Annotated in this window: 63 protein-coding genes and 2 pseudogenes (2 of these 65 running past the window's edge); 40 read left to right on the top strand and 25 right to left on the bottom strand. The window is 60.1% G+C overall.

The features are described 5' to 3' along the window. From LIX15_RS13560 to LIX15_RS13590, 6 genes and pseudogenes are all read left to right on the top strand, one after another. Positions 1-1,079 carry the 3' portion of an aconitate hydratase gene (locus tag LIX15_RS13560; protein WP_227773708.1) on the top strand. Its footprint begins 901 nt before the window's first position, so 1,079 of the gene's 1,980 nt are visible here — the last part of the coding sequence; the start codon falls outside the window, past its left edge; its stop codon occupies positions 1,077-1,079. Between the two features lie 360 nt (positions 1,080-1,439). After that, positions 1,440-1,784, top strand: coding sequence for a DUF6176 family protein (locus LIX15_RS13565; protein ID WP_227773709.1), 345 nt, complete (start codon positions 1,440-1,442; stop codon positions 1,782-1,784). A 149-nt stretch (positions 1,785-1,933) separates the two neighbouring features. Beyond that, positions 1,934-2,404 (top strand): ribosomal protein S18-alanine N-acetyltransferase, encoded by a 471-nt coding sequence (gene rimI, locus LIX15_RS13570; RefSeq protein WP_227773710.1) that lies wholly within the window; start codon positions 1,934-1,936, stop codon positions 2,402-2,404. 65 nt (positions 2,405-2,469) lie between these two features. Then, entirely contained in the window at positions 2,470-2,961 is a 492-nt protein-coding gene (locus LIX15_RS13575) for a DUF5810 domain-containing protein (protein WP_227773711.1), read from the top strand. Positions 2,962-2,985: 24 nt separating this feature from the next. After that, positions 2,986-3,396 (top strand): DUF5809 family protein, encoded by a 411-nt coding sequence (locus LIX15_RS13580; RefSeq protein WP_227773712.1) that lies wholly within the window; start codon positions 2,986-2,988, stop codon positions 3,394-3,396. Between the two features lie 100 nt (positions 3,397-3,496). Next, a pseudogene (locus LIX15_RS13590) lies at positions 3,497-5,164 on the top strand (acyl-CoA dehydrogenase family protein). Positions 5,165-5,193: 29 nt separating this feature from the next. On the opposite strand, the gene LIX15_RS13595 reads toward LIX15_RS13590, so the two are convergent. Next, positions 5,194-5,640, bottom strand: a complete 447-nt coding sequence (locus LIX15_RS13595; protein WP_227773714.1) for a metal-dependent transcriptional regulator — start codon at positions 5,638-5,640, stop codon at positions 5,194-5,196. A 564-nt stretch (positions 5,641-6,204) separates the two neighbouring features. Here LIX15_RS13595 and LIX15_RS13600 point away from each other — a divergent pair. Then, the gene (locus LIX15_RS13600; protein ID WP_227773715.1) at positions 6,205-6,753 is read left to right on the top strand and encodes an NUDIX hydrolase; all 549 of its coding nucleotides are present in this window, start codon (positions 6,205-6,207) and stop codon (positions 6,751-6,753) included. Continuing rightward, positions 6,753-7,271 carry an NUDIX hydrolase gene (locus tag LIX15_RS13605; protein ID WP_227773716.1) on the top strand — a complete coding sequence of 173 codons (519 nt, stop codon included), beginning with the start codon at positions 6,753-6,755 and terminating at the stop codon, positions 7,269-7,271. The genes LIX15_RS13600 and LIX15_RS13605 overlap by 1 nt, the downstream gene beginning before the upstream one ends. Before the next feature lie 32 nt (positions 7,272-7,303). Here the strand turns inward: LIX15_RS13605 and LIX15_RS32830 are convergent, their stop codons facing one another. Further along, positions 7,304-7,438, bottom strand: coding sequence for a hypothetical protein (locus LIX15_RS32830; RefSeq protein WP_265338374.1), 135 nt, complete (start codon positions 7,436-7,438; stop codon positions 7,304-7,306). 111 nt (positions 7,439-7,549) lie between these two features. Between LIX15_RS32830 and LIX15_RS13610 the strand changes: the two genes are divergently transcribed. Further along, a complete protein-coding gene (locus LIX15_RS13610; protein WP_227773717.1) occupies positions 7,550-7,897 on the top strand; it encodes a rhodanese-like domain-containing protein in 348 nt (115 codons plus the stop codon). Positions 7,898-8,181: 284 nt separating this feature from the next. Here LIX15_RS13610 and yciH read toward each other — a convergent pair whose 3' ends face one another. From yciH to LIX15_RS13640, 6 genes are all read right to left on the bottom strand, one after another. After that, complete coding sequence (gene yciH, locus LIX15_RS13615) at positions 8,182-8,475, bottom strand: stress response translation initiation inhibitor YciH (RefSeq protein WP_049971819.1); 294 nt, start codon at positions 8,473-8,475, stop codon at positions 8,182-8,184. Positions 8,476-8,540: 65 nt separating this feature from the next. Further along, a complete protein-coding gene (locus LIX15_RS13620; RefSeq protein WP_227773718.1) occupies positions 8,541-10,784 on the bottom strand; it encodes a transglutaminase TgpA family protein in 2,244 nt (747 codons plus the stop codon). Continuing rightward, positions 10,781-11,830 carry a DUF58 domain-containing protein gene (locus LIX15_RS13625; protein ID WP_227773719.1) on the bottom strand — a complete coding sequence of 350 codons (1,050 nt, stop codon included), beginning with the start codon at positions 11,828-11,830 and terminating at the stop codon, positions 10,781-10,783. The genes LIX15_RS13620 and LIX15_RS13625 overlap by 4 nt, the downstream gene beginning before the upstream one ends. A 1-nt stretch (position 11,831) precedes the next feature. Further along, positions 11,832-12,830 (bottom strand): AAA family ATPase, encoded by a 999-nt coding sequence (locus LIX15_RS13630; protein ID WP_227773720.1) that lies wholly within the window; start codon positions 12,828-12,830, stop codon positions 11,832-11,834. A gap of 240 nt (positions 12,831-13,070) precedes the next feature. Next, positions 13,071-14,378, bottom strand: coding sequence for an outer membrane protein assembly factor BamB family protein (locus LIX15_RS13635; RefSeq protein WP_227773721.1), 1,308 nt, complete (start codon positions 14,376-14,378; stop codon positions 13,071-13,073). Between the two features lie 66 nt (positions 14,379-14,444). Then, positions 14,445-14,792 carry a DUF7573 domain-containing protein gene (locus LIX15_RS13640; protein WP_227773722.1) on the bottom strand — a complete coding sequence of 116 codons (348 nt, stop codon included), beginning with the start codon at positions 14,790-14,792 and terminating at the stop codon, positions 14,445-14,447. A gap of 72 nt (positions 14,793-14,864) precedes the next feature. Here LIX15_RS13640 and LIX15_RS13645 point away from each other — a divergent pair, with 72 nt between their 5' ends. Continuing rightward, positions 14,865-15,071, top strand: a complete 207-nt coding sequence (locus LIX15_RS13645; RefSeq protein WP_227773723.1) for a DUF8024 family protein — start codon at positions 14,865-14,867, stop codon at positions 15,069-15,071. Here LIX15_RS13645 and LIX15_RS13650 read toward each other — a convergent pair. From LIX15_RS13650 to LIX15_RS13660, 3 genes are all read right to left on the bottom strand, one after another. After that, positions 15,025-16,008: a 5,10-methylenetetrahydromethanopterin reductase gene (locus LIX15_RS13650; protein WP_227773724.1), complete on the bottom strand. Its 984-nt coding sequence runs from the start codon at positions 16,006-16,008 to the stop codon at positions 15,025-15,027. The genes LIX15_RS13645 and LIX15_RS13650 overlap by 47 nt on opposite strands. Beyond that, positions 15,995-16,756 (bottom strand): coenzyme F420-0:L-glutamate ligase, encoded by a 762-nt coding sequence (locus LIX15_RS13655; RefSeq protein ID WP_227773725.1) that lies wholly within the window; start codon positions 16,754-16,756, stop codon positions 15,995-15,997. The genes LIX15_RS13650 and LIX15_RS13655 overlap by 14 nt, the downstream gene beginning before the upstream one ends. Before the next feature lie 76 nt (positions 16,757-16,832). Next, entirely contained in the window at positions 16,833-17,342 is a 510-nt protein-coding gene (locus LIX15_RS13660) for a metallophosphoesterase family protein (RefSeq protein WP_227773726.1), read from the bottom strand. A gap of 86 nt (positions 17,343-17,428) precedes the next feature. Between LIX15_RS13660 and LIX15_RS13665 the strand changes: the two genes are divergently transcribed. Together LIX15_RS13665 and LIX15_RS13670 are read left to right on the top strand one after the other, a co-directional pair. Beyond that, a complete protein-coding gene (locus tag LIX15_RS13665; RefSeq protein WP_227773727.1) occupies positions 17,429-18,556 on the top strand; it encodes an outer membrane protein assembly factor BamB family protein in 1,128 nt (375 codons plus the stop codon). Between the two features lie 80 nt (positions 18,557-18,636). After that, positions 18,637-19,869, top strand: a complete 1,233-nt coding sequence (locus tag LIX15_RS13670) for an eIF2B alpha/beta/delta subunit family protein (RefSeq protein WP_227773728.1) — start codon at positions 18,637-18,639, stop codon at positions 19,867-19,869. A gap of 130 nt (positions 19,870-19,999) precedes the next feature. On the opposite strand, the gene LIX15_RS13675 is transcribed toward LIX15_RS13670, so the two are convergent. Next, entirely contained in the window at positions 20,000-20,680 is a 681-nt protein-coding gene (locus LIX15_RS13675) for an LURP-one-related/scramblase family protein (RefSeq protein ID WP_227773729.1), read from the bottom strand. On the opposite strand from LIX15_RS13675, the gene ddh reads away from it, so the two are divergent. The 6 genes from ddh (at position 20,679) to LIX15_RS13705 (ending at position 27,296) form a co-directional block, all read left to right on the top strand. After that, positions 20,679-21,614, top strand: coding sequence for a D-2-hydroxyacid dehydrogenase (gene ddh, locus LIX15_RS13680; RefSeq protein ID WP_227773730.1), 936 nt, complete (start codon positions 20,679-20,681; stop codon positions 21,612-21,614). The genes LIX15_RS13675 and ddh overlap by 2 nt on opposite strands. A gap of 195 nt (positions 21,615-21,809) precedes the next feature. After that, positions 21,810-23,198, top strand: coding sequence for an FAD-binding oxidoreductase (locus tag LIX15_RS13685; RefSeq protein ID WP_227773731.1), 1,389 nt, complete (start codon positions 21,810-21,812; stop codon positions 23,196-23,198). Positions 23,199-23,328: 130 nt separating this feature from the next. Then, the gene (locus LIX15_RS13690) at positions 23,329-23,478 is read left to right on the top strand and encodes a hypothetical protein (protein ID WP_227773732.1); all 150 of its coding nucleotides are present in this window, start codon (positions 23,329-23,331) and stop codon (positions 23,476-23,478) included. A 155-nt stretch (positions 23,479-23,633) separates the two neighbouring features. Then, the gene (locus LIX15_RS13695) at positions 23,634-24,671 is read left to right on the top strand and encodes an N-acetyltransferase DgcN family protein (RefSeq protein WP_227773733.1); all 1,038 of its coding nucleotides are present in this window, start codon (positions 23,634-23,636) and stop codon (positions 24,669-24,671) included. Between the two features lies 1 nt (position 24,672). Continuing rightward, a complete protein-coding gene (locus tag LIX15_RS13700) occupies positions 24,673-25,743 on the top strand; it encodes a dipeptide epimerase (RefSeq protein ID WP_227773734.1) in 1,071 nt (356 codons plus the stop codon). A 362-nt stretch (positions 25,744-26,105) separates the two neighbouring features. After that, positions 26,106-27,296 (top strand): redox-regulated ATPase YchF, encoded by a 1,191-nt coding sequence (locus LIX15_RS13705; protein ID WP_227773735.1) that lies wholly within the window; start codon positions 26,106-26,108, stop codon positions 27,294-27,296. 252 nt (positions 27,297-27,548) lie between these two features. On the opposite strand, the gene engB is transcribed toward LIX15_RS13705, so the two are convergent. Then, entirely contained in the window at positions 27,549-28,169 is a 621-nt protein-coding gene (gene engB / locus LIX15_RS13710) for a GTP-binding protein EngB (RefSeq protein WP_227773736.1), read from the bottom strand. Between the two features lie 88 nt (positions 28,170-28,257). Between engB and LIX15_RS13715 the strand changes: the two genes are divergently transcribed. Further along, positions 28,258-29,583, top strand: coding sequence for a TIGR00341 family protein (locus LIX15_RS13715; RefSeq protein ID WP_227773737.1), 1,326 nt, complete (start codon positions 28,258-28,260; stop codon positions 29,581-29,583). Between the two features lie 256 nt (positions 29,584-29,839). Beyond that, positions 29,840-31,135, top strand: coding sequence for a DUF389 domain-containing protein (locus tag LIX15_RS13720; RefSeq protein WP_227773738.1), 1,296 nt, complete (start codon positions 29,840-29,842; stop codon positions 31,133-31,135). Here LIX15_RS13720 and LIX15_RS13725 read toward each other — a convergent pair. Continuing rightward, positions 31,132-32,091 (bottom strand): NOG1 family protein, encoded by a 960-nt coding sequence (locus LIX15_RS13725; RefSeq protein WP_227773739.1) that lies wholly within the window; start codon positions 32,089-32,091, stop codon positions 31,132-31,134. The two genes, LIX15_RS13720 and LIX15_RS13725, sit on opposite strands and share 4 nt — an antisense overlap. Positions 32,092-32,208: 117 nt before the next feature. Here LIX15_RS13725 and LIX15_RS13730 point away from each other — a divergent pair, with 117 nt between their 5' ends. Both LIX15_RS13730 and LIX15_RS13735 read left to right on the top strand, forming a co-directional pair. Next, on the top strand, positions 32,209-32,574 hold the full coding sequence (locus LIX15_RS13730; RefSeq protein WP_227773740.1) for a DUF5518 domain-containing protein: 366 nt from the start codon (positions 32,209-32,211) through the stop codon (positions 32,572-32,574). 60 nt (positions 32,575-32,634) lie between these two features. Next, on the top strand, positions 32,635-32,949 hold the full coding sequence (locus LIX15_RS13735; RefSeq protein ID WP_227773741.1) for an ASCH domain-containing protein: 315 nt from the start codon (positions 32,635-32,637) through the stop codon (positions 32,947-32,949). A gap of 618 nt (positions 32,950-33,567) precedes the next feature. Here LIX15_RS13735 and hisE read toward each other — a convergent pair. The 4 genes from hisE to LIX15_RS13755 form a co-directional block, all read right to left on the bottom strand. Next, positions 33,568-33,852 (bottom strand): phosphoribosyl-ATP diphosphatase, encoded by a 285-nt coding sequence (gene hisE / locus LIX15_RS13740; protein ID WP_227773742.1) that lies wholly within the window; start codon positions 33,850-33,852, stop codon positions 33,568-33,570. Then, positions 33,849-34,301: a bifunctional nuclease family protein gene (locus LIX15_RS13745; RefSeq protein WP_227773743.1), complete on the bottom strand. Its 453-nt coding sequence runs from the start codon at positions 34,299-34,301 to the stop codon at positions 33,849-33,851. Before LIX15_RS13745 ends, hisE begins: the two co-directional genes overlap by 4 nt. A 71-nt stretch (positions 34,302-34,372) precedes the next feature. Beyond that, positions 34,373-34,954: a pyridoxal 5'-phosphate synthase glutaminase subunit PdxT gene (gene pdxT / locus LIX15_RS13750; protein ID WP_227773744.1), complete on the bottom strand. Its 582-nt coding sequence runs from the start codon at positions 34,952-34,954 to the stop codon at positions 34,373-34,375. A gap of 37 nt (positions 34,955-34,991) precedes the next feature. Beyond that, positions 34,992-35,156, bottom strand: coding sequence for a preprotein translocase subunit Sec61beta (locus LIX15_RS13755; RefSeq protein ID WP_227773745.1), 165 nt, complete (start codon positions 35,154-35,156; stop codon positions 34,992-34,994). Positions 35,157-35,317: 161 nt separating this feature from the next. Here LIX15_RS13755 and LIX15_RS13760 point away from each other — a divergent pair, with 161 nt between their 5' ends. The 3 genes from LIX15_RS13760 to LIX15_RS13770 are packed head-to-tail and all read left to right on the top strand — an operon-like array spanning position 35,318 to position 36,736. Beyond that, complete coding sequence (locus tag LIX15_RS13760) at positions 35,318-36,277, top strand: phosphotransferase family protein (RefSeq protein ID WP_227773746.1); 960 nt, start codon at positions 35,318-35,320, stop codon at positions 36,275-36,277. After that, positions 36,232-36,426, top strand: coding sequence for a hypothetical protein (locus tag LIX15_RS13765; protein WP_227773747.1), 195 nt, complete (start codon positions 36,232-36,234; stop codon positions 36,424-36,426). The genes LIX15_RS13760 and LIX15_RS13765 overlap by 46 nt, the downstream gene beginning before the upstream one ends. Positions 36,427-36,454: 28 nt before the next feature. After that, complete coding sequence (locus LIX15_RS13770) at positions 36,455-36,736, top strand: thioredoxin family protein (protein ID WP_227773748.1); 282 nt, start codon at positions 36,455-36,457, stop codon at positions 36,734-36,736. 67 nt (positions 36,737-36,803) lie between these two features. On the opposite strand, the gene npdG is transcribed toward LIX15_RS13770, so the two are convergent. Together npdG and LIX15_RS13780 are read right to left on the bottom strand one after the other, a co-directional pair. Continuing rightward, positions 36,804-37,472: an NADPH-dependent F420 reductase gene (gene npdG / locus LIX15_RS13775; RefSeq protein ID WP_227773749.1), complete on the bottom strand. Its 669-nt coding sequence runs from the start codon at positions 37,470-37,472 to the stop codon at positions 36,804-36,806. Positions 37,473-37,557: 85 nt separating this feature from the next. Then, on the bottom strand, positions 37,558-37,707 hold the full coding sequence (locus LIX15_RS13780; RefSeq protein ID WP_227773750.1) for a hypothetical protein: 150 nt from the start codon (positions 37,705-37,707) through the stop codon (positions 37,558-37,560). 222 nt (positions 37,708-37,929) lie between these two features. Between LIX15_RS13780 and LIX15_RS13785 the strand changes: the two genes are divergently transcribed. Further along, a complete protein-coding gene (locus tag LIX15_RS13785) occupies positions 37,930-38,739 on the top strand; it encodes an aldo/keto reductase (protein ID WP_227773751.1) in 810 nt (269 codons plus the stop codon). Positions 38,740-38,806: 67 nt separating this feature from the next. Here LIX15_RS13785 and LIX15_RS33260 read toward each other — a convergent pair. Then, positions 38,807-38,938: pseudogene (locus tag LIX15_RS33260) on the bottom strand (helix-turn-helix domain-containing protein); the annotation flags it as partial. Between LIX15_RS33260 and kdgK1 the strand changes: the two are divergent. From kdgK1 to LIX15_RS13820, 6 genes are all read left to right on the top strand, one after another. Beyond that, positions 38,939-39,892, top strand: coding sequence for a bifunctional 2-dehydro-3-deoxygluconokinase/2-dehydro-3-deoxygalactonokinase (gene kdgK1, locus LIX15_RS13795; RefSeq protein ID WP_227773752.1), 954 nt, complete (start codon positions 38,939-38,941; stop codon positions 39,890-39,892). A 149-nt stretch (positions 39,893-40,041) separates the two neighbouring features. After that, positions 40,042-40,281, top strand: a complete 240-nt coding sequence (locus LIX15_RS13800; RefSeq protein ID WP_227773753.1) for a hypothetical protein — start codon at positions 40,042-40,044, stop codon at positions 40,279-40,281. Between the two features lie 258 nt (positions 40,282-40,539). Then, complete coding sequence (locus tag LIX15_RS13805; RefSeq protein WP_227773754.1) at positions 40,540-41,943, top strand: dihydrolipoyl dehydrogenase family protein; 1,404 nt, start codon at positions 40,540-40,542, stop codon at positions 41,941-41,943. A 66-nt stretch (positions 41,944-42,009) separates the two neighbouring features. Further along, positions 42,010-42,306: a DUF6432 family protein gene (locus tag LIX15_RS13810; RefSeq protein ID WP_227773755.1), complete on the top strand. Its 297-nt coding sequence runs from the start codon at positions 42,010-42,012 to the stop codon at positions 42,304-42,306. Between the two features lie 42 nt (positions 42,307-42,348). Continuing rightward, positions 42,349-43,467 (top strand): CAF17-like 4Fe-4S cluster assembly/insertion protein YgfZ, encoded by a 1,119-nt coding sequence (ygfZ, locus tag LIX15_RS13815; RefSeq protein WP_227773756.1) that lies wholly within the window; start codon positions 42,349-42,351, stop codon positions 43,465-43,467. Positions 43,468-43,747: 280 nt separating this feature from the next. After that, the gene (locus tag LIX15_RS13820) at positions 43,748-44,674 is read left to right on the top strand and encodes a sulfide-dependent adenosine diphosphate thiazole synthase (protein ID WP_227773757.1); all 927 of its coding nucleotides are present in this window, start codon (positions 43,748-43,750) and stop codon (positions 44,672-44,674) included. A gap of 1 nt (position 44,675) precedes the next feature. On the opposite strand, the gene LIX15_RS13825 is transcribed toward LIX15_RS13820, so the two are convergent. Further along, entirely contained in the window at positions 44,676-45,290 is a 615-nt protein-coding gene (locus LIX15_RS13825) for a DUF7978 family protein (RefSeq protein WP_227773758.1), read from the bottom strand. 142 nt (positions 45,291-45,432) lie between these two features. Next, positions 45,433-46,113 carry a class I SAM-dependent methyltransferase gene (locus tag LIX15_RS13830; protein WP_227773759.1) on the bottom strand — a complete coding sequence of 227 codons (681 nt, stop codon included), beginning with the start codon at positions 46,111-46,113 and terminating at the stop codon, positions 45,433-45,435. Positions 46,114-46,503: 390 nt separating this feature from the next. Here LIX15_RS13830 and LIX15_RS13835 point away from each other — a divergent pair, with 390 nt between their 5' ends. Further along, on the top strand, positions 46,504-46,839 hold the full coding sequence (locus tag LIX15_RS13835; RefSeq protein ID WP_227773760.1) for a hypothetical protein: 336 nt from the start codon (positions 46,504-46,506) through the stop codon (positions 46,837-46,839). Between the two features lie 35 nt (positions 46,840-46,874). Here LIX15_RS13835 and LIX15_RS13840 read toward each other — a convergent pair whose 3' ends face one another. Next, positions 46,875-47,774, bottom strand: coding sequence for a thiamine-phosphate synthase family protein (locus tag LIX15_RS13840; RefSeq protein WP_227773761.1), 900 nt, complete (start codon positions 47,772-47,774; stop codon positions 46,875-46,877). Then, positions 47,771-48,385, bottom strand: coding sequence for a dCTP deaminase (gene dcd / locus LIX15_RS13845; protein WP_227773762.1), 615 nt, complete (start codon positions 48,383-48,385; stop codon positions 47,771-47,773). The genes LIX15_RS13840 and dcd overlap by 4 nt, the downstream gene beginning before the upstream one ends. A gap of 129 nt (positions 48,386-48,514) precedes the next feature. On the opposite strand from dcd, the gene pth2 reads away from it, so the two are divergent. The 7 genes from pth2 to LIX15_RS13880 form a co-directional block, all read left to right on the top strand. Continuing rightward, on the top strand, positions 48,515-48,853 hold the full coding sequence (gene pth2 / locus LIX15_RS13850) for a peptidyl-tRNA hydrolase Pth2 (protein WP_227773763.1): 339 nt from the start codon (positions 48,515-48,517) through the stop codon (positions 48,851-48,853). A gap of 109 nt (positions 48,854-48,962) precedes the next feature. Beyond that, positions 48,963-50,549 carry a bacterio-opsin activator domain-containing protein gene (locus LIX15_RS13855; protein ID WP_227773764.1) on the top strand — a complete coding sequence of 529 codons (1,587 nt, stop codon included), beginning with the start codon at positions 48,963-48,965 and terminating at the stop codon, positions 50,547-50,549. 82 nt (positions 50,550-50,631) lie between these two features. Then, positions 50,632-51,003 carry a DUF7344 domain-containing protein gene (locus LIX15_RS13860; protein WP_227773765.1) on the top strand — a complete coding sequence of 124 codons (372 nt, stop codon included), beginning with the start codon at positions 50,632-50,634 and terminating at the stop codon, positions 51,001-51,003. Positions 51,004-51,029: 26 nt separating this feature from the next. Continuing rightward, a complete protein-coding gene (truD, locus tag LIX15_RS13865; RefSeq protein ID WP_227773766.1) occupies positions 51,030-52,355 on the top strand; it encodes a tRNA pseudouridine(13) synthase TruD in 1,326 nt (441 codons plus the stop codon). A 17-nt stretch (positions 52,356-52,372) separates the two neighbouring features. After that, a complete protein-coding gene (locus LIX15_RS13870) occupies positions 52,373-52,849 on the top strand; it encodes a hypothetical protein (RefSeq protein WP_227773767.1) in 477 nt (158 codons plus the stop codon). Then, positions 52,818-53,351: a hypothetical protein gene (locus tag LIX15_RS13875; RefSeq protein ID WP_227773768.1), complete on the top strand. Its 534-nt coding sequence runs from the start codon at positions 52,818-52,820 to the stop codon at positions 53,349-53,351. Before LIX15_RS13870 ends, LIX15_RS13875 begins: the two co-directional genes overlap by 32 nt. Positions 53,352-53,832: 481 nt before the next feature. Beyond that, a protein-coding gene (locus LIX15_RS13880) for a DUF2103 domain-containing protein (RefSeq protein ID WP_227773769.1) crosses the window boundary here: on the top strand, positions 53,833-53,961 show its beginning. It continues 588 nt past the right edge of the window; only the first 129 of its 717 coding nucleotides appear in the window; its start codon is at positions 53,833-53,835; its stop codon lies off the right edge, out of view.

Genomic DNA, 53,961 nt, shown 5'->3' on the forward strand with positions numbered 1-53,961 from the left:
GCTACGAGGATATCCTCCCCGCCGCGAAGATGCTCGAAGGTCGCACGATCGACCGGAAAACCGACCTCATCGTCGCACCCGGTTCCAAACAGGCCTCCGAGATGCTCGCCCGCGAGGGCTGGGTCGCGGAGATGATGGCGGCCGGCGTCAACTTCTCCGAAGCGACCTGCGGTGCCTGTATCGGTATCGGTCACGTTCCGGCGTCCGACTCCGTCTCGCTGCGAACCTTCAACCGCAACTTCGAGGGCCGTTCCGGTATCGAGGACGACTCGGTCTACCTCTGTTCGCCGGAAGTCGCCACGGCGGCGGCACTCAAAGGCGAAATCGTCGACCCACGCGACCTCGCCGACGAACTCGGCGACATGGATGCACCGGGCATCGAAATAGGCGAGAAATACGGTACCAGCGCCGACGACCCCGACCTCATCGCCCCCGACGAGGCCGTGGACGACGACCTCATCAAAGGCCCGAACATCGGCGATGTCCCGCTGAAGGACGAACTCGAATCCGAACTCGCAGGCCCGGCCCTGCTCAAGATGCAGGACAACATCACGACCGACCACATCATCCCGGCAACGCAGGACATCCTGATGTACCGGTCGAACATCCCGAAACTCTCCGAGTTCACCCTCTCGCGCGTCGACGACTCGTTCGCACAGCGCGCACTTGACGCCGACGGTGGTTTCCTCGTCGCTGGCGAGAACTACGGACAGGGTAGCTCCCGCGAACACGCGGCCCTGTGCCCGATGTTCCTCGGTGTCGAAGGTGTCCTCGCACAGAGCTTCGCCCGCATCCACAAGGCGAACCTGTTCAACTTCGGTCTGCTCCCCCTCGAAATCGACGCGGACGATTACGAGAAGATCGAACAAGGCGACGACATCGAAGTCGTTGACGACGTTTCGGAGGCGGTTCGCTCCGGTCAGGAGGAGTTCACGGTTCGCGTGAACAACGACTGGGAACTCACCGCAACCCTGGACGCCTCCGAGCGAGAACGCCGTATCCTCGCCGACGGTGGCAAGCTCTCGCACACGAAAAAGCAGGCCGAATCCGGCGACAGCCCGGCACCTGCTGACGACTAGAACCACCTTTCAGCTACCACCTTTTACGACGGTCGAGAGACGAAGAGCGGCGCGAATCACGCCGCTCTTCGCCTGCTTCTTTGGAAAAGATGGACCAAAAGCACCGTCAGAACTTGTCTCTGACGAGCCATTCGCTCGCTTCACTCATGAAGTCACTCCTCTTTCATTTCGCACGAAAAGCCTCGCTAAGCGAGGCTTTTCGGCTCCACTCAGTCGTCGGCCCGCTCGCTCGTCGCTCCTTGCTCGCGGAGAGTGTGCTGGCTTCTGCGGTTGGTTGGCCTGCTGTAACTGTGATTTTGATTATGGTTGCTTCAAGTAGTTGGCATAGCTATAAGTCTGCTCTCCTGCTCTTTGTCCGATATGACCGATGTCGTGCTGATAAAACAGAAGATCAGGCCGGGAAAAACGGAGCGTCTGAAAGAGTGGTCCGAGGAAGTCCGAGCGCAGAAAGACGAAGCGATTGTGACGCTCCAAAACGAGGGGATGCACGCCGAATCCGCCTTCATCGAGCGAACTGACGAAGGCGACTTCTTGGTGTACTACATGAAAGCGGAGAACAACCACGAAGTGTACGAATCGTTCGAAAATTCGACGCACGAAATCGACCGAGAACACGAGAACGTCATGCGGGAAACGCCCGAAAACGTGGAAGATGTCGGTGAGTACGAGCTTCTCTACCATCTCGACAATCCACATTTGCCCTAAGTAACCAACTTCCACAACCGCCAGCGTACTATCTGTTCACCGGAAAATCGATGATTTTCCGGGCCGACGGCCGCCGTCGGTTCGCGCGCCTGCCACCGTCGTAAAAGGTGGTAGTTAGAAGTTTAGTCTTGCACGTTGAAGCCCCACCCGTGACAACTACCGCGAACGAGGCGGACGCACCGACGATTCGTCCCGCCGAAGACGCGGACTTGCTCGCCGTCTTCCGAATCGAGAAGGCGTCGTTTAGCCAACCGTGGCCGTTTTCGGCGTTTCAGCGATACGTCGGAGAGCCGACGTTTCTCGTCGCCGTGGGCAACTCCAAAATCCTCGGCTACGTCGTCGCGGACATCGTGCCGAACCACGGACGGGCGCTCGGCCACATCAAAGACCTCGCGGTACATCCCGACCGCAGAGGAGAAGGAATCGGACGGGTGTTGTTGGCGCGCGCGCTCAACGGACTTCGGGTACGGGGTGTTCACTCCGTCAAACTGGAAGTGCGAGAGAGCAACGAAACCGCGATTTCGCTCTATCAGGAGTTCGGCTTTCACTACTTTCGAACCGTGCCGCGCTACTACGGTGACGGGGAAAGTGCGCTCGTGATGATAGTCGAACTCGACTAAGTCGAATCGGCACGTGAATCCTCCGAACTGAACCGTTTTTCCGTCTGTGTTTCCTACGGGGCGATATGGGATTTGCGTGCCCGGTCTGCGAGACGCCACAGTCCGACGGGGAACACCTCGCCAATCACCTCGCGTTCGCCGCGATGCTCGGCGACGACGACCACGAAACGTGGTTGAACGAGTATACGCCGGGATGGAACGAACAGAGTCCGGACGAACTCGCATCCCGCGTCACGGAACACGCCACGGAGGAGGAGTATCCGCAGGTGTTCGAGGACACGGTTCACGACCATGGCCACCAGCATCACGGTCAGCAGAGTCACAACCACCGACACGGCCACGACCAACAGCACGGACAACAGGGCCACTCCTTCGAAACCGAACTGCAGCAAGCCGGCGGCTACGGGCGAGATGCGAACACGGGTTCGGAAACCCAATCCATTTTGAACGAGGCGCGCCGGATGACCGAGGAGATGCTAAAGGGAGACGAGACGGAAGACGACGACGAGGCCACGAGCGACGATTCGAAGGACGAAGACGAGGGCGAAAACGAATAGTTCCCGGCCTGTGAACCACCGGACATGGAAACTCACGGGATTTTCACCCCCGAGGACGAGGCCGCAGCGCGCGAACAGTACGAATCCGTCGGCCTGTCGGCACAGACCGTCGTCAAGGAGACGGCGAAAGCGATGGACTTTGACCGCGAAGAGTACGGCGAGCGCGTGACGAGCGAGGTGGTCGAAACCGCACGGGACGCCCTATTTGCTTCGCTTCTCTCCGTCACGACCGGAACTCGAGATGAGTTCGAGAACGCGATTCCGGACGATTTCGACGTTCGCGTCGAGGGAAGCGACAACGTAGAACGCGCCGCGTGGCACGTCGCACCCGCCGCGGAAATCGTCGTCGCTGCGACCTACCACGAAAAGGAAGCGGCGGCGATTGCGACCCTCCAGCGAATCGCCTTCGGTCGCGTCTACCGGGATATCGTTTAATTAGTTCGCGCCCGATTCGTTCGGTAGTATTACGTCAAACATCGTACAAATCGACCATTCCTTCCCTCTCGACTACGCCCAGTTCGAAAGCGGCCGCGGAATGAACTACTGGGTGTACGATCCCGTTCTTCGCTCCGAAGTCACCCGAACCGGCGCGAGCGACTGAGCGAAAAACCGATTCGCGGAGTTCGGCGCACTCGTCGGGAAAGAAATTGCCGACAATTCGGACGTAATCGACCGTCACAGCCCGGAACTGCATCGTTACGACCGATTCGGAACGCTCGTCAACGAAATCGAATACCACCCGGCCCAGCTAACGAACGAGAAACTGGTGTACGGTGCGGGTATCGTCTCCGACTCCTTTCGGTCGCCGCCTGGTAGGGACACTCCCGAATCCATTCTCCACCATTTGACGATGGACTACTTGCTAGCCTACGCGGACGTTGGTTTGACCTGCCCAGTCGCCATGACTGCCGGTGTCGCGCTCGTCTTGGAACGCTTCGACGACGGTTCCCTGTCCGATTTCTTCGACCGATTGACGACCCGCGACTACGACGACCTTCTCCAAGGGGCGATGTTCCTCACCGAACGCCAGGGCGGAAGTGACGTGGTAGCGACCGAAACCGTCGCAGAGCAGGCGGACGACTGCTGGCGACTCACGGGGGAAAAATGGTTCTGCTCGAACGTCGATTCCGGCGCGATACTCACGCTCGCCCGGCGACCGGATGCACGCGGAGGAACTGCCGGACTTTCTCTGTTTCTCGTTCCCGAAACGAAACGCGATGGCGAGCAAAACGACTACTACATCCGCCGCCTGAAGGACAAACTCGGCACCGTGAGCGTCCCGACTGCGGAAGTCGAGTTTCGAGGGACGGAGGCCTACCTCGTCGGCGAAACCGAGTCCGGATTTAAATACATGTCCGAGATGCTCAACCTCGAACGAATCGCCAACGCCTTTGCCTCGTGTGGACTCATCGGTCGGGCGCTGTTGGAGAGCAAGGTTCGTGCCGCGAACCGGGAGGCGTTCGGCCAGCATATCGACCGATATCCGTTGATGCGCCGGGATTTGGTGGAAATGGCCGTCGCGCACGAAGCGGCGACGGCATTCACGTTCGACGCCGGAAAGGAGTTCGAACGCTACCATCGAGGCGACGAGGACGCCTTCGCGTTGATGCGTATGCTCGTCCCGATTGCGAAGTCGAGAACCGGACGCATGGCTGTCGATGTGGCGTCTTACGCGATGGAGATTCAAGCTGGAAACGGCTACGTGAACGACTTCATAACCCACCGCCTTCTACGGGATGCACAGGTGCTTCCGATTTGGGAGGGAACCTCAAACGTTCTTTCGCTCGACGTGCTTCGGTCGATGGCTCGGGAAAACGCACACGAACCGGCGCTAAACCGCGTTCGGGAACGACTCGACGATGTAAAACACGATGACCTCGCCGACCTCGTGGAAACGACGCGCGGCGAACTCGGCGAGTTAGAGGGCGCGGTGACCTCGCTGGCGACCAGCGACGACGACTACGCACAACTCCACGCGAAGGAACTCGCGGCGTACATCTTCGACGTCTACACCGCCGGTCTCTTGCTCGCGGAAGCAGACCGGGAGCTCGCGCAGGGACGCGACCGAAAATCAGTGGTTGCTCGGCAGTTCATCACCGACAGTTTCGGCGCTACATTCCCCCGCGGAATCGAGAGCGGTGAGCAACTTTCGATGGACGCGTTCGAGAAAATTGTTCGATTCGAGTCCGCCGGGTCGCAGTAGGTTCGAGTTGCGGTCGGGAGCGGTTTCGTTCAGTTCGGGACGTGTTCCTCGCCACGAACGTCGTCACAGCACTCGCTGTACTCGGTTTGGGGCGCACTGCACTGCCCGGCGCACGGGTGGTCGATTAGTTCACGGAGTCGGGTCGCGACCTCATCCGAGAGGGCTTGGCCCATCTCGCGTGCGTCCTCGGGACTTTCGATTTCGAGGTCGTCTTCGAGGAAGTTCTCGGCGAGACAGTGCTTCCACATCACCTCGCGAGCCGTCTCTTCGCCCTCTTCGGTGAGTTTCGCGCCCTTGTACTTTTCGTAGGTTGCGAGGTCGCGCGATTCGAGCGTCGTTAGCATTTCCGTGACGCTGGCGGCGCTCACATCGAGGGCAGTCGCCAATTCTCCGGTTTTTGCCGGGCGGCCGGTGCTCTTGCTGACGAGATGAATCGTGCTGAGGTAGCGCCCGACGCTCGCGGAAACCTCACTCATCACCTAGGTCTGTGTGCAGGACGGGCATAAATCCATCCCTCAAGATCACCACCTTTTACGACGGGAGAGGCCCAGTATCCGGGTCTCTCTCTGTAAAAGCTGGACTAAAAGCACGGCGCTCCTCCCGATGGTCGTCGCTTGGCCCGCTCGCTCGTCGTTTCACTCCTCGCTCGCGGTGAAATACTAGCCCTCTATCGGCTGTATAATTTGCATCGAACGACGGCAAGCCGACCAGCCACTTTGGACGCGCGGTGAGGCCAGTTCGCGTCTGCCGCGCGAACTGGCCGAACGCCCGGGGAGGAGAGGGGAGTACGAGGGAAGCGGTCTGCCTCGATTGCGAGCGGGGAGACGACCCCCGAGCGCGAAGAAGGGCGAGTGTGCCGACCGCTGGCGCACTCGTCCGTATGCGGTTGCGGTAATTTGTAGTCGTGATTTGCAGTCGCAATTTCGGCGATTGTTCTGTCGCCAGAACTCTCACTCTCTCCGCATCCGATACTGATTCACTTCCCTACTCCCCACTGCCATTCTCCCGCTTTTAAGCCCCGTCCCCGACATTCCACAGGTATGACCGACGACTGGCGCGACCACGACTGGCCGGTGCTCGAATCCGAAGTCGAATACGAAACCGGCTGGTACACCGGCGGCTACGATCTCGTAGAGCAACCCAACGGAACGACGAAAAAATACTACTGGGCCGAACTCCCGCCAGCGGTGGTCGTGCTGGCGCTCGCGGGCGACGAAATCGTCTTCGTGGAGCAGTATCGCCCCGCGATTGGGGAAGCCTGTCTGGAATGTCCCGCCGGAATCGTCGAGGACGGCGAATCCTACACCACTGCGGGAGCGCGAGAACTCCGCGAGGAGACGGGATTCGAAGCCAACAGCCTCGCACTGCTCGAAACGTTCTGGGTTGCGACCGGCGTTCTGCGCCACGAACGCGGCATCGTCTTCGCCGAGGGATTGACACCGACCGAGCAAAATCTGGACGACAACGAATTTCTCTCGGTGCGGTCGATTCCCGCTGAGGACGCCTTGGATGCGGCACGCGAGGCGCCCGCCAACGACGCGACTATCGAAGCACTGCTCCTCGCCACCGAGGCCGGTCTCATCGACTGATGAACTGGAAACGCAGAGCGAGACGGGGCCTGTCGTTGTTCAGTCACGCCGTCGGCTACGATTCCATCGAACGACCCGACGGGAAACGCGTCCGTCGGCTGTGGTTCGACCCGCCGGATTCGGTTGCCATCGTGGCGCGGGCGGGCGACGATCTCGTGCTTATCGAGGAGTACAGACCCCGACTCGGGAAGACGATGCTGTCCTGTCCGGCGGGACGAATCGACTCCGGCGAGTCGTTCGAGCGGGCGGCAAAGCGGGAACTCCGTGAGGAAACTGGCTACGAGGCGGGGAACGTCCAATTACTCGAAACCTACTATCCGACGGCGGGAATGCGAAAGCGCCGCGGGATCGTTTTCGCGGAAGATCTCACGCCGGGGAATCAGCGCCTCGAACCTGACGAGTTCATCGAGGTCAGAACCGTTCCGGTCGCGGAGGCAATCGAGGCGGTTCACGCTGGCCCGATTTGTGGCTGGTCGCTCCCGCCGTTGCTGGTCGCACAGGAAGAAGGACTACTCTGATTTTCTCCGTCGGTTCGCCTCGCTCCTCGTCTCTACTCGTTCGCTCGTTTCCGTTTGTTCCCCCGCCGTCCTCGAATCGCTCGAAGTTCCGGCGTACTCTTTCCTTTCGGTTTGTCCTCTCGGCCGGGGTTGGGAATCGCCGTCACGACCATCGATTTTCTCGACATGAATTCGTCAAATGGTACCAAACGACAAAAACGTTCGGTCGCTTCGAGATGCCGGTCGTCGCCCCGCGGTGACCGGGTCGCTTATTCCGTCGGCGTCCATACGAGGTGTCGATGGACGCCGAAATCTCGACAGACGACGTTCACGAACTCGTAGAGTCAGACGCCGACGTGCGAATCGTCGACATCCGACCGGAGTCGCAGTTCGACGGCGGTCACATCCCCGGGAGCGAAAACATCCCCTTCCACGCGCTTCCACAGCGCGTCTCGGAGTTGGAGGATGCAGACCGCGTCGTAACCGTCTGTCCGCTCGGAAAATCGAGCGTGCAGGCCGCCCGACTCATCGACTCATACGAAGGAATCCCCGAAGACACCCGCGTCGAAAGCATGGCGGGCGGACTGAACGACTGGGAACACGACCTCGAATCGGCCGATGGCGTCGAATCCGACGCACCGTTCTGATTCTGTCTCTTCCTCGGCAACGATATATAACTATACGTTACTGCTTATCAATGTGTTTTTCATAACTAATCGTGATGCCCGTTAGCATGCGTAACGTTGATATTCGACAACCTGTGGCAATCTGTCTGTCTTGTATTTTACCCGAAACGAAGGTCGTCCTCGTCGTTTTTAGCGAACGAAGCTGGAAATTCCGCCACCGAGTTCTCAATGACCGTCTCGAAAAAATAGCGGCGTAGCTCCGTCCTGTCTTTCGCTTCTATTTCAAAAACGACCGTGAAATTCGGTTAGGCGACGTTAAATCCTTTGTCGCGGAGGAAATCCTCGACGCGCCCGGTGTGGTTACCTTGAAGTTCGATTTGCCCCTCCTCGACCGTGCCACCGCAAGCGAACTTGGATTTCAAGTCTGAGGATAGGGTGTCCAAATCTACGTCTTTGGGGTCGAATCCTTCGATAATCGTTACCTCTTTTCCGTAACGGCGCTCGTCGATGCGAATGGTGATCTGCTGGGATTCTTTTGCGACGTCTTCGCAGACGCAAAGCTCCTGAGGCAGCCCGCACGTCGAGCAGACTTCCGACATTACGCATGGGGCTACGAAAGCAACCTATTAAACACTGTCGGGTATGTTGCCATATCGGATGGTGTTTATTCACTTGGTTTCCGACGTTTCGATCCGCGAACGATGTCATTTACGAGCGACACCGCCTCGTCTGCGTGTTCTCGACTTACATCGCCAGCATATCGCGCCTGTTCGTACAGCGAGCCGACACGTCGTGCCCGGTCGTCCACGCCAACGTGCGAGAGCGAAGAGATGTACTCGCGCGGTGTCTCTCCCCGTCGTCGTACACGATGCTTCTGCGCCAGGTGGTACTCCAGTCGATCGAACGCCCGCTTCACGTCCGTCTCCGGTTTATCACGCGGTTGCCAGCGAACCCACACCGCCCGGTACGCCCGTTGGAGTATGCCGCTTCGTCTGGCCGTGAGCAACACTCCGATGGCCAGCAGGCCGCCGTACAGCAGTTGTCCCCTCGACGGTAGCCCGACGGGAATCGCGCCCTCGTCGTCGGTCGATGCGTTCGTCGTTGTTTCGGTCGGCGTCACCGCACTAGTTAGCTCGCCGAGGTTGGGATTTTCGGAGTTACCGTGGTCGGGTTCAGGACCATCCTCTCCATCGCTAGTGGAATCGTCCTCGTCAGTCGTGGTGGTTGTCGTCGTTGTCGTGGTGGTCGTCGTCGGTTCCGGTGTCCACGTTCCGTTCTCGCTTTCATCTGTATCGACGCCGCTTTCGCCGTTCGCGCGCGCATCATCGACAATCGCCTGTTCCGCGTCCGAGCGCGAGTCGCTCGGCGTCGGGTCGAATCGAACCCATCCGGTGTCCGGGAAGTATACTTCAACCCACGCGTGCGAGTCGAGGCCACGGACGACCCACTTGTCCTCCGAAACGCGCTGTCCCGACGTGTAGCCGGTGACGAACCGCGCCGGAACCCCTTGCGTTCGGAGCATCGTCACCATCGACGTAGCGTAGTACACGCAGTAGCCCTCTTCCATCTCGAAGACGAACGAATCCGCGATGTTACCGTCTGGGCGCTTGACGTCGAGGGAGTATTCCTTATTCTCCTCCAACCACGACTCGATGAGAACCGCCTTCTCGTACGGATTATCCGCGTCTGCGGTAATCTCACTCGTCTTCTGTTTCAGTCGATCCGACGTCGACCCTGGAAGTTGCGAGTACTGGCGTTCTAGCTCGGATGGGTAGTCGGTTCCCGCATCGCGCAACGTCTCGGGGTCTTTGGTTGGAACACGACTGCGTACACTGTACGTTTCGCCTTTCGTTAGCGCGCTCTTCGGCGACAGACTTCCAGCGCTACTCAGTCGGGTTCGGTCGTCCATTCCGCCCGCCACGCGTATCGGTTTCCACGCCGCAGGCATCGCGTTGGCGCGGTCTGCTTTCACGGTGAACGTCTGTCGAACTTCGTGTGAACTTCCGGGTGGTGGCGACTGGTCTTCGTACGGCCGACTGCTACCGGTTCGGATCCAGTCGCTGCCCGTGTATTTGTCGTAGGAGGCTACCTTCCAATAGCCGCCACGATTCGCCGTCACGGTGTACTGTACCTTCGGCGAGAGTTCGATGCTTCCCTGAATCGAAACGCGTTGTTCGTTACTGATGAGGCCGCCGCCCTTTCCGGAACCACCGCCGCCGCTCGGAAGAATCGGACTCACACTGCCGCCCGGAACGACGCTTACCGTCGTCGAAAGCAGTACCATCGCGACCAATGCTACGGCCAGCACGTCCATCTGTGCGATGGTGCCGCCGTACCGGGACATCGTCCCGAAGGCGACGATACCGAGTGCGCCGACCATTCCGGTGAGCGTCACGAACGCCCCGGCGTCGCCCGTGAGGACGAAAAAGCCGAGCACTGCCCCGCCGCTCGCGGCGGCGAGGCCGTACCGTCGCCGAAAGACGAGATACCACGGGACGAAGACGGCGGCCGGTGCGACGTTCAACGCCCACGTCGCTATCTCGCGCATCATCTCGACCGATAATCCGGTCAACAGCGCGACGGTGTCCGCGATGATGCGGTCCGCCTGTTCCAACGAGAGATACGCACCGGGAACCGTCGCGTAATAACTAAACAGTCCGAGGGCGAGCAACACCGCACCGAGAACGAACGCGGTCCACGCCGGAAGCTTTCGCGCCAACACCGTGGCTCCGACGAGCGCCCCCGCGACCAGCAACAACAGATCGTCCGCGACGCCGACGACGTTCGTAATACGGTAGAGAATGCTCAGATACGACCCGATGAGTACCGCCGTCGAACAGACGGCGAGCCAGTGATATGGTATTGCTACGCCACCGAACCGGAGACGGTCGTCCTGTATCGTACTCATCGTGGCTCTCCTTTGTTACGCTCGATTCGGCCGTTCACGCCGCCGTCGGCACGCGCCGACGGCGGCGACCCTCCTCCACTCGACGCGAAATCATCGAACGACAACGTTCGTCCGGCGAACTGGATTTTCGCGCCTTCGTGCGCGGTCAGTCCGCGGACGACGATGTCCGCTTGTCCTCGTTCGCGTTCGTGAACGTGCCCGCTTTTCATGCGTGCGAGCAGCGTGAGAACGTCGGTCTGCTGTGAATCACCGAAATCGGGCGGTATCCGGCTTTCGGGCGTCGTCAGCCCGACGGAAATTCCCGCAGCGAGCATCGCGTCGGCGATGCTCGCCGCCGCGTCCGCTACGACATCGACGCGGCCAGCATCCGCCTCCGCCGTGATTTCGATTTGCTGGCGCTCTTCTTCCGTTTCGAACTCCTTGATGAACAAGTCGTCCGCCGGTCGTTTCGCGCTCGATTTCCAGTGAACGTCTCGCAGGGGGTCGCCGCGCTCGTATTCGCGCAGTTGGTTGAATTCGCGTCGCGCCGAGACGCCGAGGCTCTCTTCGAGCGCGGAGACGGTTTTCATACCATCGACCGGATGAATCCGCGGAAAGACGAGTATCGACTCGCGCACCTGATGGGTGAACGTCCGCCGAAACAGGCCGAACACGTCCTCGGCGACGATTCGCACCGGACCGATCGACTGCTCGCCGCGCTTTGCGAGTCGAACGTCGTAGTCGATTTCCGTCTCGCCGATGCTGGTTTCGACCGGTTTGTTCCCGTATTCGAGTCCGTCCGCGAGCCCCAGCGAAACCCGTCCTGCGAACGGGTCGGGTGCCGAAAAATCGAGCGTGATGGTCGCCTCCTCCTCACGAAACCCAACGCTCGGTGCCGAAACGGTGAGATTCGGATGGCTCGTTCGTTTCAGTTGGACGTATCCGACGACCAGCGCGACGAAAATCGGGCCGACGACAGCGTTCAACGATCGTGCCCCGAAGAAAAACGCCATCGCGACCCCGAGGATAGCTACGCCGAGGAATCCCTGTCCGCGTCGCGTCAGCATCTCATTCCACCGGAACGTTGTCGAGGGCGGCTTGAACGACAGCCTTCCCTTCCTCGCCGCCCATCGTGCCGGAGGTGCCGCGGACGCGGTGACTCAACACCGTCTCGGCTTCCAACTTTACGTCGTCGGGGACGACGTACTCCCGTCCTTCGAGGATTGCCCGCGCTTGTGCCACGCGAAGCACGGCGATTGATCCGCGGGGACTCACGCCGAGTTGCCCGTGGTCGCGGGTGTAGTTCGCCAGTCGCGTGACGTACTCGCGGACGGGTTCCCGAACCGTCACCTGAGACACGGTGGCCCGCGCTCGGCGGATATCGCTTGCGCTCGCAACTGGGTCGAGTCGGCGAATCGGATGCTCGCCGACGACCCTGCGGAGCACTTCGGATTCGTCCTCCGGGTTCGGATAGCCCAGCGAGAGTTTTTTCATGAAACGGTCGATTTCCGCCACCGGCAGTTCGTAGGTTCTGTCCTGTTCGATGGCGTTCTGCGTGGCGATAACGGTGAACGGTCGCGGCACGTCGTGCGTGGTTCCGTCGATGGTGACCTGCTCTTCTTCCATTGCTTCCAGCAGAGCGGCCTGCGTCTTCGGCGGCGCGCGGTTGATTTCGTCCGCGAGGACGACGTTGCCGAAAATCGGGCCGGGCTGGAACTCGAACTCGTGAGTTTTCTGGTTGAAGATGTTGACGCCGGTCACGTCCGACGGAAGGAGGTCGGGCGTGAACTGCACGCGCTTAAACGAACAGTCGATGGAGCGCGCCAGCGACCGTGCCAACATCGTCTTTCCGACGCCGGGAACGTCCTCCAACAGCAGATGACCGCCCGCGAGAATCGTCGTCAAAATGTGCTCGGCCGCGTCGTGTTGCCCGACGATGACGTGTTCGATATTTTCGATGATTCGCTGCGTCAAATCCGCCGCATCTTCGATAGAGAGTGGGTCCGCAAGCTCGTCTGTCGGTCGTTCCACATGTGTCGGCTCGGGGTCTTTGTTAGCTTCCTTCATGCTCTAAATGCCGGTATTAGGTCGTGACGGGTTCGAATGGCACCTGTCGGAGACGCAAAAGTCCCCTCTCGTTATGCGTACTATGGGGACGTAGCTTTGTAACTTTTGTCGCTATTCAAAGAGTTGTTTGGTTTACTGTTGAATACTTTGTGTATTGGTGTTTACTCGATTGGGACAAGTCGATGGACGTATTTTCTCCGCGCGTTGCTCACGGGTTCTGTCAGTGTTGTCGCCTCTCGGTCATCCGATGAGACAGTGTCCGAATAGTTTGGTGTTGCACTCCGCGATTGCGGACAGACGACCGTCGTTGGTACTGACGAAAACGAGTTCCTCGGTGACTGCGGGGACACTCATCGTATACCGGTTTCTTCCCATCGAGAATTGCCCGCGTTTTTCTCCCGTGTTCGCATCGACGACGAACAGTTGGCCGAACGTGGTCTCCTTCTGCTTACTACCGTTCACGTACACCGAATCTCCTGCGACCACGGGAGTCGTCTTGAGTTCGATTCGCCGCTTTTCGCTCTTCTGTCCGCCGAATTCCCACACGCGTTCACCGGTATCGACCCTTCTGGCTTGAAGGTCGAACTTCCCGACGTGGTACACCAATCCGTTCGCCACCGCAAGGCCGGAATCTGGCCACCGATACCCCGCTGATTTTCGCCACTGTTGTCTCCCGCTTTCGCGGTCGAACGCGGCGACGGCGATGTCGTTTTCCTCCCTTTTGTCGTTTGTGAGTCCGACAAACAACTGTCCGTCCGCAATACTCGGTGTTCCGTGTACGGGGATGTATCGCCGCCACAATTCTTGCCCGTTCGTTATATCGAGCGCAACGAGACAATCTCCCGAAAACGGCACGTACACGATCCCATCTGCGGCCGATTGTTGCCACATCCCCGAAAGCTCCGGAAATTCGGTTTGCCACCGTTCGCTTCCATCGTCCGGGTCGATCCCGAACACTGTCTCCGGTTCCCCCGTTTCCTCCACAGACGTATTGTATGTTCCCGTGACGATAGTATCGTCCGTCACGATTGGCGAAACGATATCGGGTGTTTGCTGGCCTCTGTAGAGATTGTCGAACGTCCACCGTGGCGTCCCATCGATTCCCACTGCTTTCAGTCCCGGTTTCGTTTGCACGAAAATACGGTTTCCGCGGAGGACGAGCGAGTCGGACACGTAAAAGTAGTGGAATTCGTCCGTGTGCCATAGTTCGATCTTCCACTGCGACTTCCCAGTTTTGGCGTCAAACGCTTCCAGCCATGCACCTCCCCGTTCTTCGTTCGTCGCCTCACGAGAGTAGCCGTGATAGATACGTCCGTCTTTAACCACGGGTGAGACCGTTACAACGCCCCTATTTTTCCAGTCGCGATGCCACACTTCGTAGAGCGAAGTCGTTGGCCCGCTGCTTCGAGAAGAGCCGGTACGTGCGTTATCGATTGCCCGTTGAGACCACGTTCCTACTGTAGAGGGAGAGTCAAGTGTCACACACCCTGCGAGAGATGTAAGCGCGAGGCCACTGCTTGCGAGAAATGTTCGACGATTGGAAGCCATTACTGAACGATAAAATCAGATAGAATATGTCTTCTCAATAATCTTTCTTTTCGCACGAACCACGCATCACCACTTCTTGCAGTTCGCACAAACCATCTCGTCCTCGTCCCGCCACCGTCGTTCGACCGATTCGCCGCAACACTCACAAGCAACTCCGCCAGGCGTCCAGTCGTAAGTCGCGAGGGCCGGTTCGATGTCCGCGTCTGAATCGGCCGATGACTCGGCTTCACCAATGGAGTCGGAACGTGGTTCACGTTCTGACTCCGCTTCGACTCCCGATTCTACTTCTGCGTTCTCCTGCTCGCCGATTTCAGTTCTCGACTCGGCTTCGACCGGCGATTCTTCTCCCTCGGACTCGGCTTCCGCGTCGCCCTCGCTCGTCCCGAAGTCGGCCAGTGACGTATCCCGCGACACGTTCTCGTCTACGAATCGCCACGTCGTAAGCGTGACGGAGAAACCAAGTACCCCCGGTACGGACGTTGGAGTATGGTAAACCTCGTGCACAACATCACGGAGATGATTCGGCTGTTCACCGAAGTTGCGCTTTCGTTCCCCGGTTCCACAATTCTCCTCCTCTTCGGCGCACTGCTCGTTGGCGTCTCGGTGCTCGTCTTCGGCTTCCTCGCGCTCGGCGGCATTGGTGCCGCTATGGTTCCTGACACGGCAGGTCGAGGGCCGCAGCGACGAGCGTAATCGCCTCTTTTCTGTCGGGACCGAGCGGCGACCCGGCGACGAAACTGTCCGCGTAGTCGAGCACCGCGTCGATTCTATCGGCCGCCGTCTCCGGCGTTCCGGCGATGCAGAAGGCGTCGATCATATCGGGCGTCACCAGTTCAAACGCGGCCGAAAACTCCCCCCCTCCGATTTTCTTCCCGATTTCGCCCGCGCGCTCGTGGTCGATTCCGTGCCTGTCCAACACCGGTTTCGCCGCGCCACCGACGATGAACGCGACCGGCGGTCTGGCGGCCTCGCGCGCCTCGTCGCCGTCCTCCGCGACGCTCACGCTGGCGTAGGCGGCGAAGTCGAACTCGCCCCGGTGGTCGGGTCGGTCGGCCAATCCTTCCGAGATTCGCCCGTCCGCCCACTCGAAATCGCGCGGATGCGAGGCGTTGACCAGCGCGCCGTCCGCGTGTTTCGCGCTCATTCGGAGCATGTGCGGCCCCTGTGCGCCGACGTACACCGGTATCTCGCCGACCTCGTAGTTCAGCCCCGCGTCCTCCGCGACGAAGGTTCCGTCGTGGGTCACGCGCTCGCCGTCCCAGAGTCGCTTCGAGACTTTCATCGTCTCCAGCACCCGCCGAAGCGGTCGGTCGCGGTCGATACCGAGGTTTTGCAGGGTCGAACGGTCGCCCGCACCGAGTCCGCAAACTCCTCGGCCGTCGCTCGCTTCGTGGATGGTCGCAGCTTGCGAAGCGAGCGTGACAGGATGGGTTTCGTAGGGATTGACGACACCCGGCCCGAGTCGGATGTCGTCCGTTCCGGCCGCGATTTGCGAGAGGACGGTGAAGGGGTCGCGGTTGTTGTAGTGACTGCTGGCGAACAGTGTGTCGAACCCTTCGCTCTCGGCCAGCACGCCGAGTTCGACAAGTTCGGAAACCGGATCTTCCGGCGTGAGTTCAATCCCGCGCAAACTCCCACCCCCGGAGCGCCTGCCGGACGAAATCGCTATCGACCGCCCGAAAGAGGTTGTCGCTTCCCTCGTGATTGCCGAACTCCCAATCGCGGACGACGACGACCGGCAGGCCGTCGTCACCCTCTCCGCTCACGAGGTTGGCGGCGGATGCGAGTTCGTCTACGACCGATTCGACCGTCACTTCGAGTTCGTGACCGTCCCTGTCGCGCTCTCCCCGCCAGTCCCGACTGGCGGGCATTCCGGCCCATCCGAGCGCGACCCCCCGTTGGCCGTGCCGAAACGGTCTTCCACAGGTGTCGGTGACGACGACCGGCACGTCCTGCGAGAGCGCCGACCGAATTCGGTCGGCGCTCTCGTTCGGTCGCTTCGGGAGCAACAGGAGGTCTGCGTCTCCGGTGTTGGAGCGGTCGATTCCCGCATTGACGCCGATGTGGCCGAATCGCGTCGAAGTGAGCAGGAAGGGGGCGTCCATGATTATCTCGGTGCTCTCCTCTATGACGGCCTGCGCGAATCGCGGGTCTTTCTCCTCGCCCGAAATCTCGCCGAGCCGTGCCGCGAGTTCCTCCGCCCGCGGACTCGCCGGAAAGTCCGCGAGATTTGCGGTACGGTCTTCGGCTTTCGAGACGATTGTGCTCGCGACCAGCAGTACGTCGCCGGGTTCGAGGTCGATTCGTTCTTCCACGAGTTCGGCGATGTCGTCGCCGGGTTCGACCTCGGGAATTCCCGGAACCGCGAAAACGTTCATGCCCGAACGTTCGCGCGCCCGGATAAAAACCCGCCCGAAAGGTGCAAATCGCGTCAGCTTTCGGACGTTCGAACGGTTAGCTTTCGTGAACCTGCACCGAAATCGTCCCCTCTTCGACGGTCGCAACGACCATCGTCGCGTTTCGGGCGGGGGCCGCCCCCGTCGCACTCCCCGGATTGAGCAGTCGAACGCCGTCGACTTGCTCGTCCATCACTCGATGAGTGTGGCCGGAGACGCCGATGACCGACTCGTCGGCTGCTCCGTCCGAATGTTCACGAACGGTTTTTGCAACTCTGTTTCGATACCCTCGTTTCGGCCCGGTTCCGTGCGTCACGACGAATTTCACGCCGCCGAGACTCCGAGTTGCAACGTCCGGCAGGCGGAGCGACCGCGGGTCGGTATTTCCGGCGACTGCGGTGAGGTTGCCGTCGGTCAGTTCTCCGATGGAGACCAACGCGTCCGCCGAATCGAAATCCCCCGCGTGAATCGTATAATCCGCGCGCTGGATCCGCATTCGAACCCAAACGGGAAGGCGGTTCGCACGGGTGGGAATGTGCGTGTCGCTGATGATGGCGACCCGGAGCATGGTCGTCAATTCGTCGCCCCGATAGAAAAGCGTTCGAGGACGGTTTCCACCGGAACGCTTTTTTGCTCAGTTCGGGTGGTTTAGTTATGGCCTGTGGGTACCGTCGTCGCGCATTTCTCAGCGCTACAGGTGCCAGTTTGCTGGCGTTTGCGAGTGGATGTTCCACCCTCCAAGCGAACGGTGGCGACACCAGATGGTCGGTGAAATTGGACGGTTACCCCGCACGAGCGTCGAACGTCACCGATACCGGATTCGTCGTCGCAACTACGCTTGAGCCGGACGGCGAGCTCGGATTCGCTCGGTTTTCCGGCGAGTACGAACAGCTCGCTGAACTCCCGCGGATTACCGCCCCGCCGGTTCTCATCGGTAACCGCGCCTTCGTCGAGGCGGACGGCATCATCCACGAAATTTCGGTGAACGGCGATGAGCCGACCGAACTTCGAACCGACTACCTGGCGTTCGGTCGGTACTCTGCGGTTTCGTCGGAATCGTCACGACTGTACGGCGTCGCCTACAGCGAAGACATCGAGAAGTACGCGACGTTCTCGCTGAACCTCGACACGGGGCGAATTGAGTGGACTCACCCGTTCGGTCACGTCCGGTCGTCGGCGGACTCCGACGGCGACCGCGTGTTTGCGGCCTCTCCCACAGGAACGATACGGGCGTATGACGCGGCGGACGGTACGACGTTATGGAAGCGGAAAACGGGTCGAAATGCGGTACTCACGTATCACGACGATGCCGTTTTCGTCGCCTCGATGAACGGCGTAACGGCACTGACCCCATCCGATGGAACGGTGCGCTGGCACACTGAAAGCGACTGGATTGGGTCGGTCGGAACGCTTCCCGAGGCGAACGATTCGAGCGTGTACGCCATCCTTTCGTTCTACTCGAATCATCATCGGAGTCGGTTTGCGATGGAGACGTACATCGTGGCGTGCAACCGAAACACCGGCGAGGAACGCTGGCGAAAACGGGCGAAGTTCGGCACGCCGCTTTCGGTGACCGAACAGGAAGTCGCAATCGAATCGGTCGAACGAGTCGAAACGACGCAGGAAGAATCTAAGCTAGAAAATAGCCTCTCCGTCTTCGGCGTCGGCGGTGCGCGGAAAGAGCAGTACGAACTGAACGAGCGGGCGACGATGAAACCCATTCTGCGCGACGACGTGGTCATCGTCGGCGACGATACGTCAATCGTCGCCTACGACCGTTGATCCGACGCGCCACCATCTTCTCGTTCGACACGTCACGACCTCGCCCACAGATTCACCATTCTTCGAAACCACGATTTCGCATGGACGAAACCCACGTCGTCACCTGCTTCCTGCGGAACCGAGGTGACGTGTTGCTGCTCCGTCGAAGCGAACAGGTCGGGTCGTACGCGGGCAAGTGGGGCGGAGTCGCCGGACATGCGGAGGGTGACCCCGATTCGCTCGCACGTGAAGAGATCGAGGAGGAAACCGGTCTGTTGGACGACTGTACGTTCGTTCGAGCGGGCGACCCCTTCGACGTGGAAGACAAAGCCCTCGGAAAACGGTGGATAGTCCATCCGTACCTGTTCGACTGCGCGACTCGCGCAGTCGAACTGGATTGGGAGACGACGGATTCGGAGTGGATTCCCCCGACCGAAATCCTTCGCCGAGAGACGGTGCCCGACCTCTGGACATCCTACGAACGCGTCGCGCCGAACATCGAATCGGTCGCCGGGGATACGGAGCACGGTTCCGCGTCCGTCTCGGTTCGTGCTCTCGAAACCCTCCGCGACCGGGCCGGACTGCTCGCGGTTCGCAGTGGCGACTGGGATGAGTTGGCCGAATTGGCGACCGAACTTCGCTCGGCTCGCCCGAGCATGGCGGTTCTCGAAAACCGAATCAATCGGGCGATGACGGGTACCGATTCCCCGGCTACCGTCGAGCAATCCACCATCGACGGTATCGACCGCGCCTACCGAATCGACGAGGAGGCGACCGAAAACGCACGGGAGAAAATAGATGGCTCGACGGTACTCACCCTCTCTCGTTCCGGAACCGTCCTCGACGCGCTTCGCGTCGCGAAGCGCGTCTTCGTCGCCGAGTCCCGACCGGCGCGCGAAGGTGTCGGGGTGGCTGAAGAACTGGCGGACGGGACGGACATGACGGTTCACACCGACGCCGCGATGGCGCACGTGTTGGCCACGGAGGACGTTGACTGCGTGGTCGTCGGCGCAGATGCAGTCCTCCCAAATGGGAATGTCGTGAACAAAACCGGAACGCGGTTGGCGGCCGTGGCCGCCAACCGCGAAGACGTGCCCGTGTTCGTCGTCACGGCCACCGACAAGGTGCAATTTCGCGACGAACCCGCGCTGGAATCGGGCGATCCGGCGGCGGTGTACGATGGCGGTGCGAACCTGTTGGCGCTTAATCCGACCTTCGACGTAACGCCCGCGGAGTTCGTCACTGGGTACGTGACGGAGCGCGGCGCACTCGGCAGTGCGGAAGTTTGGGACGTGAGCGAGAAACTCCGGGAACTGTCGAGGTGGCGTTCCTAACGCGCAAGAGTCAAACCGGTCGGGCGGGTACGGACGATTGGGCGGCGGTGACGAAAGTTACCCCCTCCGAGCCCCTTGTGACGAGGATTTTTCCCGAGCCGCCCTTTCAACGCCAAACGACAGCGCTCGGCTACACGCTTTCAAGCACCGCGATAGCCACGCCAGCCGCGCTCAAAATCGCTTGCGAAGTCGCCCCTGGACGCTCGATACGAACGTCGTAAACGGTTCTCGGGTGGAGTCTGCCCGCGATTTCGCCGATGTGCTCGCCGTTCGGTGCGTCCATCGAAAATGTCTGCGGGAGGGGCGAGAGCATCTGCGAGACGGTGTTCACCGCACCGATGAGTCCGCGCCGGGAAGTTACCGAGGCGAGTTCTTCGCCGTCCGGAGACGCGACAGCCCAGTAGTGGCGGCGGAAACTGAGTTCTTTCGAGAGGGTGAACAGTGGTTCGTCAGCACCCTCTACGAGAAGAGCGTACTCTCCTGCACTGTCGAAAACCCGTTTCGAACGCACTCGAAACGCGACGTCGCCGTCTTCGTCGCGAAACGGAAACGTTGCCATGCCCTCCGACACGTTTCTTCCGGTGTCGAGAACGCGATTGCCGTCCGAATCGGAAACCCAAAACTCCTCCCGAAGGAACTTTCGTTTGACGGTGTACGGTTCGTCCCCGAACGGCAGGTCACCGATTTCGTCGCGCGCTGGCATTGCCCGCCGATTCGAACGTGACGATAGTAATTCCTGCTGATGCCTCGTCGCATCCACCGATGTCACCTTCCGAAGATTCATTCCCGTTCCATGGGTATCCCCGTGCATGCAGATTTCCCACCTCGGAATCCACGATTCGGTCGATGCCGTCTTCCCACCCGAGCAGTTGCGCGAAGCGCTCTTCTCTATCGACCCGAACGTCGAGGTCGTCGGCGACGACCCGGATGAACTTGCAGGGTGCGACGCCGTGGTCACGTTCGCCCACCGCGACGGACTGCTCGACTCCGGACTCGAATGGGTGCATTCGATTCAGGCCGGATACGACCGATTTCCGCTCGCCGAGTTCGAAGACGCCGGTATCATTCTGACGAACAGCACGGGCATCCACGGTACCAGCGTCGGCGAATCCGCGCTGGGAATGATGCTCTCCCTTTCGCGCCGATTACACGCCTTTTCGTGCCAGCAGACCGACCGCGAGTGGAATCGCCCCGATTGGGACGAACCGTTCACGCTCCAGCACGAACCGCTCTGCGTCGTCGGCCTCGGCACGTTAGGACAGGGGATCGCAAAGCGGGCGGACGCGATCGGAATGCACGTCACGGGCGTTCGACGCTCCGCCGAATCGATGCCGCACGTCCGTAAGGTGTACGCGAACGACGACCTGCACCAGGCGATTTCGGAGGCGCGATTCGTCGCACTGGCCACGCCCCTCACCGACGCGACAGTGGGGTTGATGGGGACGGCGGAGTTCGAGGCCATGCGTGAGGACGCCTATTTCATCAACGTGGCCCGCGGAAAGTGCGCCGACGAGAAGGCGCTGATTTCTGCGCTGGAAGACGGCGAAATCGCGGGTGCGGCCTTGGACGTGTTCGAGGAAGAACCGCTTCCGGAGGACTCCTCGCTCTGGGGGATGGACGACGTGGTCGTGACGCCCCACGCCGCGGCGGCGGAAATCGACTATTACAACCACATCGCTGAACTGGTTCGGGAGAACGTCCAGCACATCGACGCAGATGAGGAACTCACGAATCGGGTCGTCTGAGCCGAGCTGAACTGGTTCTGACTGGCTTCGATTTTTGTCGGTTATTATCTGATTATCGTTGATTTCGTGGCGTACTTGTTCCATTGTCATTTGGTAACATCTAACATTACTCGTGTCGTAGCATCATTCGCGCTCTCCGTGATGATGAACTGGAAACGAACGGTGTCGGGACGGGCGCGACAGACGGAGGACACTATGGCGACGACAGCAAAAGACGACGACGCAGTCATCGAACAGTTTCGGGAGGGCATTCGAGGAACGTTGGTTCGACCCGACGATGCGGAGTACGACGACGCGCGCACGATTTACAACGGAATGATAGACAAACATCCCGGACTCATCGTCCGGTGTGCCAATGTCGGTGACGTAATCGCGGCCGTGAATTTCGCCCGGGAGAACGACATCGAAACAGCGATACGAAGCGGCGGCCACAGCGGTCCCGGCCTGTCGCTCGCGGACGACGGGCTTGTCATCGACCTATCCGACATGACGGGCATCCGCGTCGACCCCGACGCGAAAACCGCGCGAGTCGAACCAGGTTGCACGTGGGGCGACGTGGATTCCGCCACTCACGCTTTCGGACTGGCAACCGTCAGCGGGATCATCTCCACCACCGGCGTCAGTGGCCTGACGCTCGGTGGCGGGCACGGTTATCTGACTCGAAAATACGGCCTGACGATCGACAACCTGCTCAGCGCCGATGTCGTGTTGGCCGACGGACGACTAGTGCACGCGAGCGAGGACGAGAATCCGGATTTGTTCTGGGCGCTCCGCGGCGGCGGCGGCAACTTCGGCGTGGTCGCCTCGTTCGAGTACGAATTGCACCCCGTGGACACGGTGGTCGCCGGGCCGCTGTTCTGGCCCATCGAGGAACTCGAATCCACGATGCGCTGGTACCGCGAGTGGCTACCCCAAGCGCCGGAGGACGTGTACGCGTTCTATCTGGTCGGCGAGGTGCCGGGTGACCCCTTCCCCGCAGAACTTCACGGCGAGAAGGTCTGCGGCCTGATGTGGTGCAGTTTGGGGTCGGAGAGACAAACCGAGGAAATGCTCCAAACGGCCCGCGATGTCGCCGAACCGCTGTTCGAACACGTCGGAGAGATGACGTATCCTGCGCTCCAGAGCATGTTCGACGACCTCTACCCGCCGGGTGACCAGTGGTACTGGAAGGGCGACTTCGTGCGCGACCTGCCGGACGAAGCCATCGAGGTACACGAGCGCCACGCCGAGGTGCCGACGCCGAAATCGACGATGCACCTCTACCCTATCAACGGAGCGGTTCACGACGTTGCACCGGACGAAACCGCGTGGAGCGTCCGTGACGCCAACTGGTCGATGGTCATCGTGGGCGTCGACCCCGACCCGGCGAACGATGAAAAAATCACCAAATGGGCGCGTGACTACTGGCACGAACTCCATCCGCACACTGTCGGTGGTTCGTACATCAACTTCATGATGGAAGAGGGAGAAGACCGGATTCAGGCCACGTACGGCGACAATTACGAGCGATTGCGGGAAGTCAAAGCGGAGTACGACCCGGACAACTTCTTCCACGTGAACCAGAACATCGAACCGGCAGACTGAGGGTTGGCGAGCGATTTCGGGGTCTCTTTTTGAGCAACTTTCCCGGTATCTGTTCTGAACTGTTCGAACTGAGTTCTTAGTTCAACAAATCGCCTTTTTCCAGGGTGGGTTTTCGAGGTACCACTCGGAGGTGCCGCTCGGAATTGCCGACTCCGATGAGACCGCACCGCAACCGCCAGTGTCCTCACTCTTCCCCGCCAGCGCATTCGCACGAACGGGACGAGGCGACCGTGTCGCCTCGCTGGCTCACGGCGAAGCCGTGAGCGCCGAACGACAGTGAGGTATGAGTGCAGTCCTGCGCTGGCGCAACCGTGCGACTGTGTAGTCAAGCTTCTAGAGGTCTAACCACTTCCTGTTCAAAAACCCACAGCAAGCGCGGGGTACCCTTTCATGAAAGGGGGCAAAACTTTCATGGGCTCTGTGCCTGTGTAGCACATGAACCTTCGGGAGGCCTTCGACGCCCCTGCTCCCGCGATTATCCTCGCGGAAGGAGCCTTCGGCACCATGGACGGAAAGACGGCGAACGGGGTCGTCATGCACAGTGAACTGTTCGACGCGAAAGCGGTCATCGACTCGACGCACGCCGGGGAGGATGCGGGGGAAATTCTCGGGCGAAAAGACGTTGTGGACGTCCCAATCGTCGCTTCGACCGAGGAAGCCATCGAACGCGCGCCGGACGCCGAGGCGCTCGTCATCGGTGTCGCACCCGCCGGCGGCGCACTGCCGGATGAATGGGTCGCGGACATCGAGGAAGCTATTCGGGGCGGACTGGATGTCGTTTCCGGCCTACACGTGTTTCTCTCCGACCAACCCTCGTGGCAGTCGCTCGCGGACGAACACGACACGCGACTCTTCGACGTGCGGAAACCGCCGGAAGAAGAAAACTTGCGAGTCGGCGACGGGAAGGTCGATGAAGCGGACGCGGATGTCGTCCTGACCATCGGCACCGACTGCGCGGTCGGCAAACGAACCACGACGTTCGAACTCTACCGCGCCGCAAAACGCGCCGGACTGGACGCGGGGTGGGTCGCCACCGGCCAAACCGGAATCATGGTCGGCGCGCACCGCGGCGTCGTCATCGACCGCGTACCCGCCGACTTTACCGCCGGGGTCGTCGAAAACCTCGTTTTCGCCGCCGCACAAGACCACGACATCGTTTTCGTGGAGGGGCAGGCGGCGCTCACCCACCGCGCCTACTCCGGCGTCACGCTCTCGCTTTTGCACGGCGCGTGGCCGAACGCCGTGGTGCTGGTCGATGAACCGAACCGCGAACGGCGAACCCACTTCGAACAGTGGCCGGTCGGGGACGTCGCGAGCGAAATCGGCCTCGTCACCGAACTGTCCGACGCGACGGTCGCCGGAGTTTCAACGTGGGCCGACCCCGAAACAGTCGAGTATCCTGTCCCCGCTGCGAACGTGTATCACGAAAACGGATCGAAAGAACTGCTCGACGCGGTTCGAGAGGTACTGTGAGATGAGCAGGAAACAGAATAATGGAACGCCTATCGAGCAGGTGACCGTCTCGCCGCTCGATTTACCGCTCCGCGAACCGTTCGAAATCTCACCGGGGACGCAACACCACGCGAACAACCTGCTCGTGACGATCGAAACCGAGAGCATCACTGGCTACGGCGAGGGTTCGCCGCTCACCCCAGTCACGGGAGAAACCCAAGACGCTGCGCTCGCGACTGCTCGCGCCGCCGTCGAACTGCTGGTGGGAAAAAATATCGCGAACTACCGGAACCTCGTTTCGGACGTTCGTTCCACGTTTCCGGGGATGGTATCCGCACTGTTCGCGGTCGAAACCGCGATTTTGGACGCCTACTGCCGGGATCGGGAAATGGCCCTCTCCGAACTGTTCGGCGGGTCACCTCGGCCAGTCACGACCGACCTCACGATTTCGATTCTGCCGCCCGAGGAGGCGAACGACCGCGCCGCGCGCGCCGTCGAGGAGGGGTTCGATTCCCTGAAGGTGAAAACCGGAACCACGGTCGAACGGGACGTTGCGCGCGTCGCGGCGGTTCACGACGCCGCGCCGGACGCGGAATTGGCGGTTGATGCGAATCAAGGTTGGACGCCGAAAGAAACCGTTCGGTTCGCGGACGAACTCGAATCGCAGGGCATCGACTGCTCGCTCATCGAACAGCCAGTTCCGGCGGACGACGTGGTTGGACTCGCTCGTGCCCGTGACGCGGTTTCCGTTCCGGTCGCCGCGGACGAAGTGGTGTTCACGCCGGAGGACGCGATTTGCGTGATTCGGGAGGATGCCGCGGACGTTATCAACGTGAAACTCGGCAAATCTGGATTGCTCGCTGCGGCGGACATCGCGTCGATTGCGGAAGCCGCGAACGTCGAATTGATGGTCGGCTGTATGCTCGAAAGTGCAATCGGCATCCACGCTAGCGCGCACCTCGTCGCCGGGATCGGATCGTTCTCGCACGTCGATTTGGACGGGAATCGGTTGCTCGCCGAGGACGTAATTTCGACGGAGCGAGGACCGGAGATCGCGCTTGGCGGACCGGGGCACGGGATTACACCCGAGTAGTTTCGAGGTGAATGTTGGATTTGGTGGGCGCGAACTGGATTTCTACGACGGCCACGCTTTCGTGCGCTGAAACTGATTGTGATGGAGTTTAGCTTTGGAACTAACGTTGGTCGAGTTTGGTTCTCTGCTAACACGAGTCGGAGGCGAACGAACGCTGGAACGAGCGACTTTGCCGCGAGTAACTGCGTGAGTTCGGGCGTGGCTTATGACTCGTGTTTTCTGCGGTCGCGATTGTTCTGATTCACAGAGTCACTCGGCACTATCCGCTCACTTTCTCCCCTTTTTCACGCCACTCGCTACCACGCACCAGACGTGTCAGCGTTTGAAAACTCCTTTACCCGCGGGTTGCCCAGTCCGGCCTAATGAGTTACAAAATCGGACTCGTCGGGAAGCCCTCGGTGGGCAAATCGACGTTCTTCAACGCCGCGACGATGAACGACGTGCCGGAGGGCGCGTACCCCTTCACCACAATCGACCCCTCCGTCGGCGAGGCCTACGTCCGCGTCGAGTGTGCCGCACCGGAGTTCGACGAAAACTGCACCCCGAGCGTCGGGTTCTGTCAGGAAGGCACGCGCTACGTCCCGACGAAACTCGTGGACGTGGCGGGACTGATTCCCGGTGCTCACGAAGGAAAGGGTCTCGGAAATCAGTTCCTGACCGACCTGAACGAGGCCAACGTGCTGGTTCACGTGGTGGACTTCTCCGGCACGACGGACATCGAGGGCGAATCCACGGAGGGTCACGACCCGCGCGAGGACATCGCGTTTTTGGAAAACGAACTCGACATGTGGTATCTGGAGATTCTGGAGAAGGGTATTGAGCGCTACCGATCGGGCTACGACGGCGACGAAAAGAACGTCGAAATCGATCTCGCCGAACAGATGTCCGCGTTCAAAACGAACAAGGACGAAATCAAGCAGATCATTCTCTCACTCGGACTCGCCCTCGACCCCGACGAATGGGAGGAAGGTGACCGCGAAGACCTCGCGCGCGAAATTCGCAAACGAACCAAACCGATGGTCATCGCGGCGAACAAGATGGACACACCCGAGGCACAGGAAAACTACGACGACATCACGTCCGACCCGGAGTACGACCACCTGACCATCGTTCCGGCGAGCGCGCACGCAGAGAAAGCCCTCAAAAATGCCGCGGAACAGGACGTCATCGATTACCACGCTGGCGACGAGGACTTCGAAATAACGGGCGACGTGAGTGACGAACAAGAAGAAGGACTCTCCCAGATTCGGGAGTTCGTCACCGAGTTCGACGGCACCGGCGTCCAGAAGGCCATCGAGGCCGCGCTGTTCGACGAACTGAATCTGATGGCTATCTTTCCCGGTTCCGCGAACGGTAGTGCCAGCGAGAAGGGCGTCTTTCGCGACTGCTTCCTCCTCCCCGGCGGTTCGACCGCGGAGGACTTCGCCTACCACCTGCACAGCGACATCGGCGACGGGTTTTTGCATGGAATCGATTGTCGAAGCAAGCGTCAGATTGGTTCGAGCACCGAGTTAGACCACCGGTCTGTCGTGGAAATCGTTTCCACGAATTAGTGCGGTGCGTGAGTCGGTTCGCTGACCCATCGAAGACGACGCGTTCCAAGTGACTTACGGGGTCTACACGTCCGGGCATTCGACCACGAAGAACAAACGCTACGCTGTCAGCGAGATTCGTAAGTTCTGACCGACGTCTTTCGGGCGTTCTTTTTTCGAACCGGTTCCACCGCGACCGACCGAACGCAACGCAAAAGTATGCGGTCAACGTGAAAGTGTTCGGTGCCCAAGTTTCCCCGTCGTGCGCGGTTGCTATGAGAAGAATTTCAGCAAGTCGTCGCGTTTTTGGCCGTGCAGGTGTTCCTTGACAGACTCGTTCAGCGCGTCGATACTCCCGCGTTTGGCGGTGATGGGCGCGATGGTGTCCTGCCACTGCTTCCACGGCGGGTGCAGACCGAGACGGTCGCAGAGATCGTTCAGGCGGTCGTCCCTATCGTCCACCTTGTCCATCTTGTTCACGGCGACGACGACCGGGATACCCACTTCCTGAAGAAAATGGAACATCTCCACGTCGTGCGGGATTTCGTCCTCGCCGGAGTGGCGGTCAATGATGTCGATGACGCTCTTACCGTCCACGACGAGGACGCCGAGCAGAATCTTGTCGGCGTTGTCCTCGATATAGTGGACGATGTCGGTCTTGATTTGCTCCCTGTGCTCGTCGCCGACGCCGGACATGAATCCGAATCCCGGCAGGTCTGTGAGCATGAAATCCTCGCTGGCCCAGTCGAAATGGTTCGGTTTGCGAGTGACGCCGGGTTTGCCACCGGTTTCGAACTTGTGTCCCGTCAGTTCACGCATCAGGGTGGATTTCCCGACGTTCGAGCGCCCGACGAAGATGATTTCGGCATTTCGGTCGGGTCGGTTGTCGAACATACGTCCTCTTTTTTCCGACGGGGCTTAACCGCCGTGTTTTCGCGTTCGAGCCAGCGATTATATCAATCTGCGAACCCCACCGGGAACTATGCGACTCCTACAGGTTTCTATCCCGACGGGCGAGCGCGAAACGGTCGTGCAGACGCTCGAAGCCGAGGGAATCGACTTCTTTCTCACCGACGAAACGAGCGGCCGCAAGTACGCCGCAATCGCCACCTTTCCGCTCCCGTCGAACGCCGTTCAGCCGATTCTCGACAAACTCCACGACGAAGGGTTGAGCGACGAGGCACACACGATCATCATCGACGCCGAAACGGACACCTCCCGCCAGTTCGAGCAGTTAGAAAAGCGGTACGATGCAGAGAACGGCGGCGACCGAATTGCCCGCGACGAAATTCTCACGAAAGCCCGCGAACTATCGCCTCGACTCCAAACGTTCGTCTTCATGACCGTGGTGAGCGCCGTGGTTGCGACGGCGGGACTCCTGCTCGATTCGCCCGCCGTCGTCGTCGGGTCGATGGTCATCGCGCCGCTCGTCGGTCCGGCGCTTTCGACGGGCGTTGGCACTGTCCTCAGCGAACGCGACCTGTTCGTTCGCGGCGTCAAACTGCAACTGTTGGGCGTCATCACCGCAATCGCCAGCGCGACCGTCTTCGCTCTTCTCGTCCGAAATCTGTTCCTTTTTCCACCGAACACGGACGTGACCGCGATTTCGCAAATCAGCGGGAGACTGTCCCCGGATTTCCTCTCGCTTATCGTCGCGCTCGGGGCCGGTGCGGCAGGTATCGTCAGCCTCGCCGCAGGCGTATCGGTCGCACTCGTTGGCGTGATGATTGCCGCGGCACTCATCCCGCCCGCCGCCGCAGTCGGCGTCGGTATCGCGTGGGGTGAACCGATGGTCGCACTCGCGGCGGGCGTCCTCGTGATGGTGAACGTCCTGTCAATCAACCTCTCTGCGATTGCGACGCTTCAGTACATGGGCTACCGGCCGCGCAGTTGGTTCAGAACAGAGCGTTCCCAGCAGGAAACCGTCCGACGAATTGGATTTTTGGCTTTGTCCCTCGCAGTTCTCTCGCTCTTTCTCGGCGGCGTGACCTACTCGACCTATCAGGACGCCCAGTTCGAAGAGGGGGCGGATACGGCGGTGACGAAGGTGTTTGAATCTCAGTTCCAGCAAGCAGAACGGTTGAACATGCAGGTGCAGTATCAGCAAGCGTTTTCGATAGGGAAGCGCACGTACACGAGCGAGTTGCCATTTCGGGAACCGAGTCGAGTTATCGTAACGGTTGGCCGACCACAGGGTGAACAGTATTCGAATCTGACGACCCGCCTCCAAAACCGAATCGAGCGCGAAACCGGGAAAGAGGTGGCGGTGCAGATTCGGTACGTCGAAATCGACGAAACGTCTGCTTGACTGTTGGCCACCGTCTCACTAAACTTTCCGATTCCACCCCTCCTCTCTCGTTCGCCGTGCGATGTGCAGCCATCACGACCGTCGAATCCGATTTTGTGACGGTTTCCGTGTTGGTGGTCGCGACAGACGAGGTGCAGGGAGTGAAACGAAAAGAGGAATGAAACGAAGCGGAAAAGAGGAACGAGACGAGGGGGAATGCTACGCAAAGCGGAAAACCGGCCTGAACGCTTTTGTCTCGGTGTCTTGTTATGCATTCGTGCGTCTGGTTCACGTTTTCATCTCGGAGGAACAGAAAGAAGCGGTCTTCAAGGCGCTCGAAGAAGGGGAGATAGAGTACGTCGTGGTCAGCGCATCGAGCGCCGCAACCGGCGGAACGCTGGTGGAGTTTCCACTCCCCACTGACGGCGTCAACGACGTTCTCGACTCGCTCCGCGAAGTCGGGGTGGACGAGAATTCATACGTCGTCGTCGGTTCCGCGGAAACCGCAACGACGGGGACGATGGAACGACTACAAAATCGCTACGCGAGCGACTTTTCGCCGTTGGCGACGGCCGAGCTCCGGTCGAAATCGCGGGATATGTCGTACGATTTGTACTCGTTCGTCTGGCTGGTGGCCGTCTCCGCGATTATCGCCGCTGGCGGCCTGCTCGTCGATTCGCCTGCGGTCATCGTCGGGTCGATGGTCATCGCGCCGCTCGTCGGACCGGTTCTCACGACCGGCGTCGGCGTCGTTACCGACGATCGGAAAATGATTTCGGACAGCATTCAGTTGCAAGCCGTCGGTCTCGTCGTCGCCATCGTCACGTCGGCGGTGTTCAGTTTGTTTCTCCGCGTAACCGGGTTCGCGCCAGCAGGCCTCGCAGTCTCCTCGATAGAGTTGGTGAGTGTCCGCCTCGCGCCGACGATGATTACTGTCGCTATCGGTCTCGGCGCGGGATCCGCCGCCGCGTTCGCGCTCACGACGAAAGGGCCGACCGCGCTCGTCGGCGTGATGATTGCCGCGGCACTGCTTCCCGCGGCCGCAACGGTCGGTATCGCCCTCGTCTGGGGTGCACTCATCGTCGCGCTGGGTTCGTCCATCCTGTTGGCGATGACGCTCATTTTTATCAACGTCGCCGTTATCGCCACGCTCAGATATCTCGGCTACCGCCCGGACGAACGCGATTCGGATTCGGGTGAAGTCGGGCCGCCTCCATCGTGGACTGCTCCACGATTCGCCGCGGTTGCCCTGCTCGCTCTCGTGGTTACGGGCGCTCTAGCGGGAACGTTCGTCCAACTCTCGTTCGAACGCGAGGCGACGACGAGCGTTGAGGAGGTTATCGACCGACCGGCCTACGACGAATTGGAGGTGGTCGCAGTCAGAACCCAGTACGATGGTCGACCGTTTGATTCCTCTCGAACCGTCACGGTCATGCTTAGCAAATCGTCCGATAGAACGTATCCGGCCGTCGCCGAGCGTATTCAACAGCGCGTCGTCAGTCGGACGGGCCAGGAACCGGAAGTTCGGGTTCGATTCCAAGAGTACCAGGTCGCCTCTCCTCGTCCCGATTAGCCGTCGAACGGAAGTTCGGGTTCGTAGCCGATTGCTTCCACGGCGGCGTCTAAGGTTTCAGTGACGTTGTCGTCCTCCTCGATGCTCATGTACAGATCGGCTTCAACGTCGGTTGAGAGGTCGGATTTGTTGCAAACCGTGAGCACCGGCACGTCGCTGAACTGTTCTTTCACCGAATCGCGGAGTTCGAGCTGTGCGTCGAGGGGGTAGCCGCAGTACGCGCTGGCGTCCACCATGAACAGGATGCAATCGGCGACGTGGGTTAGCGCCGACACTGCCTGTCTTTCGATGGCGTTGCGCTCGTCTTCGGGCCGGTCGAGTAGGCCCGGTGTGTCTACGATTTGGTATCGGATGTGGTCGCGCTCGAAGTGGCCGACGCGGACGCTTTTCGTGGTGAAGGGATACTTCGCGATTTCGTTCCGGGCGCGAGTCACGTCGTTGACGAACGACGACTTCCCGACGTTGGGATAGCCCGCGACGACCACGGTCGGGTCGTCGGGGTTGATCTCGGGCAGTTTCCGCAGGTCGTTGCGCGCTTTTCCGACGCGGTCTAAGTCGTCCTCGACTTCTTCTACGATGTCTGCGAGGCGGGCGAATCCCTGCTTGCGAACTTTTCGGGTGTAGTTGATGTCGCCGCGGAGTTTCCCTTGGTACTCGCGGCCGATTTCTTTCGTCTTTCTGGAAGCCCACTGGATTTCCGACAGACTCTTTCGTATCTCGTCAACCTCCACGACGGCGTCCGCAAGTTCGTAGTAGAAGGGGTCTACCTCGCGGAAATCCGGCCATTCGGTGACGACGTTCTGAAGGTTGTCCGAAAGGACGTTCGAGGCGGTCTGGAGCATGGACTGTTGGGCTTGGATACCGCTTTTGGCCCGGCCCGCCCGTGCCGCCCGCGAAAACGCCTTGTCGATGAGTTCCTCCGACGTGGGCGTCGTCGGTAGGGTCTCGAAAATCATGGTCATCTGTATGGACTCCCTGCTTAAAAGGGCGTCCATAGCGTCGTTCGACTTCATTTCGCGTTCAGCCCGTTTCGGCGGGAGACTTTTGCTCGTCCGACACCTACGGAACGCATCATGACTGATTGGTACGCCGTTTTCGTCGGCTTCGTCGTCTCGATTATCGCGGGCATAGTCGCGTTCGCCGTCCCCGGAATCGGCCACATCGGTGCCGGACTCATCGGTGGATTCGCCGCGGGATACGTCGCAGGCGGCGGTTTGGGTCGTGGCTTCTGGCACGGCCTCCTCGCCGGAGCGCTCGGCGGTATCGTCGTCGCCCTCTTTTTGGGCCTCGCCGGAACCGTCGTCGTCGGCTTAGCGGGCGGTCCCGTCGGGTCGCTGTTCGGCGGCATCGGCATCTTCCTCGCCGCGCTTCTCGTCGCGCTCATCATGGCGCTCGACAGCGCGATTGGCGGGATGGTCGGGTCGCTGTTGAAAAATTAGCGTGCAGGTCGAACCCGCTGAAATGCCAGCTATTTTTTCCTCGCGGGTCGAAGGGCGGGTATGGCCGAAATCGACGCCGATGCGGTTCTTCCGGCAGAGCACATCCGACAGGCGGTCGCCTCCGGACGCGTTTCGCAGTTGCACCGCGGCGACCAGTACGCCGACGAAGGAGACACCTTCGACATCGACGACGAGACGTTCGAAGTCGTCGAGGTAACCGAACGAAAACTGGGCGATTTGACCGACGAAGATGCGCAGGCCGAGGGGTCGGCGGATTTGGACGCCTACCGTGAGCGCCTGAATCGGGCCCACGACCACTTCGAGTGGGACGACGATGCGACGGTCTATCGGCATCGATTCGAGCCGCGGGAGTGAGAGAGGCGTTTTTCCGGGTTATTTTGGAGATTGGTGACGAGATAACTTTGTATTTGTGTCGTAAGCAGTTGCCGACTCCAATCATACGCCTCTGCACCGTAACCGGCCACTCCCTCCCCAACCGATTCCTTCGCGCCTTCGTCGCTCAGTCTCCCCCGCACGGGCGAACCTGTCGGTTCGCCTTCGCGCGCCACATGGAAAATCAGCTTTCCCGACCCAACACAAACCCTGTGGCGTATGCGTCGGCAGGGATGAGGAGTTTACCTCCGAGGCCCTGCCGAGTATCACGCGAGGGATGAGACTTGCAAGACGCGAAGCGTCTTGCTGACCTGCTGCCGCGGCCCGCAGGCATCGCAACGAACGAAGTGAGTGAGAAACGCAGTCGGTTGGGGAGGCGTGTGGTTGTGCGGCGGTTTCAGTGGCGTCGTGATTACCTAGCGATACAGAACCGTGGACACCTTTCACACTGAGAAAGAGTGTAGGGTCGTGATTATACAGAACCACTGTTTGAAAACCATCAGATAGCACTCCTCCTTCAAAACGGACGGGTGACAGAACTCTCACAATAACAATCGAAATTGCACACGAAACAACGTCCAAAAACCCACTTTCTCACTACTATCGTCGTTCAGCGAGTTCAGACCGCAAATCATCCAATTCCATGTCCTTCATCGCCAACAGCACGAGCAGATGGTACACGATGTCCGCACTTTCGTGGGCAATTTCCTCGTGGTCGTTGTCCTTCGCGGCCAACACGAGTTCCGTCGTCTCCTCGCCGAGTTTTTCGAGGACGGCGTTCTGACCCTTTTCGTGGGTGAACAGTGATGCGGTGTAGGAGTCCTCCGGGAGCGTTTCCTTCCGGTCTTCGATGATGTTGAAAAGGTCGTCTAACACGTCGTTCATGGTCCAATCTGAGCAACTTCTCTGATATCTTGTAGTTCGTCGAACTGGTCGCGTTCCTGCTGGCCGTGTTGGAACACCTCGTCTGCAACTTCGATGGGCGCGTTGGTGCGCGATGCGAGCGCCAGCGAATCGCTCGGGCGAGCGTCGATGACTTCGTGTCCGCGTGGCGTCTGAATGTGGAGGTCGGCGATGTAGGTGCTGTCGTCGAGTTCGCTGACGACGACGCGCTCCACGCGCCCGCCGAGTTCCTCCATCACGTCGAGCAGAAGGTCGTGTGTCAGCGGTCGCCCGATGTCCTCGGCTTCCATCCCCCGGGCGATGCTGATGCCCTCCTCGAATCGTATGAAAATAGGGAGGACGTCGTCGCCATCGTCCGGTGCGAGTACGACGACCGGGAGCGGCCCGTCTCCGGTCGCGGCGACGCGCACCGCGTCGATTGAAACGTTCATGACCCAACCGAAGCGACCCAGCGCCAAAAACTCTTGCTCACTGTCGTCAATCGCGGACGGGAGTACGGCCGTCACTCACCGAAAAACGCGAGACCGTGAATTCGACTGTCCGGCGTCAGTTCTGGATGGAACGACGTCCCCAGCACGGAACCGTTCTGCACTGCGACGGGCCTGCCGTCCCACTCCGCGAGAACGTCGGCGTCACCGACGCCGCTGATGAGCGGTGCCCGGATGAACACGGATGGGAACGGTTCGCCGAGTCCGGTTACGGAAAGCGGTACTTCGAAACTGTCCTTTTGGCGTCCGAAGGCGTTGCGCTCGACCGTCACGTCCAACAGACCGAGATTTTCGACGCGGTCGTCGCCGGCGTCCTCGGCGGCGACGATAAGTCCGGCGCAGGTGGCGAGTACCGGTTTTCCCGCTTCGACGTGAGCCTGAATTTCGGGGGCGATACCCTCCGACTGGATCAGGCGCGAGATGGCGGTCGATTCGCCGCCGGGCATACAGAGCAGGTCGCAGTCCGGAACGATGCCGGACTGGCGGATTTCCGTGATTTCGGCCGTCTCACCGCGGTCGGTGGCGGCCTGCCGAATCGCGTCTGCGTGTTCGCTCACGTCGCCTTGGACGGCGATAACGCCAGCGTTGAGACTCATACCGGGAGTTAGAAACACGTCGGCAAAAGGGACTCGTTTATATCGCGAGGACGTTCATCACCATGATGAGGATGCCGAAGAGGATGCCGAACGCGAAAACGGTTTTAGGATTGATTCGAATCGCGTTCCGGTCTTCTGCGTCGAAATATCGCACGAGTCCGGCGCTGGACATCAGCCCGCCGGAGTTTTGACCACTGCTCATACGTTCGGTTCCGATAGCGGGTCGGGTAAACCTTTCGCAACGAGTGTCGTTCGACTGGTGGTTTGTGGACGAGCGGTGTCGTAATTTAAAATCCGTCTCTCATTATCTGTTCTCGAAAATATCCTCGGTATTTCTTTATCGGTCACACGTAATATTCATCCATGGACGAGCAAATCGCGTCGGTACTGGAACGTAGGTTCCCCGAACGCGACGTTGCCGAGGTAAAGCCCTCCGGCCCGTCTTGGAACGACCAGAATCGAACCGTCGGCATCGACTTCGCCGACGGTGAGACGATATTCCTGAAGATGTCGAACGGCGGAGATGGTTCCCGAATCGCCCGCGAGCGAGCGGCTATCGACTACGTTGGCGAAAAACGCTCGGTGCCGGTACCGAGGGTAGTGGCCTCCGATACCGAAGGCGATGTCCCGTATCTCGCCACCGAATCGGTGTCCGGACGGAACTTCCTCCACCTGTGGTCGGACGCGAGCATGGCACGGCGGGCCACGCTCGCCCGGCAGGTCGGGGAGTCGCTGGCGAGCGTCCACGCTCTTCGCTTCGAAAACCACGGCCACATCGGCGGTGGCGGTGCGACCGGCCTCGAACTTGAGACAGGGTCGTGGACGGACGTTCTCATCGATACGATTTACGAGATGCGGGAAATCGCCTCCTCGAACCGTTTCGACCACCACTTTGACGGTGTGGTTTCCGCCGTCGAAGCGAATCGAGAACTGTTGGACGAGGCACCTGCCGCACTCCTTCACGGCGACCCCGCCAAGCCGAACTGTTTCGGAACCGAAAACGGAATCGGATTTCTCGACTGGGAAATCGCGCACGTCGGCGACCCAGTTCGGAACATCTACCGCACCCGGAATTTACAGTTCGGTTCGCTCCGGGCCGACGCCCCCGAGGAAATCGCATCCGCGTTTTACGACGGCTATCGTGAGCGGGCGGACGGATTTCCACCGGGATTCGAAGCGCGCCGACCGGTGTATGCGGCGGTTCGGTTCCTCGCCCACGCCGGAGTGTTCGACAAATGGGCAGCGTTTCTCGACGAGTCATCGGATGAGCTTGCGGAGTGGATGGACGGGGAGATGGAACGACGGCTTGCCGAAATCGACTGACGATTCTGACCTCCGAGGTGGGGACGCTACACGACGTGGTGACGATACTGGACGACCGAATGCGACTCAGTCGGACGATAAAATCGGTAATGCGCGCATCTGCGGTAGTCATGCCGCCGCGAAAACAGTCGGCAGAGTTGGCGGAGTGAGAAACCCTTATGCACGCGGCGACGGAATTTGGACAGAGAAACGATGACCGTCAAGTTACTCGATTTCTACGCAGATTGGTGTGGCCCGTGCAAAACACAAGACCCGATTCTTGACGACCTACAGGAGGACTGGGGCGACGTTGAGTTCGAAAAGGTGGATGTAGACGAGCATCAGGACGTTGCCAACGAGTATCAAGTGCGCTCGATTCCGACCATCGTCATCGAAGACGACGAGGGCGTCGTTGAGCGGTTCGTCGGCGTTACCCAGCGCGACGACTTGGAGCGCGTCCTCGAAGAAGCTGGCGCGTAAATCGAACGTCGAAGCTTTTCGGTTCGCTACTTCGTGAGCGACTGCACGGTCGAATCGAGGAGACGCGCTATTCGAACCTGACGCCCACGTCGTGCAGTCCCTCGTTGTTGACCGCGAGGTTGATGAGCAGTGGCGTCATGCTCTCGACTTCCGCGCTGTTGGCGAGGTCACCGGCGTCCAGCGGTCGAAGCCCCTCGATTCCGTCGGCGAGCAGTCGAACCGTCTCCTTCGCGTCCTCATCGTCGGCCACGAGAAGCGTATCCTGTGACAGCTCGGTTTCGAGGTCCGCGAGTCGTCCCGCCGACAGGCCGTGGAACGCGCCGACTACGGGAACGCCGTCGGGTGCGATTTCGGCTACCAGTTCCGTCACGCTCCCCGCTTTCGGCGGCTTGTAGTGAAATCCGTCCTCGTCGCGGTTCATCCCGACGGCGGGCGTCACGAGCACGTCCACGTCGTCCAGCCGGTCTGCCACCGACTCGACCGTGTCCCGGACGTGGAACGGCGGCACCGCCAGCACGACGACGTCCGCGCGCTCGGCGGCCATCTCGTTGGCGAACCCGTTGATCGAGCGCGAAACGCTCACGCTGCCGAGTTCGGTTTCGTACTCGTCGGCCTTCGTTCGAGCTTTCTCCGGGTCGCGCGACCCGATGACGACCTCGTGATTGGTGTCGAACGCCCAGCGGAGCGCGAGTCCCTGTCCGATGTCGCCAGTCCCGCCCAAGAGTGCGATTCGCATACCCGGGTTGTCTTTTGGTATCGGGTTAAGTACTGCGAAAGGGGCGTTCTCGTGGTGGATTTTGTCGCGGTTTTGGTGGAGGTCGCTAGTCGAGCGATGCGGCGCGCGCTGGTGGGGCTTTGAGGACGCGGTCGTCCGAGAAGTCGAGCCGAAGCCGCGCGAGGGGCGATCGATGGGAGTCGGTTGGGGAGGCGTGTGGGTGGGTCTCATTGGAGTCGGCAGTTGCTAACGGCAAGTCTGCACTCGTGTCGGTCGCCGAAACTGCGACCGTCGTTGCGTATGCCGGTAGTCGCTGACAGTGAGTCTCACTTCTTGTTCCGTCCCTCCTTGAATAGTTGTACGCTTACAAGAACCAACACGAACCCCCGCTCGCTACTCCAAACTACTTGTTTCGAATCTCGACGGAATCTCCGCCGCCACAATCGCTTTTGTATTCCTCTCCCTTGCTGTGAATACGATGTCATACGATGGTAGCGACGGCATTCCGAAACTCGGACTCGGAACGTGGCAAAACACCGACGGCGAGGACTGCGCACACAGCGTCACATACGCCCTCGACCTCGGCTACGAGCATATCGACACGGCGCAGGCCTACGACAACGAGGAGTACGTCGGCGAAGGAATCGAAGATTCGTCCGTTGACCGCGAGGACTTCTTCCTCGCCACGAAGGTCTGGATCGACAATTTGGAACACGACGACGTGCTGGAAAGCACCGAAACCAGCCTCGATAAACTCGGGACGGATTACGTAGACTTACTCTACGTCCACTGGCCCGCCCGCGAGTACGACGCCGAGGAAACTCTCACCGCCTTCGACCAACTGTACGACGAGGGGAAAATCGAACACGTCGGCGTGAGCAACTTCGAACCCGAGCATCTCGACGAAGCGCAAGCAGTTCTCGACGCGCCCGTCTTCGCCAACCAGGTTGAGATGCACCCGCTGCTCCGGCAGGACGAACTCCACGACTACGCAATCGAAAACGACATCCAGCTCGTCGCCTACTCGCCGCTCGCCCGCGGTGAAGTGTTTGACGTTCCCGAACTGAGCGATATCGCGAACAAACACGGCGTCAGCGAAGCGCAGGTCAGCCTCGCGTGGCTCGTGCAGAGGGAGAACGTCGTCGCCATTCCGAAGGCGACCGGCGACGACCACATCGAAGACAACTTCGCCGCCCTCGACCTCGAACTTGACGACGAGGACGTGGCGAAAATCGACGGTATCGACCGCACGAGCCGCAAAGTTGACCCGTACTTCGCCCCGTGGTAATCACTCCGCGAGAAACGAATTGAACACCTTCTGTTCCGCTTTTCGAAGGTGTTGGGAACGTCGCCGACGAGATTCCGAGCGCGTCGACAACGTCCTCGGCGGTGCTGTCGCGCGGCCAGTCGAAGTAGCCCGCCGTGTGCGTCGCTCGGAGGACAGGCTTACCGGGTGAACTATGAGTTCCGCGAACTATGTCGCGCATATGACCGACCTCGTGACGTTCGGCGAGACCATGTTGCGCCTCTCACCACCCGACGGTGAGCGAATCGAGAGCAGTTCGACCCTCGAATTCCGGGTCGCAGGCGCGGAAAGCAACGTCGCTATTGCAGCACACCGACTCGGTGCGAAAGCAGCGTGGGCGTCGAAGCTCCCCGATTCGCCCCTCGGCCGACGGGTCGTCGCCGGACTTCGTCAGTTCGGCATCGACACCGAAATCGCGTGGACTGACGAGGGCCGACAGGGAACCTACTACCTCGAACACGGCACCGAACCGCGTGGAACCAACGTTATCTACGACCGGGCCGACGCCGCGGTCACGACGACCGAACCTGATGACCTTCCGCTGGGTTCGATTCGGGACGCCGATATTTTTTACACTTCTGGTATCACGCCTGCGCTTTCTTCCACCCTCAAATCGACCGTTGGCGAGGTGCTTCGGGACGCACAAGCCACCGGAGTCACCACCGCCTTCGACGTGAACTACCGGTCGAAACTCTGGTCACCCACGGAGGCTCGCGACTGCCTGACCGACCTCTTCCCGGCAATCGACGTGCTCGTGACGGCGGAGCGCGACGCTCGCGACGTTCTCGGACGCGCCGGCGACGCCGAGGACATTGCCCACGGGCTCGCCGACGAGTGGGAGTTCGAAACCGTGGTCGTGACCCGCGGTTCCGCGGGCTCGCTGGCGCTCCACGACGGCGAACGTTTCGAGCAGTCCGCATTCGACACCAAGACGGTTGACCCGATTGGAACCGGGGACGCCTTCGTTGGCGCGTTCCTCGCCTGCCGACTCGACGGGACAGACGTGCAGACCGCCCTCGAATACGGTTCTGCGACCGCCGCGCTCAAGCGCACGATTCCCGGCGACGTGGTCGTCGTGACGCGGGAGGAGGTCGAACGGGTGCTCAATTCCGACGTGAACGAAATTTCGAGATAGCTTTTTGCGGGCTGAATTTTCGCGCGTTTGTGAATATCATGTTTTGAAGAGTTGTCGAGTTTGCGCTAGGTAGTCACGACTCTAACAAGACCGTCACCGTACGAAGGAATGGCTGTGGAGATGAGGCGATTTCCAAGTCACGGTGACACATGACCGCCTCCGCACCGTATCCGCCCACACGCCTCCCCAACCGAGTCCCTTCCTTCGTTTCACTCATTTCGGTCATCCCTCGCACGATTCCACAAGACTTCTCGGCGGTGAACTCCTCGAAGCCTCGCCAGCGCGCGCCATGTGGTTGGTCACAACTCTCGATTCGACGCAAACCTCGTGGCGCGTGCGTCGGCAGGCCCGAGGAGTTCACCGCCGAGGGTCTGCCAATTTCCGCGTGAGGGATGACTGACTGAGCGAAGCGAAGGAAGGAATCGGTTGGGGAGGTACGTGGACCGTTGCGGTGCTGTGGCGGTTTTCACTGGAGTCATGATCATCTAGTACCAAGTCTTCACAAACTCCTCTGCACCACGTCTCCACGAACTTCGTGGCACCAAGTCTTCACAAACTCTTTTGTTTCCACTTCAACGAACCAAACTACTCGTCATCTGAACCGGCACCTCAAACGATAATGCCCCTCCACACATCGTTACCACCACATGACCATTCACGTGGCGATAGTCGGCGCGTACGGAAGTGCGGGGGTCGCAGTTGCTGATGAACTCGCAGACGACCCAAACGTCGAGCTGACTCTCATCGACGATGGCGAACCCGGCGGCGGTCTGTGCATCCTTCGTGGATGTATGCCCTCGAAAGAAGTGTTGTCAGCCTCGGCGCACAAGTTCCACGCTCGCCACGACCCGCGACTGTCGGGGACGCCGGAGGTGGATTTGGAATCGGTGGTGGACATCAAAAACGAACACATCCACAACTTTGCGGAACACCGTCGAACCGCAGTTCACGACCTCGCGGAACGCGACGACGTCGAGTTCCACCACGACTCCGCTCGGTTCGTTGACAACCGCACAATCGAAGTCGGTACCCGGGAAATCGAGGCTGATTACGTCGTCCTCGCCACCGGGTCGGTCGTGAACGTGCCCGACCTGCCCGGCATCGAGGACGTGTCGTTTACGACTAGCGCGGACGTGCTCGACAGAACCCAGTTTCCCGATTCGGGCGTCGTGATGGGATTCGGCTACGTCGGCCTCGAACTCGTGCCCTACCTCACGGAGGCGGCAGGGATGGATATCACAGTCATCGAACACGACACACGACCGCTCGACGAGGCAGACCCGGAGTTCGGCGACGAACTGCTCGACATCTACCGCGACGATTTCGGCGTCGAAATTCTGACCGAGACGGACGAACGACGGGTCGAGGCCACGGAGAACGGCGTTCGGTTATACGTCGAACGGGACGGTGACGAGCGAGCGATTGACGCCGACGACCTGTTTTTGTTTACGGGCCGACGACCCAACCTCGACCGACTCGGTTTGGAGAACACGAATCTCGTCTCGGGGCCGGGTTGGGTTGAGGACACCATGCAGGCCGCGGACGACCCCCGAACGTTCGTCGTCGGGGACGCAAACGGCAAGGAACCGATTTTGCACGTCGCCAAAGAACAGGGGTTCAAAGCCGCCGAAAATATCCACGCGCACGCCCGCGGAGAAAAACTCGACCCCTACGAGAACGTCCACCATCACGTGATTTTCACGGCGACCGGCGTGTATCCGTTCGTCCGCGTCGGCCTCTCGGAGGCGGCGGCGAAATCGGAGGGTCGAAACTACGTCGCGGTTTCCCGGCAGGCGAGCGACGACGGCGTGTTCAAAACGAAACAAGCCGCGGAAGGACTGGCGAAGCTCGTCGTGGATGCGGACGACGGCACGGTTTTGGGGTATCAGGGGCTACATTACCACGCCGACGTGATGGCGAAGACGATGCAGGTGGTCGTAGAGCGGGGGATGGACGTGCGAGACGTGCCGGACAGGGCGTACCATCCGACGACGCCCGAAATTTTGGATGGACTGTTTCGGGACGCGAGCGCGAAAGTGGGCGAAAAATAACGAGTCAGTTCGGTCGTGAATCGGATCGCAGGTAAGGCTAAAACCCGGGGAGACATAGAGACGGATATGAAGGCCAAGCGGGAGTATCGACGCCGCACGAACATCGAAGTCCGGGTACTCGACGCCCTCGTAGACCGGCACGAGGAGGGGATGACGGTGTTCGAACTTCGGACGCAAGTTGATGTCGATATCGACGACTTGGAGGATGCGCTGGGGAACCTCAAAGAGGACGGCCTCATCGACGCAGAGAAAGCGGACGGACGAACCCTCATCAAACCCGACGAGCGCGTCGTTCCCGACCCGGAGGAAGCGGTGGAAGAACCGACAATCGTTGATCGTATCATCGAGCGATTATCGCTCTAACACATCCGACGTTTTTACCCGCCCACGGCGACGATTACGACCATGCACCTAGAAGATCTGCACGCCGACCACGGGGCGACGTTCTGCTCGGTCGGCGACCGACGGGTTCCCCGCGATTACGGACGACCGGAGCGCACGCACCGCGCGGTCAGAAACGGCGTCGGACTCACTGAGATGCCGTACAGCGTTCTGGTTATCACCGGCGACGACCGGATCGAGTACGTCGATAACGTCGTCTCGAACACGATTCCGACGGAAGACGGTCGGGGAACTTACGCGTTGCTCCTCGACCCGCAGGGCAAAATCGAGATGGACATGTACGTCTACAGCGCGGGCGACAAACTCCTCCTCTTCACACCGCCCGGAAAGGCAACTCCGTTGGCTGAAGAGTGGCGCGAGAAGGTGTTCATTCAGGACGTGGAAATCGCGGTTGCGACCGACCAGTTCGCCGTTTTCGGCGTCCACGGCCCGCACGCGACCGAGAAAGTCGCGAGCGTGTTGAACAACGTGAGCACCCCCGACGAACAACTGACGTTCGTTCGTGGAAAGATGGCCGACGTGGGCGTCACGGTCATCCGAACCGATGCGCCGACCGGTGAGGAAGGATACGAGGTCGTCTGCACGACCGGCGAAACCGAGGACGAAATCGGTCGCCCCCGTCCGAACGTCGAACTCGTCTTCGATGCGCTGATTACGCACGGCATGAACGCCGCACCATTCGGCAGAAAAACGTGGGAGTCGCTGACGTTGGAGGCCGGAACGCCGCTGTTCGAGTTCGAACTCGAAGGCGAGATTCCAAACGTTCTCGGCGTCCGCAACGCGCTCGACTTCGAGAAAGGCTGTTTCGTCGGACAGGAAGTCGTCTCGCGCGTCGAAAACCGCGGGCAACCGAGTCGCAAACTCGCCGGACTGCGCCCCGAATCAGTACCCGAACGGGGCGCGGCGGTCTTCGACGGCGACGCAGTCGTCGGCGAAGTCACCCGCGCAATCGACAGTCCGTCCCGCGAGGAACCGATTGCGATGGCGCTCGTGAACTACGACGTGGAAACGGGAACCGACCTGTCGGTGCGAATCGACGGCGAGGACGGTTCTGCGGAACTGGTGACGCTCCCGTTCGTGGAAGGGAGCGATTCGTCGGGGCGCGTGCCGCAGTACGACTGAGAAACGATTAAGTCTCGAACGACGACCGTAGCGATTCACGACGTTCGAGATGATGCGACTGATTTGAAATGCCGCGATGACTTTTTCTCCGATTTCGAACGCGTCAGTCGCTCGCTTCCGCAAGTCAGTACGCTCGGCCGAGCGTACTGACTTGCCGCGACACTGACGACGAACAGAAATTCGAAACCCAATGCGCCAGACGAGCAATCTACTTTTCCCGTCTTCCCCTCACGAACAGAGGAAAACAGTTTTAAATAACTTAGTAATATCACTAGGTGGTATGCACGACTTCGATGGATTCGCGGACGTTAGCGAGGCGGAAGTTACGCGAGCAATCGGCACGGCGTGGAGCGACGAGTTCACCGAATTTTCCGAAAGCGAGGTCATCATCGTCGGCGGTGGCCCGTCCGGATTAGTCGCCGCGAAGGAACTCGCGGAACGCGGGGTGCAGACGATGGTCGTGGAGAAAAACAACTACCTCGGCGGCGGTTTCTGGCTCGGCGGCTTCCTGATGAACAAAGTCACGGTTCGCGACCCTTCGCAGGCCGTGTTGGACGAATTGGACGTCCCTTACGAGGAATCCGACGAAGCCGGCGGACTGTACGTCGCGAACGGACCGCACGCCTGCTCGGCCCTCATCGAATCGGCCTGCGCCGCGGGCGCGAAGATGCAGAACATGACCGAATTCACCGACGTGGTCGTCCGTGAGGGCCACCGCGTTGGCGGCGTCGTGATGAACTGGACGCCGGTTCACGCCCTGCCGCGCGAACTCACCTGCGTCGACCCCATCGCGGTCGAATCAGATCTCGTCATCGACGCCACGGGCCACGACGCCGTGGTCGTCTCGAAACTCCAAGAGCGCGGCGTCCTCGACGCGCCCGGCCTCAGCCACGCGAAGGAGTACAACACGGGAATGGACAAAACCGAGGAGGGACAGTACGGCGCACCGGGACACGATTCGCCGGGTCACGATTCGATGTGGGTCGCAAAGAGCGAGGACGAGGTGGTCGAACACGCCGGAAAGGTTCACGACGGCCTCGTAGCGACCGGTCTCGCGACCGCGACGACCTACGGCCTGACTCGGATGGGACCGACGTTCGGTGCGATGCTCCTGTCCGGTAAACGCGCGGCACAGGTCGCGCTGGACGAGTTGGAGGTTGGTGGAGATGTCGATATGTCATCAACCGTATCGCCCGCGGACGACTAACTCACGCACTCGGCGTTTTCGTCCTTTGTTTCGACCGCAGTCGCGCCACTCGTCCACCGAGCCAACCGAAAACGACTGGGTAGAAGAGACCACCGAGGAACAGGCCGGTAAACATGTTCGGCTCCGCTCCGACGCCATCACCGTTTACGGCGAAGACGAGGCCACTAACGAAGTAGCACAGCGCGTATCCGAGAACGATACTCGCACCTGCGTAGTCCTCGCCGTGAGCGCCATAGGTGCGACTGGTTTGTGCGACGAGATAACCGGTAGCGAACAGCACCACAGCTGGAAGAAGGTATAACACTCGTACCCACCCGCCAGCGAGGGCCACAAGGTCGATCTCCGAGGACATGCCGTACGTCGGCAGACGGACGATCAAATCTGTGCCATGCGCGGAGTGGAGCATCCACCCGACCGTCTTCCACGGTGCAGGTGACGGTTCGATGAGTGGCCAAAGCGATTTCGAACCGATACCGAATCCCGGTTCGATTGTTTTCGACCGGAGGAGGGACGAGACTCGTGACCCGAAAAGAGCGAATACCACGGCGTACTGCACGAGAAATGCAGATACACTCGCCGGAATTGCTCGTCGGAGTGGGACATTTGTAAACGCCATTGCTCATCGATCGAATGGCAAAAATAAATACCTTATTATTGAACTGAAATTCTCGGAAGCGGCGAATAAATCCGGTCACGTATCAGCTATCGTATAGACAATCGAAATGCGAATTACGCACGACTTCTTGTAGAGAGTGGAATCACTCTGCCAATCGCCCGCCGGTAATTCGAATCACGCCCAACGCGTGTTCGCTGTCGTTCGTCTCGACCGCGCGCTCCGACAGCGCCCGGCGCGCTTCCTCGACCCGTTCGTCCAGCACGCTCCACGGCGGTTCCTCGAAGTTTTTTCCCCTGCCGGGCGTCGAGGCGACGACCAACCCGCGAAAGGCTTGATTCACGGCCCACGAGTACGGATGCGTGCTTTGACCCGCGTCGAGCAGGGCGAGTCCACCGCCGGGGCTGATGCCATCGAGCCAGTACCCGACCGTGGTGTAAGGGTCGTCCAGCATCCCCACGACGAAGGTGGCGAGGACGGCGTCAACTTCCTTCCGGGGCTCGAACGCAGCGGCGTCGGCCTGCACGAGATGGACGTTGTCCCATCCTTCGCGCTCGATTCGCCACCGGGCCCGTTCGAGCATGCCGCGGGTAAAATCGACGCCGATGACGGTTCCGTCAGAGCCGACGCGCTCGCGCAGATGGGAGAAGTTGGCCCCGGTGCCACAGCCCATTTCGACCACCGTATCGCCGGGTTCGAGGCCGAGTTGGTCGGCGACTCGGCCACGCAATTTGGTGAGTCCGGGCGCCGCCGACGCGAGGAAGTCGTAGAGCCGTGCCCACCGTCCGTAGAACTGCTGGGCGGCAGTGGTTCTGCGCTGGGACATAAATACCGGTACGATAGATTTCGATAAAAGAGATGGGGCTGGATAGGTACGGGCGTATTATTCATTGTTGTACGCCAATTTTATAAAGAATTTAACAGAACAAGTCAGGCGAGTATCGTGTTCTCAGTCCAAACGGAAACGACGAAAATACATATCCCGTCTTCGAAGTACCTGGCGAGAACAACGAAGACGCGGAAATCGGTTCACAGACCCACAGCTACGCTGTCTGTGTCTTAAAAAATAACCTCGTGTACCCCTACCCGAGGTAACTGAAGAGTAAGACTGAACTGGTATATACTTTGTGTGTGCCAGTTCTATCGAGCAACATAAACGGCCTGCGTAAGTAGGCAAGAACTAAACGAAATGAGAACGATACAGAAACAATACACCATGGAACCACTGCCTAAGACTGGTGATATCCCCGCCGGATGGGAACAGTCGCCCATCCGCGGCGACGAAATCGAACTCCGGCATCAGAACGGAGATATCGCAGTAAAGGCGGTTCGCGCAACGAGGGCGGACGAGTGGGAACTCGAAATGGAGGACAGCATCGGCAACCGATACACGACGATTCGGCCGGTGGGACAGGCCGATACGAAAAAGCAGGCCGTGGCCGCGCTCGTGGCGCTCGCCGAGGCGGTGTCCGACCTTCGAAACGAGCGCGACGACATGCTTCCTCAAGACATCATTCGGGAAGTGAAACGCAGCCAGCGAGTGCCGGTGTAGGAGAATTGCGTCGGGGACTCGGTTTCGGTGGCGGATTAGGCTATTTTCCGCGCGATTTCGGCGGTTTCTTCGGCCGTCTCGCCGAGGATGTAGGTGATCGGTTCGATGCCATAGCTTCCGGTGTGATAGAGGACGGCCGCGTCGGGTTTCTCCGCCAGCGCGTCTCCGAGCGTTTCGCCGAGGTTGTCGTACGTTGCGTCGAACTCCACGGTTTCGTGGCCCAGTTCGTCGAGTTTGCGGATGATGTCGGGGTCGTACCGAATGTTGAGCGCGGCGCTGGCGGTAACGCCGTTCTCGCGCGCCGAGAGCAGGATGGAGGCGACGTGTTCGCTGACGCCGAACTCGGGTTCCGCGGGAATCGTCGCCCGTCCTTTCACGTCGAAAATTCTCCCCGGAATCCCCGCAACGTCGTCAATCGTATCTGCGTCGGGCAGACATTCGCAGAGATTCGACCCGACGGCGGGAATGAGCGACGAAAAGCCGCCCGTCTGTTCCACGATACGTATCGCCCGACGCATCGAGGTGAGGACGCGCTCCGTCGCGCGAAGCTCGTCCGCCGGGTCGTGGATGTTGAAATCGCCGCCGTGGCCTTCCAACTCCGGCATCGCCTCCTCGTGCAACTGCGCGATGAGGTCGTGATCTTCCAATCGGCGGATGAGGACTTCGACTTCCACGAGTGCTTGCACCTGACTCATGCTTCCCGTCGCCAGTCCCTCGCCGATTTCGTTCACGAGGCGGATAACGCGCTCATCGTCCCGTATCCTATCGTTCTGTGCCACCTCTCCGTGGGCGTATTTCGAGACGGCGCTCTGGCTGATACCGAGCGCGTCGGCCACCTCGCTCTGGGTTAACCCGCGCTCCCGAAGGTCTTCTGCGAGCATCGAGCGAAACGTGGGCAGAAACTCCTCGACGACGATTTCTTCGGCAAATTTCACGGTCGATCACTCCCTCCGGCGAAATCCTGCTTTCCGCCGAACTCGTGGTCGCTTCCGATTCGGGAGGCCTGCGGTCCGTCCTGGTCTTGGTATTTCGACCCGCGCTCCGACCCGTACGGTCGCTCCGCCGGATTTTTGAGTTCCGTGAAGATGAGCTGTGAGATTCGCGTATCCGGTTTCAGCGCGACAGGTGCCGTGCCGAGGTTCGATAGTTCGAGCGTAATTTGTCCTCGATAGCCCGGGTCGACGACGCCCGCAGTCGCGTGGACGACGACGGCGAGTCGCCCGAGCGACGACCGTCCTTCGACGTGCGCCAGCAAGTCCGCCGGGATCTCGACGCGCTCTTTCGTCGTCCCGAGGACGAAATCGCCTGGATGGAGGATGAACTCGTCGCCGTCCTCCACGATTGTTTCGGTGACGTAGCTATCGACTTCGTCCTCGCTGTCGGGGTGGATACAGGGAATGTTGGTGCGCTGAAATTCGAGAAACTCCTCGCCGAGTCGGAGGTCGATGCTCGCCGGTTGAATTTGGAGGTCGGGTTCGTCTATCGGTTCGACGACCAACGACCCCGATTCTAAGCGACTGCGAATATCGACATCGGAGAGTATCATGTCGATAGAACGGGCGTGGGTGAGTAAAGAAGATTCGGTCGGGATTCCGAACTGCATTTCGGACTGTGAGTCAATTCGGGAACGGAATCGAGTAGCCAGCGTTTTACTCCATCGCTACCACCACTGCTCATGAAACAAACCATCGTCGCGCGCACCGATATCGGGATGGGTCGCGGAAAACTCGCGGCACAGGTCGCACACGCGTCCCTTTCCGCATACGAAGACACAGGGCGCAAAGCACGAAAACGATGGAAGGGGAGCGGGCAGAAAAAAGTCGTCGTGAAAGCGAGCGGGGAGGAGGAAATCTTCCGCCTCGCCGAAAAAGCGCGCACGGAGGGCCTACCGCACGCCATCGTCCGCGATGCAGGGCACACCCAACTCGACCCCGGAACAGTGACGACGCTCGCGGTCGGTCCGGCGGACGACGACCTCGTCGACCGAGTTACCGGCGACCTCTCTTTGTACTAACAACTGTCCTCGTCGAAAAGTTACCAATTTAGAAACGTTTTAGGGACTCGGTTACTGATTCTTTCTATACGCTATGTGTCGTGCTAGCTATTGACTCATGAGGACGGTAATGGACGAACGAACTGTTCGAGCAGTTCTCGACACGCTCCCGGACGTATTCTACGCCTTCGATGCGGATGGGTCACTCGTGCAATGGAACGACCGCTTGACGGCGCTCACCGGCTACGATGATTCGGAAATCGAGGGGATGGAGCCTTTGGAATTCATTCCGGAGGAGGACGAAGGGACGATCGCCGAAGCGATTCACAGCGTCCTCTCAGGTGACCAAACGGAAACACGCCAGTCCGCACTGTTGACGAAGAACGGCGAGAAAATTCCCTTCGAATTCAACGCCCAGCGGGTCATCGATGCGAATGGAACGGTTCGCGGATTCGTCGGAACGGGACGAAACCTTTCCGAGCGCCGCGAACGCGAGCGCGAACTTCGCCGACAGCGCGACGAACTGAAGACGTTCAACCGAATCAACGAACTCGTTCGCGAGGTCATCCACGCACTCGTCTCGGCGGCGGTACGCGAGGAAGTCGAACAAACCATCTGCGACCATCTGGTCGATTCCGACTTCTACCGGTTCGCGTGGGTCGGCGACTACGATGTCGTCGAGAATGCCATCGTCCCGCGGGCGACTGCTGGGGACGACGAGAGATACCACGAAGTGGTCGGAGAGCGGGCGAACGCCGATTGGGAACGCCCCGCGGAGACGGTCTACCGAACCGGTGAGAGCGTCGTCGTTCGTGACATTTCCGAAGAGACCACGCTCACAGCAGCCCTCAGGAGCGAAGGAATCGACCGCGGGATTCGCTCGGGAATCGCGGTTCCCCTCTCAAACGGACCGACGATGTACGGCGTTCTCGTCGTCTATGCGAATCGCACCGACGCCTTCAGCGAGCGCGAAGCGGAGGCGTTCGAAGCCCTCGGAAAATTCGTGGGGTTCGCCATCAACGCGACCGAGAGCAAGAAACTCCTGACCGCCGGTGCAATCGTCGAACTGGAGTTCGACGTAGCGGACGAGGATGCGGTGCTCGTTTCCCTTTCGCGTCAAACCGGTGGGACGCTCATCCTGGAAGGAACCGTCCCACTATCCGGCGGAAACTTTCTCTACTACTTGCGTACCGAAGGGGTCACTCCGGAAGAAGTCAAGCAGGCCGCAGAAACGCTCACTTCGGTGGACGAATCGAACGTCGTTTCCTCTCACGCCGACGCGGGATTGCTCGTGTTGACCGTCTCGGAATCGCTGGTGAGCCTGTTCGTCGAAATCGGTGCGAAGGTTCGAACCGCCAGAGCCGAAAACGGCGAGAAACACATCGTCGTGGAGGTATCACCGGACGCCGACATCAGAACGCTGCTGGATACGATTCGCTCGTCACACCCGGATGTGGAACTCATCGCAAAACGGGAAGTCGATAAACCGGTCGAGACGCAAAGCGATTTTCGCCAATCGTTCGCGTCCGACCTTACTGATCGCCAACGGGCCGCCTTCCGCGCCGCGTACCTGGCCGGCTATTACGACTGGCCGCGAAAAAGCACGGCCGAGAACATCGCCGACACCATGGGAATCGCGCCCGCGACGCTTCATCAGCATCTGCGAAAAGCGGAGGAAAAACTCGCGTCCGCATTTTTCACCGATAGACGGGAGTGAAACGACGTTTTCGCCTGCTCGCTCTCACTACCAACGCACGTAGGTACACAGTACTTGGTTACGACGTTCCACTACTCAACTAATGAGCGAAAGACAGGCAACAGTAGACACGCAAGAGCGGCACCCTGGCGACGAGGTGAACCTATCGTTCGAAACGCTCTTCGACGTGCTGGGGAGTTCACGTCGCCGATTCGTCCTGTCGAACCTTTCGGAATCACCGACGCCCGTGCGAATCGATGATCTCGCAGAGTGCATCGCCGCTGCGGAGGAAGGGAGGGCGACTACGGACGTGACCCCGGAGATGATGAACGAAATCGAAATTCTCCTGTATCACGTCCACCTGCCGAAAATGGCGGACGTGGGTCTGGTGACGTACGATGCCTCGGCGGGAATCGTCGAACCTGGCGAGGCAATCGACGGGGCACACCAGTACCTCGAACTCGCGGAACTTTAGTCCCGTCCGGTTCATTGTCCGGACGAATGCGCGAGGCACACCCCATCGAAACTGCGGTCGGTATGGAGTATTACGTCAGCGACACCGCCGGAGTGGGCGGTCACCTCCGCGACACCGACGAGGATTTTCGCGTTCGGGAAATCGAGCGGTTCGACCTCGAACCGCTCGATGCCGACCACGGTTCGTTTCCGCATCTCGTCGTTCGGGCCACCTTACGGGGGTGGGACACGAACGACTTCGCCAAGCGACTTTCCAGCGAGTTGGCCATCAGCAGGGAGCGCGTCTCGTGGGCCGGGACGAAGGATAAGTACGCAGTGACGACGCAGTTGTTCAGCCTTCGGAAGGTAGACCCCGAAAATCTACCAGAGATTCGAAACGCGAACGTGGAACCCCTCGGGCGAGCGGGGCGGGCGCTCCAGTTCGGTGACCTCGCGGGAAACGAGTTCGAAATCGTCGTTTCGGAACCCGAACGTCCAGAAAACGCGGATACAATCGCGGACGAACTGCGGGCGTTCGCCGGCTCCCCGGACGGCGTCGCGGTTCCGAACTACTTCGGCCAGCAACGATTCGGTAGTTTGCGGCCCATCACGCACGAAGTCGGTTTGCACATCGTTCGCGACGAGTGGAGAGCGGCGGTGATGGCCTACGTGGGTAATCCGTTCGAGACGGAACCGGAGGACACCCAAACCGCCAGAAAGCGGGTCGAGGAAGTCGCGCCGGACTGGGATGCCGTCCTTGATGCGCTCCCACGGCGACTGGGTTTTGAACGCTCGATGGCCCACCGACTCGTTGAAAACGGCGGCACCGAACCAGTGGATTTCCGCGATGCGCTGGAGTCCCTGCCGACGAACCTCCAGCGATTGTTCGTGAACGCGGCCCAGTCGTACATCTTCAACCGAATCCTGACCGAGCGACTGGAACGAGGACTTCCGTTCGGCAAACCGGTCGCCGGTGATGTGGTCTGTTTCGCCGAGGAGGTCGATGGCTTCCTGATGCCGGACATGAACCGGGAACAGAAGGTCACCGAAAAGCGTGTAAAAACCATCGAGCGCCACTGCGAGCGCGGACGGGCGTTCGTCACCGCGCCGCTCGTCGGCACGGAAACCGAACTCGCGGAGGGCGAACAGGGAGAAATAGAGCGCGAAGTTCTGGCAGACCTCGACCTCGAACCGACAGATTTCAACTCGCCGGGAGAGTTCCACTCGACCGGCACCCGCCGGGCGATTTTGGTTCGAACCGACTGCACAGTCGGCCACGACCCGCTGTCGTTCGAATTTTCGCTTCCCTCGGGATCGTACGCCACCGTCTTTTTGCGGGAGTTTCTGAAAGCCGACCCCCTCGACATGGGGTAGGTTCGACGGCGTTGTGATTGCGATTTTTTCGCCGGAATCGTCCTGCCGAGCAGAAACGCCGGAACCCCAAAGAGGGTGACGGCAACCAGAATCAGGCCGACGAACAGGAGCGAGTACATGAAAGAGAGCGGCGTTCCGACAGACGTGACCGGTCTGGCTATCGCAAGCGACGCCGCCAGTATTGTCGGCGGAAGGGCGACGGCGACCCGCCGGTATCGCGGGTCGCTGACGGCATAGCCCACGACTGCCATCGAGAGCAGAAAGAGGCTGGAAAACGCGGCCAACATGAAGTTGTTGACGGCGTAGTAGTCAAGCGCGAGCAGTCGAGACACGAGGAAGCTACCGACGGCGATGGCGCTGGCAAACAGTATTACTGTGCCTGCTCCCCACGCGAAAAGGACGCCGCCTGCAACGCGGGGAAGCGTCGGGCGAACATCTGCGAAGGTCAGGAGTGCCAGCACGGTGTACGCACTGCCAGCGATAACGATTCCTGAGGCGAAGCTACCGCCGTCCGCGATTCCGAGAAATCCGAAGAGAAGCGTCAGGACGCCGAGCGCCGTGACGATTCCCGCGAACCATTTCGCCGTCCGCTCGTCCCGCTTCACGGTTTTCCCGCTGACCCAGACGAATCCGAGGAGGACGACCAGCAGGGAAACCGCGGGCAAAAGAACGTTGAGGAGCAGGTTTCGAATCACGTCGTCAGCGAGCGTTTCCGAAACGGAGACGAAACTCCAAAATTCTCCGGCTACGCCGTCAGATTGCGTGAAGGTGACGAACGGGCCGTTGTCCCTGCCGCCGTCGTATGTGGTAAGTTCCAACTCGTTCCCGCGCACCGTCGCTTCGCTCGGTGCGCGGGTGATGTGTGTTCCGGACGGCCCGACAACGGTCATCTCGTCGGCACCTAATTCGGAAATCCTCCTCGTACCTATCTCACGGAAGCCATCGAATCGGAGTGTGTCGCCGCGCGTTTCGGTGACCTGCTCGTCGCTCCGGTAGCGGAGGATGGCCGTATCGTTTCCAACGATTTCGCCCGAGAGAAAGCGTATATCGCCGTAGCCTTCGGCGCTTTCGGCGATTTCGGTGAAGGCGGTTCGGTTCTTCGAGAAGAACTGAACCGCCTGCTCGCTCGTCAACTGATTCCGCACCGTCCAGATGGCGGTTTCGTTCTCGTAGACGCGAACCGTGACGGTGCTGTGTTCGACACCCGTCGCCGTCTCGTTTTCGAGGCCGTTCCGTTCGCCGTACCACATCGCAGCCTCACTGAACCCTTCGCCACACGGATCGCAGACCGCCTGTGGCGGGGGTGCCGCCATCGTTGGCGTCGCCACGAGAAAAACGAGGACGATAAGGGCAATTGTCCGGAGACGGGAACGTTCCATATTTTTAATCATTTCTAATCAGACATGTTTCTTTCCCTCAGATTTCCGCCGTGATCGTGAAACGCCGAGATTAAACGCGACGATTCGAAAGGGAGGACATGGACTGTCGGCAGTGTGCGTCCCCGCTCGAACGTCCCGGCGACTACTGCCTCGTCTGCCGGACGCACAACGCCGACGCCGTGGTGTGTTCCCTCGACCGCGATCACGCAAAGTTGACGATGCTGGTG

The sequence above is a fragment of the Haladaptatus pallidirubidus genome (assembly GCF_020700235.1).
In the GTDB taxonomy this organism is placed as follows: domain Archaea; phylum Halobacteriota; class Halobacteria; order Halobacteriales; family Haladaptataceae; genus Haladaptatus; species Haladaptatus pallidirubidus.

Bases quoted from the DNA above. Each gene is read 5' to 3' on its own strand.
- LIX15_RS13755 (WP_227773745.1), bottom strand. From the start codon at position 35,156: ATGAGCAGTGGTCAAAACTCCGGCGGGCTGATGTCCAGCGCCGGACTC.
- truD (WP_227773766.1), top strand. From the start codon at position 51,030: ATGCGCGAGGCACACCCCATCGAAACTGCGGTCGGTATGGAGTATTAC.
- LIX15_RS13730 (WP_227773740.1), top strand. From the start codon at position 32,209: ATGACTGATTGGTACGCCGTTTTCGTCGGCTTCGTCGTCTCGATTATC.
- npdG (WP_227773749.1), bottom strand. From the start codon at position 37,472: ATGCGAATCGCACTCTTGGGCGGGACTGGCGACATCGGACAGGGACTC.
- LIX15_RS13635 (WP_227773721.1), bottom strand. From the start codon at position 14,378: ATGGCTTCCAATCGTCGAACATTTCTCGCAAGCAGTGGCCTCGCGCTT.
- LIX15_RS13800 (WP_227773753.1), top strand. From the start codon at position 40,042: ATGACCGCCTCCGCACCGTATCCGCCCACACGCCTCCCCAACCGAGTC.
- LIX15_RS13655 (WP_227773725.1), bottom strand. From the start codon at position 16,756: ATGAACGTTTTCGCGGTTCCGGGAATTCCCGAGGTCGAACCCGGCGAC.
- LIX15_RS13685 (WP_227773731.1), top strand. From the start codon at position 21,810: ATGGCGACGACAGCAAAAGACGACGACGCAGTCATCGAACAGTTTCGG.
- hisE (WP_227773742.1), bottom strand. From the start codon at position 33,852: ATGAACGACGTGTTAGACGACCTTTTCAACATCATCGAAGACCGGAAG.
- LIX15_RS13820 (WP_227773757.1), top strand. From the start codon at position 43,748: ATGCACGACTTCGATGGATTCGCGGACGTTAGCGAGGCGGAAGTTACG.
- LIX15_RS13695 (WP_227773733.1), top strand. From the start codon at position 23,634: ATGAACCTTCGGGAGGCCTTCGACGCCCCTGCTCCCGCGATTATCCTC.
- LIX15_RS13835 (WP_227773760.1), top strand. From the start codon at position 46,504: ATGGAACCACTGCCTAAGACTGGTGATATCCCCGCCGGATGGGAACAG.
- LIX15_RS13660 (WP_227773726.1), bottom strand. From the start codon at position 17,342: ATGCTCCGGGTCGCCATCATCAGCGACACGCACATTCCCACCCGTGCG.
- LIX15_RS13860 (WP_227773765.1), top strand. From the start codon at position 50,632: ATGAGCGAAAGACAGGCAACAGTAGACACGCAAGAGCGGCACCCTGGC.
- LIX15_RS13715 (WP_227773737.1), top strand. From the start codon at position 28,258: ATGCGACTCCTACAGGTTTCTATCCCGACGGGCGAGCGCGAAACGGTC.
- LIX15_RS13580 (WP_227773712.1), top strand. From the start codon at position 2,986: ATGGAAACTCACGGGATTTTCACCCCCGAGGACGAGGCCGCAGCGCGC.
- LIX15_RS13760 (WP_227773746.1), top strand. From the start codon at position 35,318: ATGGACGAGCAAATCGCGTCGGTACTGGAACGTAGGTTCCCCGAACGC.
- LIX15_RS13830 (WP_227773759.1), bottom strand. From the start codon at position 46,113: ATGTCCCAGCGCAGAACCACTGCCGCCCAGCAGTTCTACGGACGGTGG.
- pdxT (WP_227773744.1), bottom strand. From the start codon at position 34,954: ATGAGTCTCAACGCTGGCGTTATCGCCGTCCAAGGCGACGTGAGCGAA.
- ddh (WP_227773730.1), top strand. From the start codon at position 20,679: ATGCAGATTTCCCACCTCGGAATCCACGATTCGGTCGATGCCGTCTTC.
- LIX15_RS13670 (WP_227773728.1), top strand. From the start codon at position 18,637: ATGGACGAAACCCACGTCGTCACCTGCTTCCTGCGGAACCGAGGTGAC.
- LIX15_RS13625 (WP_227773719.1), bottom strand. From the start codon at position 11,830: ATGCTGACGCGACGCGGACAGGGATTCCTCGGCGTAGCTATCCTCGGG.
- LIX15_RS32830 (WP_265338374.1), bottom strand. From the start codon at position 7,438: ATGTCGAGAAAATCGATGGTCGTGACGGCGATTCCCAACCCCGGCCGA.
- kdgK1 (WP_227773752.1), top strand. From the start codon at position 38,939: ATGACCGACCTCGTGACGTTCGGCGAGACCATGTTGCGCCTCTCACCA.
- LIX15_RS13665 (WP_227773727.1), top strand. From the start codon at position 17,429: ATGGCCTGTGGGTACCGTCGTCGCGCATTTCTCAGCGCTACAGGTGCC.
- LIX15_RS13705 (WP_227773735.1), top strand. From the start codon at position 26,106: ATGAGTTACAAAATCGGACTCGTCGGGAAGCCCTCGGTGGGCAAATCG.
- LIX15_RS13675 (WP_227773729.1), bottom strand. From the start codon at position 20,680: ATGCACGGGGATACCCATGGAACGGGAATGAATCTTCGGAAGGTGACA.
- yciH (WP_049971819.1), bottom strand. From the start codon at position 8,475: ATGTCGGAAGTCTGCTCGACGTGCGGGCTGCCTCAGGAGCTTTGCGTC.
- LIX15_RS13595 (WP_227773714.1), bottom strand. From the start codon at position 5,640: ATGAGTGAGGTTTCCGCGAGCGTCGGGCGCTACCTCAGCACGATTCAT.
- LIX15_RS13855 (WP_227773764.1), top strand. From the start codon at position 48,963: ATGGACGAACGAACTGTTCGAGCAGTTCTCGACACGCTCCCGGACGTA.
- LIX15_RS13620 (WP_227773718.1), bottom strand. From the start codon at position 10,784: ATGAGTACGATACAGGACGACCGTCTCCGGTTCGGTGGCGTAGCAATA.
- LIX15_RS13805 (WP_227773754.1), top strand. From the start codon at position 40,540: ATGACCATTCACGTGGCGATAGTCGGCGCGTACGGAAGTGCGGGGGTC.
- engB (WP_227773736.1), bottom strand. From the start codon at position 28,169: ATGTTCGACAACCGACCCGACCGAAATGCCGAAATCATCTTCGTCGGG.
- LIX15_RS13785 (WP_227773751.1), top strand. From the start codon at position 37,930: ATGTCATACGATGGTAGCGACGGCATTCCGAAACTCGGACTCGGAACG.
- LIX15_RS13700 (WP_227773734.1), top strand. From the start codon at position 24,673: ATGAGCAGGAAACAGAATAATGGAACGCCTATCGAGCAGGTGACCGTC.
- LIX15_RS13610 (WP_227773717.1), top strand. From the start codon at position 7,550: ATGGACGCCGAAATCTCGACAGACGACGTTCACGAACTCGTAGAGTCA.
- LIX15_RS13575 (WP_227773711.1), top strand. From the start codon at position 2,470: ATGGGATTTGCGTGCCCGGTCTGCGAGACGCCACAGTCCGACGGGGAA.
- LIX15_RS13630 (WP_227773720.1), bottom strand. From the start codon at position 12,830: ATGAAGGAAGCTAACAAAGACCCCGAGCCGACACATGTGGAACGACCG.
- LIX15_RS13725 (WP_227773739.1), bottom strand. From the start codon at position 32,091: ATGATTTTCGAGACCCTACCGACGACGCCCACGTCGGAGGAACTCATC.
- ygfZ (WP_227773756.1), top strand. From the start codon at position 42,349: ATGCACCTAGAAGATCTGCACGCCGACCACGGGGCGACGTTCTGCTCG.
- LIX15_RS13605 (WP_227773716.1), top strand. From the start codon at position 6,753: ATGAACTGGAAACGCAGAGCGAGACGGGGCCTGTCGTTGTTCAGTCAC.
- LIX15_RS13600 (WP_227773715.1), top strand. From the start codon at position 6,205: ATGACCGACGACTGGCGCGACCACGACTGGCCGGTGCTCGAATCCGAA.
- pth2 (WP_227773763.1), top strand. From the start codon at position 48,515: ATGAAACAAACCATCGTCGCGCGCACCGATATCGGGATGGGTCGCGGA.
- dcd (WP_227773762.1), bottom strand. From the start codon at position 48,385: ATGATACTCTCCGATGTCGATATTCGCAGTCGCTTAGAATCGGGGTCG.
- LIX15_RS13645 (WP_227773723.1), top strand. From the start codon at position 14,865: ATGGTAAACCTCGTGCACAACATCACGGAGATGATTCGGCTGTTCACC.
- LIX15_RS13825 (WP_227773758.1), bottom strand. From the start codon at position 45,290: ATGGCGTTTACAAATGTCCCACTCCGACGAGCAATTCCGGCGAGTGTA.
- LIX15_RS13745 (WP_227773743.1), bottom strand. From the start codon at position 34,301: ATGAACGTTTCAATCGACGCGGTGCGCGTCGCCGCGACCGGAGACGGG.
- LIX15_RS13565 (WP_227773709.1), top strand. From the start codon at position 1,440: ATGACCGATGTCGTGCTGATAAAACAGAAGATCAGGCCGGGAAAAACG.
- LIX15_RS13810 (WP_227773755.1), top strand. From the start codon at position 42,010: ATGAAGGCCAAGCGGGAGTATCGACGCCGCACGAACATCGAAGTCCGG.
- LIX15_RS13735 (WP_227773741.1), top strand. From the start codon at position 32,635: ATGGCCGAAATCGACGCCGATGCGGTTCTTCCGGCAGAGCACATCCGA.